Below are 57,671 nucleotides of genomic sequence, written 5' to 3' on the forward strand. Positions count from 1 at the left end.
TATTTTGCCCTGTCCGTAAATAAGGGTTGAAATGTTTTGGACATAGCCTTACATTCGGACATCTATTTCGTACAGATTGAGTGTCCGATATGTCCCGAACCTTTGCCTATGCCCGCGTCAGTACGTCCGACCAGACCACCGCGAACCAGTTGCGAGAGATCGAGGCGGCCGGCTTCTCGGTCGACAAGCGCCGCGTAGTGTCGGAAAGCATTTCGGGGAGCGTAAGCGCCGATCAGCGGCCGGGGTTCACGCAGTTGCTCGTCAAGATGGAAGAAGGCGACGTGTTGATCGTGACGAAGCTCGACCGACTCGGCCGCAATGCGATGGACGTGCGGGCCACGGTCGAGGGATTGGCCGAACGCGGTATCCGGGTTCATTGTCTCGCCCTGGGCGGAGTAGATCTGACGAGCGCGGCCGGCCGGATGACGATGCAGGTGTTGAACGCGGTGGCCGAATTCGAGCGGGATCTGTTGATTGAGCGCACGCACGCTGGTATCGCTCGCGCGAAGGCGGAAGGCAAGGCGATGGGGCGGCCGTCCGCGCTGTCGGACGAGCAGCGGGCGGACGTGCTGCGCGAGTTGGACGCGGGGGCAAGCGTGGCCGCGCTTGCTCGGCGATTTGGCACGAGCCGGCAGACGATCATGCGGGTACGCGACGCAGTCTAAGCGGCGCGCGCCGTTCAACCCACGCCCTGCTAGAGCCCGGCTCAGCGGACCAAACAGACAGTGTCAGGTCATCCGGGGCCTGAGACGTGAGCGGTCGCAAAGCAGCAAAACGGCCGCCCGCAACCACAGGTCAATAAAATGGAGAAGGACGGAGGGCTTCCCCATCTCTTTCGCGAAGAGCGTGCTAATCATTTGTGGGACTTGCCAAAAAAAAGCCTTCTTCTCGAAGAAAATCCACTTCTGAAGCGGACATAGATGACCGCTCGGGATTGTAGAATTCGTCATAGAAGCTTTGGAAGTGATCTGGACGCGGGCTCTGTGTTATCCAATGCTCGAACTCATCGAGGCTGAGCACGAGAAGGTGTGAGAGATGTGACAGCGGTTCTGGCATTTGCGTAACGATCACGTAGTCCCAAGGTCCGGTTAGCTGATAACTCGGCGCCTCCCCCTTAAGGTAATCGATCCGGCGTTGGACCTTCGTTTCCCAAGCGCGTGTCTGGCGCAGGTGTTCCTCAATGGATTCTGGGGTCCTAAAGTACACCCCAAGCGGCAAGGCGTGGTTTTTCCCCTCAATTAGCAGAGTATGCCCTGACCGCTCGTTGTGTAACATTAAGTCAATGTCACCAAGCTCTTGCTTGCCTTTTTTGAGAAAGACGTCGCGATCGATCTCCTCGTAGCCACCACGTTCCGCCGCAATCGCAATCAAATCAATAAATCGAGCGGCGGACATCTTTTTGTATTTCTCCTTTGAGTCATCGCTTTCGAGTAATGTGTAATGCGTGTTGTTGATTACACTGTCAAAGACGAGATCCGGGCTGAGTACGGCAAATCCGTTGCCCATCAGGAACGGGCGCCGCGACAAATAGTGAAATCGCAACTCTGATTCGCTCGCAGCGGCGTTATCAAAGGGGTGACTGTGCATGTATCCAATGAATTCTGGATTGACCGACTCCTCCAGTTCGTCATCGGTGAAGAACATGGTTCGCGCCATTGCCGCAAAGGTTCTGCGGTCAACGGGATTAATTCTGCCATCTGGATAGAAACCCATTGCGCTCTCCGCGTCCTCGCCGCGCGCCTTAAGGGCTGCGTCTATGCCCAGCAATCCTGCACAATAATTTTCAATCGAGATTCCCGTCTCCGATTTAAAAAGATCAATCACCTCAAGGTACTGGTTACACAATTGTCTTACTAGATCTTGTGTTGATAGGTGGCTATCTTTCTTTCTTTGAGTCGTTTTTTCTAACCGCAAGCCGTAGTAAAACTGCATTGCTCTTTGAGGATCTTTTAATCCTGCATGCAGATCAAGAATACAGTCTTGGTCTCGCTCGCCTTGCAAGCGCGGTTCAGCAATGTGGAGAAGCGCCTCCATCTCGAATTTTGCGTTGATGTGCCGAGCAAAGCGCTCCAGTTGCTCGACACGACTGTTCTCGAATCCTTTCATGGAGTTGATGGCGGACGGATCGGTCTTCCAAGCTCCATGTTTAGCCACCAATGCGATCGCGTACTTAAGTGCTTCGTCTCGCATCTGAAGGCCCGCGACGTCAGCATGGGCAAGATTCTGCCGAATATCCGGAACAACCATGGATATTCTTGTTAGGCGCAGCAGATAGCAAAGCCTCAGTAGTTCCCAAATTCCGCAAAGCTTCGCCACCTCGACGGCACGAGCAATATCCTTTTCTAGTTCGCTTCTGAGCTTCGCGAGTGCTCGACTACGATGAGATTCTGGATCAAATTCAATTTTATTCACGATTCGATGCTCCATTGCAAATGTCACTTTATGGGTGACTAATTTCTGGCTGAAAAATTGAGTCCTCATCGTGCACATGTCGGAACGAGCGCTCGTAGTATCTTCAGTGGCTATTCATTCTTTGGCTTAAGTTGGGCGAGGGATATTTTTAAATTCTGGGAAAGTAAAATCAAAAATCTGGCCAGGTGCCGCCTCTACGTGTATGTGAAAATTCAGCTTTCCGGCAGACCAAAAGATAAAATCCAAAATTTTTTGCTCTGAAATTTTCGTTGCGGCTGGAGCGTAAAATCGCCTGAAATGTTCCCGTGGCCCCGCGAGCAAATCTTCCTCAATGATTTTTTCGTAGAGCGTTCGCAGAACGTTATAGAATGCCATATACTGCGAAAGCCGAGATTCAAAATCTAAATGGTTACGTGGTTTTTGAAAGCAAAATGTTTTTGCTACCCAGTCGTCGTACAAGGGCATGGTCGAGTCGACCGTATTCGCCAACTTCGTAGCAAACGAAAACTGTAGAGATGGATGCCCGCGTTTATTTGGAATTGGTTGTAGAGTTCGGACAATCTCTCGTATATCTGCGCATCCCTGATTTTTAGCTTCTCTGAAAATCTCGAAGAATTTTTTTTTAAACTCGACGGTAAGCCCAGCATTGTCAATTCTATAAGCGGAGCGGAACAAAAACTGGAACACCTTGTCCTTAGCGGGGTCAACTTTGCGGTAGCGTGCAAATATGTACCGACTGACTTCAACTGCTTCGGTACCAACCATTTCAACAATATTTGTCGAGTTTTTCTCTATTTCGTCAAATTTTGCGAGTAGCATGTTCTTATCTGTCGCGCAGTCAAGGTCTATGTATATCGGCACCGATGCCAAATAATTGAGCGGACGCAAGGCCGCCCTCATTCCAGTTGAGGGATAGCTTACGTTACGACGACCGACTGGCGTACGCATGGAGCGGACTGCACCTGCCCTACGTTATTCGCGCCCTGACCGAGACCCTAAGCCCCTGGACGACGTGTGCAACGACGAAGTCATGACGGGAAGCCACTACCCGCACGTGGCGGAGGGCCTCACGGAAGTCGAGGGGCTGACGCTCGAACGCGCCGCGCGTCAGTTTTACGACAAGGCGCGCAGCCGTCAGGGAGAAGATGGCCCGGGGTTTCCGGCGCCATAGTCGCGGGAAAACGACCGGCGTCGCGCGTTACTTCGACAAAAACAGATCCTTGATCGCGGACGCCAGCCCAAACCCCGCTATACCGAAGCCGATGATGCTGGCGAACCAGTTCTCCCGGATCAGCTCGATCAGCACGGCAGGGTGGACGCCCTTCGCCTGCCACCACTTCGCGTTGGTTTTCAGCGACCCGTCCAGCGTGCGTTCAAGCACGTTGGACATGACGTCAACCTTGCGCAGGGTCGACTGGTGCAACGCGACGAACTGGTTGTTTTCGAACGCGAGCGCTTCCTCCTTGCCGTTCATCGCGTCCTTGGGTGTGATCCGGTTGAGAGCCATGAGGCTGAACAGCCGGCCGTGCTCGCCGTGCGGTGTGTAACTTGGCCCGTAGATTGCGATCAGCTCCTTGGCCATGTCGAACTTGCGCGCATCGTCGATCACGAAGGGATCGCCCTTGAGCACCTTGTAACGATGCTCGATCGCCTGGAACCCGTAATTGATGTCGCGCATGTTCCAGTGGATGAAGTTATACCCGCCCTGCGAGCGCAGGAAGGCAAAATACTCGTCCAACATCATGCGTTCGAGCCGGTCGTAGTTTTCGGGGATTTGGTTCGCGCTGACCCCGCTCTGCTCGGCGCATTTGTGAATCGAGAACGAGTGCGTCTGTCCCGACACGAAGTTGCGCACCGCAATCGAGGTGATCCGGGGCGTGCGGCCGTCCTTGATGTCGTAGAACGATTCGCACGAGTAGTGAATGATCAGGTAGGCGTCGCGCTTATCGTCGATTTTCTCGAAGCGCTTTCTCGCCTCCCGGTTCCGCTGAAACTTGATTCGCTGCGCGCCCATGTGCCGCCCGGATGATCTGGTGAGCGATATCGTACCCCAGCGGGTGTCGGCTGCATGCGCGCGTTAGTGGGAATTTTCCGAGATTGCGCAGGCCGCACGGTCTTGCCCGCGCCGTTTCGATGCGTTTTTGACGCGCGTCAACGCGTTTGTGTAGCGGCCAATCATCAGCTCTCTCAATAACGGCAGATAAGACCTTTCTTTTCCAGCGCGTTGGCAAAGCCGGGAGCCGATTCGGTCAAGTGCGAGCCGTCGTCTCGCTCGATCCCGTCGTGGTGGCGCATTAGCACCACATAGTCGTATTCCTTGACGAACTCAACAATCGCCCGGCCAATTCCGCAGTCAGTGAAGCCTGGTTCATCTTCCAAATGACAGTGCGTAAGCAGCAGGAGGATTTTTTTTGACTGCTCGTCGTCGATCTCCCGAAACCGAAAGCATCCGACCTTTTTTTCATCATGATATGCGGTGCAAACGGTTTGGGAATCATCCCAAACGAGCAGTATTTGACGGTCTTTTTTATCAATAAACAGCTTCTCATCATCAGACATGCTAAACCTCATTTATATTTACCGGCGTGGCGGGAAAATGTTCGGAGCCAACGGAAGCCCGTGCCCCGCACGAGTCGCGAAGCGTTTTTCTTTCGCATCTGCTTCTCGCGTCGGTGGCGATCATCTCGCTAGCGGTCCGGTCACGCGCTGGTTCTAATTGCCACAGACAGCAACGATGTGCGGATATCGCGCATGTCATCGTACCGCTTTTCCATACATTCATGACTCGCCTCGTGCGTCCTCTGTAGACGTCAGCGGGCGTCTTCCGACTGTCGCGGTGCCAAATGAGCAACAGGCCGCGCTGGGTCCCGCGCCGTCTATCGAGACCTGCGAGATGCAGGTTGTCGATGCTACTTGCATGAGCGGCGAGGAGCCAACAAGCGCCGCTCGCTGTCGCTAGGACAGCGTCGTTTAGGCGACCGTTTCGCTCTGATCCCGGCCCTTGAACTCTAACGGCGCGACCGGCAGCAACGGGTCGATCACGGCCCTTGATGAGGTGACCTCCAGGCAATCTCAGACCTGATCTGCCTCCGACTGAGATGCTAGGTCTGGACTTGTACATCTCGGTCTCCGAATCACCAATTTTGTCGCGATTATGCCGCGTTTGCTCGCGCCGATCACTGACGTCATGCGACGGTTGCAAAGTAACTTTGCATTGAACACAAGGCCAGCTTTTGCCGTTACCTCGGGGAGAGGGCTGCGGCACGGGAGTTTCTTTGCGCGCAGCGTTCCAGACCGCAGGGTGCTTCTCGAAACGGCTGGCGTCATGCGACGTATTTGACGGCTATCTCCAACTTTGTCTCCAAGTAAATGAGTGTTTTGGAGATACTCTTGGAGATAGTTGGATCCTTGACCAGTAAGGCTTCCGGGGTGAATAGAGCATATATCTCCAAATCTCCAGAAGTTTTCTGTTCGGGCGGCCGACGATCGGCGACTTACGCCACAATTTTTAGCTCGATGGCCTCATCCGTATTGGCTCACCGGATTGGGGGTATATTTGGGGGTTCATGTTCCAACGGTCGACTTCATTTCCGTTTTGAATCAATGGATTGGGTATGGATTGTTGATCCTGCAGCCGCACCATATTGAACGAAGGGCCGGGAGATTGATTCTCCCGGCCCTTCGTCTTTTCTGCTTCCCCGCGCGACACACGTGATTCCGGGCGCATGCTTGCTTCGCGACCCGACGCCCGCATCCCCCGATTGCCGCCGCACATCGCTAACCGACGCCGTTGCGCTGCAGCCAGTCTCGAAGGCAGTGCTTGCATACCGATGTCCCGCTTTCGAGCAGGGCGCGGCTGCGGTCGCCCGATTCCATTCGATAGATGCCTGCAGAGAGATCGATATCCGGTCCCAGCGCACGAAGAAGGAAGGCTTCGTCGAACCGGAATCTGTTTTCTGCTTTCGGTGGAATCACGACTACATTGATTAGTCCGCCATGCGGCCCCGCGTCACGCTGATCGATCAAGCCTGCCAGGGCGGGCGATGTGCGCGAACCGAACGTAATCCCGTGGATGTCGCACTTGACGAGCGGGCCCTCCACCGTCGCATTGTCGGCGACGACCGCCGTGTCGAACGCGCGTGACACGTGCGTTGGCGAGTCCGGTTGTTCGCCTGAACGTACGAGCAATTCATCCAGTCAATCCGGGCAAACATGCTCGCCCGCCCGGTCGAGTAACGCGAACTTTCGCAACTCGGTGACATGCGCGACGCCGTCGACATGGTTGGCGGTGACCGCATGCTCGTCCAGATCGGCGCGCGTCATCCATACGACATGGCTGCGTTTGGGCCGATCCAGCGATACCCGCACCAATTCATCGGGCTCGAATCGTCCGCGCTCGCGAATTCGGTCGCCGATGCGGTTCGCAGCCACCCTGAATGACCGCACGCCGTGTTTGGCGCACAACGTTTGAGACCTCATCTGTCGTTACCGCGTCATCGACTACTTCACGCGTGGACCGACGCCATGTCGGTTGAGGAACGCCCACGCATGTCTGCCCTTCGCCGGAGCGTCGGCTCCTCCGGCGTTCAGCACGTCCATCACGTACGTCATGCAGCTGTTGTTGGACACGTCCTAGGCACCGTCTGGGTTGTGGCGAGTGGTGCGCACCATGCGCAGCGACGTGGCGGCAGCGTGTCATCGTCAGGAACGGCCGATCGAGTTCTCGCGCCCAGCAGGTGCCAACGCGTCACGCCCTCCCCAACGCGAAGAACGTGACGCATCGCCCGCCACAAGAGACGCCCTACTGCGCAACCGGCACCGTCACGTCACTACCGAACCAGTGCATCGAGATCTTCTTCAACGTGCCTTCCTTGCGCAGCGAATCCAGCGCGTCGTTGATCGCCTTCTCGAACTTCGGATTGCCCTTGCGGAACGGGATCGCCATCTCCTGCTTGCCGCCGTTCAACACCGCGCCCGAGCGCAGCGGCAGGTTCGACGTCTTGATCATGTACGGCAGCATCAGACGGTCGTCGAGCGTGGCCTCGATCCGGCCCGCGGCGAGATCACGCAGCTTTTCCGGCGCGCCCGGATACGTCTGCACCTCGATGCCCGGCACGCTGCGCGCCATCTGGTCGTAGTTCGTGCCGAGCGTCACGCCGAGCTTCTTGCCCTTGAAATCCTCGAGCGACTTGAAGTTGCGCGTGTCGTCCTTGCGCTGGATCAGCTGCGCGGCCGAGTACGTGTACGGCTCGCTGAAGTCGAGCGCCTCCTTGCGCTGCGGCGTGATTGTGACCTGGTTGACGATCACGTCGAACTTGCCCGCCTGCAGCCCCGCGATGATCCCGCTCCATTCGGTCGGCACGAACTGCGTCTTCACGCCGAGCTTGCCGGCCACCGCGTTCGCCACGTCGACGTCGAAGCCCTCGAGCTGGCCCGACGTGCCGCGCGAGTTGAACGGCGGATACGTGCCTTCGAGCCCGACACGCAGCACGCCGGCCTTCTTCACCGAGTCGAGCAGATCTTCAGCGTGCGCGGCGACGGCCGTGAAGCCAAGGGCCGACGCAAGCAGCAGGCCCGACAGCAGGAACTTCGAACGTTTCATCGTGGATCTCCAGTGTTCAATGTGGTCAGAGGGCGCCGGGCATCGTCGTGCCCGAACCGGGCCGGACTACGGGCACGTAGACATTACGCGCAACCGGCCCCGACCGGAAGTCGAATTGGCCCCGATTGCAATCGATTTCAGCGAACGGAATGCGGGCGAACCGGTCGTCGACGCCATTCAGGACACGCTTAAAAGTACCCATTCGAGTCAGGGAATTTTTCCGAATCGCGCCGTAATTTGTCTGTAAAATCGCGCGAGCGAAATCGCTCAACGCGCCATCCGAGGGTGCGTCAAAAGAAGAAAAGGCCGTTGCCATGAACATGCAGAACACTGTTGCCGCATTGCGCGGCGGGTTGCTTCAGCAGGACCGGCTGTTGAAGCTCGATACGCCACTGGGTGCCAACGTGCTGACCGTGCAACGAGCGGTCGGCCGTGCGCGCATCGGCCGGGCCTATGAATTCACGCTCGACGTGCTGTCGACCGACAGCGACGTGGAGCTGAAAAAGCTGATCGCGCAACCGGTCACGCTATGGATTCAGCAAGCCGACCGCAGCTACCGGCCCGTCAACGGCTACGTGCACACGGCGCGGCGCCTGGGCGCCGACGGCGGGCTCACCACCTACCAGCTGACGTTCGCCGATTTCACCCATTTCCTGAAGTTCCGTCGCGATCAGCGCATCTGGAACGACACGACCGTCGACCAGATCATCAGCGATGTGCTGAACCAGCATCCGCAGGCGCGCGGGCATTTCCGCTTCGCGCTGTCGCAGCCGCTGCCAAGCCGCTCGTACACGCGCCAGCACGACACCGACTGGCATTTCGTGCATCGGCTGATGGAGAGCGAAGGCCTTTACACCACATGGCAGCAGGCCGACGACGGCAAGTCGCACACGCTCGTCATCACCGACAACCTGCAGGCGTTTGCGCCGCTGTCGCCGCAAACCGTGCGTTTCTATCGCGGCGGGACGGCGAGCGATGCCGACGCGTTCACGCAGTGGTCGGGCACGCGCACGCTGCAGAGCGTCACGCGCACGACACGCACGTTCGACTACAAGAACCCTTCCCAGCCGTCGAATCCGAAGGGCACGACGCTGCCGACGATGGCCGATCAGGGCGAATTGCCCGACCAGCTCGAAGTCTACGAGTACACCGGTGCGTACACGTACCTCGACCAGACCCGCGGCGACCATCTGACGAAGATCCGGATGGAGGAATGGGAGTCGCAGGCGAAGCGCTTCCACGGCGCGGGCGGCGTGCGTGCGATCGATGCGGGCCGGCGCTTCACGCTGTCGGATCATCCCGAACACGATCGCGATCCGGCCGAGCAGCGCGAGTTCGCGACGATCGGCGTCGACTGGTGGATCGAGAACAACCTGCCGGTCGCGAGCAGCAGCGCGGACTTTCCGTACAGTCTGCGCGAAGCGTTGACGCAAGCTCAGGAAGGCTACGGGGCCGATCCGGCATTTCGCGTGCCGCACGACGACGGCTCGGTGGGCTTCTATCTCGTCGAAGTCGAAGCGCAGCGGGTGAGCGTGCCGTATCGCAGCCCGTTCGAGCACGAGAAGCCGAAGATGCATCTGGAGACGGCGATCGTCGTCGGCCCGCAGGGCGAGGAAGTCTATACGGACGAGTTGAACCGGATCCGCGTGCAGTTCGTGTGGGATCGCCTCAATCCGGGCAACGAGAACGCGTCGTGCTGGGTGCGCGTCGTGCAGTCGGACACGGGTGGCGGCTACGGCGGCGTGCACGTGCCGCGCATCGGCGAGGAAGTGCTGATCGACTACGTCGGCGGCGACTGCGACCGGCCGCTGGCGGTCGGGCGCGTGTACAACGGCGCGAACCAGCCGCAGTGGCATAGCGACGGCATTCTCTCCGGATACCGCTCGAAGGAATATTCGGGCAGCGGCTACAACCAGCTCGTGATGGACGACGCGACCGGGCAGAACCGCGTGCAGCTGATGAGCAGCAGCGCGAACAGCCTGCTGCATCTCGGCTACATCATCGACCAGAACGGCAACACGCGCGGGTCGTATCTGGGCAGCGGCTTCGATCTGCGCTCGGACGCATACGGCGCGGTGCGGGCGAGCCGCGGCCTGTACGTGACGACCCATCCGAAGGCAGCGAACAGCCAGCCGCTCGACGTGACGGAAGCGCAGCAGCAGCTCGTGTCCGGGGAGAGCCTGATCGAGGCGCTGTCGGGCGTGAGCGAGCAGCATCAGGCCGAAAGCCTGAAAGACGCGCAGGAGGCGATGCGTGCGTTCACCGACGCGACGCAGGACCGTGCATCGGGCAACGCATCGGGCGGCCGCACGGCGGGCGGCGGCACGGGGAGCGCGAACGCGTTCAAGGAGCCGGTGATGCTGTTCGGCAGCCCGTCGGGGATCGCGATGTCGACGCAGGAGTCGCTGCACATGGTCGCGAACGATCACGTGAACGTCGCGAGCGGCCAGAGCGTGCATGTCGCGGCGGGCAAATCGCTGATCGGCAGCATCGGCCAGAAGCTGAGCCTGTTCGTGCAGAACGCGGGGATGAAGCTGTTCGCGGGCAAGGGCAAGGTGGAGATCCAGGCGCAGTCGGACAACGTCGAGGTGACCGCGCAGAAGGCGGTGAAGGTTGTATCCGCAACCGACCGGATCGAGATCGCGGCCGATCAGGGGATTCTGCTGACGAGCGGCGGGGCGTACATCCGAGTCAAGGATGGCAACGTCGAAATCCACGCACCGGGCAAGATCGATGTGAAGGGCGCGTCGCATACGTTCGCCGGACCGGCGAGCCTGGGCTATCCGTTGCCGAGCGCGCGGCCCGATCAGCCGGGCCAGCTGGAGCTGTTCCACAAGTACATGAACGGCGAGGCCGTGAAGGGCGGGCTCTTCACGGTGAAGGACGTGAATGGCACGGTGCTGAAGAAGGGCGCGCTCGACAACAGCGGCTATACCGTCGTCAGCGGCTTGCCGCCGGGCGCGGTGCGCGTCGAGTTCGGCAAGGATCCGCGCGCGTCGGACCAGCCGGCGAATTACTTCAAGCAGGCGAAGTGGCCGGCCGAGCCGGTGGCGCCTTCGCCGGAAGCCGCGCAGGCGGCGGCGAGCGGACAGCTTGCGAGCCAGTTGCAAGGCATGGCGCCGGCGGCATCCACGGCGGCGATGGGGTTCGCGAGCGGCAGCGGCGCCGGCGCCGCACTTGGCGGGCTCGCGGGCGCCGCGTTGCCGGCCGCGGCGGCTGCGGTCGGCGGAGCGGGCGTCGCGTCGGCCGTGCAGACGGCCTCCAGCCTTAGTGGCGCGGCAAAGCAGGTGGCTGCAATGGTGCAGACCGCGCGCCAGGGCGGCCTGGCTGCGCTCGCCGCGCCTGCCGCAAATGCTGCGTCGGGCGCGCTCCAGAGCGCGTTGCCCGGTGTCGCCGGAGTCGCGGGCAAGGCCGCAACGACGACTGCGACGGCGTCGGCAGCGGGCGGCATGAAGCTGCCGACGAGCGGCTTCGGCGGACCGTTGAAATCCTGAGAGGGCGGCGCGTCAGCCGTCTTGAGAAAACGAATTGAACGAACCACGACATGGCACAACAACTTCCACCCGGCGCCGAGAAGGAAGAAGCCGTCACCTGGCTCAGTGACGTTTCGGCGAAGGACGTCGCGGCGGTCGGCAACCGCTTCGATGCATGGCTGCGCCGCATCAGCGGCAATCACATCACGTTCGAAGACGTGAAGACGTTTGCCGGCGCGGTGCCGATCGTCGGCAACATCATGGCGATGGTCGATGCGCTCGGCGACATCGCCGAGATCGTCGAGAAGCGCGGCGGGCAGGTGCTCGACTACATGAGCCTCGCGATCAACCTGCTCGGCATCATCCCGATTCCGCCGACGCTCGCGCCGTTCCGGATGTCGGCGCGCCCGTTGCTCGCGCTCGTGCGTCACGAGTTGCTGGCCACGCGCAGCAATCTCGGCGCGGCGATCATCTCCGTGCTGGTCACGCACGTCAACGCGACGTGCGCGACCGAGATCGAGGATTTCCTCAACAAGCTGAAGGCGGGCCTCGTCGAACTGCTGGACGGCTGCGCATCGAAATCCGAGGAGCTCATGCTCGCGCTGGCGACGGGCATGGACCGCGCGCTGCACGGGCAACTGCTCGACGCCAACGCAAACCTGAAGCGCCAGCAGCAGCTCGCCACCAAGATGGCCGACGACCGGCCGTGGTACAGCCCGAGCCGGGTCGGCGATGGCATCCAGTTCGCATACGAAGGCACCAAGGCGCTCGGCAAGCAGGTCGTCAACAAGACGGCCGGGACGATGGCGAAGCTCGCGCCGGACGCGTGGCTCGAGCCGTTTCGCGGCGCGGTGACGTTCCTGCGGACCGAGGCGCCGAAGATCGCGACGTCGATCCGTTCGCTTGCCGGCAGCGAAGAAGGCAAGATGATGTGGCTGGTGTTGCAGCTGATCGAGGCCGTCGGGCGCGTCAAGGCACGCGCGAAGCTCCATGAGCAGACGGCCGACGTCAAGGCTGCCGGGACGAGCCAGGCAAAGAAGACGCGCGGGCAGGAAGGTCTCGAGAAGACCAGCGGCCAAGCGCCGGCCGAAGGTCCGGGCAAGAGCGCGTGCAAGGCGTGCGGCATCGGCGCATCGCCGGCTTCGATCGATTTCGCGTTCGGCGACGAAACCTTCTCGCACGTGGATTTCGATCTGCCGGGCGCGCTGCCGCTCGTGTGGGAGCGTACATACCGTTCGCGGCTTTCCGCGTATGACGACGGCGAGCTCGGTGCGCGATGGATCACGCCCTATACGACGCGGATCGACATCGCGGACGGTCAGTGGATCTATCGCGATGCGGAAGGACGCAGCATCGAATATCCGGCGCTGGCGGCCGGCGCAGTGCACGACGATCTGTCGGAAAACCTGACGCTGTCGCGACTCGACGACACTTGGGTGACGATCGCCTACGGCCATGACGCGCTGCATGCGTACGAGCGTCGTGGCGACGCGTTCCGGCTGGCGATGCAGAAAGATCGCGCCGGCAACACGATCACGCTCGACTACGACGCGCTCGACCGCCTCGCACGGCTGATCGATGCGAGCGGCAACGTGCTTGCATTCGAGCACGACCGACATGGCCGGATCGTACGGATCGAGCATGTGCTGAAGGACGGCGCACGCCGGACGCTGGCGAGCTACGAGTACGACACCGCGGGCGACCTCGTGCGCGCGGTCGACCGTCATGGCAATGCGCGGACGTATCGGTATCACCGTCACCTCGTGACGCGCTACACCGACCGCACCGGCCGCGGGATGACGCTCGAATGGGATGGCGCGGAGGCCGACGACAACGCGAACGCGAAATGCATCCGCGAATATGCCGATGACGGCAGCCTCGATCTGCGTCTCGCGTGGAACCCGAATATCCGCCTCACCTACGTGACCGACGCGCTCGGTCAGATGACGCGCTACTACTTCAACATTCATGGCTACGTGTACCGGATCGTCTATCCGGACGGCAACCAGGAGTGGTTCCGGCGTGACGCGCATCACAATCTGGTGCTGCATATCCGTCAGGACGGCAGCATCGAGCGGCGCGAGTATGACGCGCGAGGCAATCTCGTCGAGCACGAACGCGCGGACGGCAGCGTCGTCGAGATGGCCTACGACGACAAGGACCAGATGATCCGGCTCGTCGATCCGAACGGGCACGTGTGGCAACGCAAGTACGACGATGCGGGCAATCTCGTCGAAGAGATCGATCCGCTCGAGCGCTCGACGAAGTACGCGTACAACGACAAGGGATTGCCGACGCAGATCACCGATGCGAAGGGCGGCTCGAAGGCACTCGAGTACAACGATGCCGGGCAGGTCACGAGCTACACGGATTGCTCGGGCAAGAAGACGGAGTGGCGGTACGACGATATCGGCCGCGTGATCGAGACGAAGGACGCATCCGGCGGCGTGATCGCTTATGCATACGGCGCGAGCGGCCAATTGAGCGAGATTCGCTCACCGGCCGGTGTCGAGCACGTGCAGTACGACGCCGAAGGCCGATTGCTCGCGCATACCGATCAGCTCAATCGGTCGACGCGCTATGGCTACGACGCGGTGGGCCGCATCGCGAGCCGCGCGGATGCGCTCGGGCAGACGATCGCTTACCGCTACGACCGCCTGGGACGTTTGACGGCGCTCACCGATGCGAACTTTGCGACGTACCAGTTCCACTACGATCCGGCGGGGAGGTTGATCGAGGAAGTCGCGTTCGACGGCAAGTCGACGCGCTATCAATACGATCCGGACAGCGGCAGCCTCGTATCGATGGACGAAGCGGGCTGCGTGACGTCCGTCGACGTCGATGTGAACGGCCGTCTGCTGAAGCGCGTCGCGGGGGGCAGCGAAGAGCGGTTTGCGTATGACCGCAGCGGCCGGTTGATCGACGCGGTGAATCGATACAGCCGCGTGCAGTTCTTCTTCGATCCGGTCGGCAATCTGGTGCGCGAGCATCATGCATACGACCTGTTCGGCGAACAGCGCAGCTACGTGTGGCATCACGACTACGACGAACTCGGCAACCGGCGTCGGAGCGTGCGGCCGGACGGGCATGTCGTGGACTGGCTGATGTACGGCTCGGGGCATGTGCACGGGATGTTGCTCGATGGCGAGGAGCGCGTGCAGTTCGAGCGCGACGATCTGCATCGCGAGACGGTGCGCGTGCTGTCGAGCAAGGTGGGGCAGCGCACGCACTACGATCCGGCGGGGCGCGTGCTGCAGCAGACGATTCAACGGTCGACGGCGCCCGCGCCACTGGTCGAGCGGCGGTATCGCTATGACGCGGTGGGACAACTGTCGCGAATCGAGGACAGCCGCAAGGGCGGGACCGACTATCGGTACGATCCGGTCGGACGGTTGGTCGAGGCGATCAGTCCGGTGGCGAAGGAGCGCTTCGCGTTCGATCCGGCGAGCAACATCATCGATCCGGTGCGGACTGCCGAGACGCCGGCATCGCGTCCGAGCCCGGTGCGGCCGGAAAGCACGTTGCCGGTCGAGGTGCCGAAGGTGCTGGGCAACCTGCTGAAGGCGTATGCGGGGATGCACTTCGAGTACGACGCGCGCGGGAATTTGGTGCGCAAGCGGACGCCGGTGGGCGAGCAGCAATACGAGTGGGATGAGTTCAATCGCTTGCTGTCCGCGCGTGTTGCGGAGACGTCTCGGCAGAGCGAGGCGCGGTATTTCTATGACGCGTTCGGCCGGCGTATTGCGAAGGAGGTGAACGGCGAGCGGACGGTGTTCGGTTGGGATGGTGACACGCTGGCGTACGAGAGCGACGGCGAGCGCGGTACGCACTATCTGTACGAGCCGCGGACGTTCGTGCCGCTGGCGCAGTATGTTGCGGAGCCGGTGGAGGGTATTGCGACGCCGCAGTGGAAGAGCACCGATCGCTATGTGCCGGAGGAGGATCCGCTACAGAAAATGCCGGAGCGGCGGGGCGACGCGGCAGTGTTTTACTACCACTGCGATCAGATCGGGACGCCGCAGTTGCTGACCGATGACGACGGTGACGTTGTGTGGGAAGCGTCGTACAAGGCGTGGGGTGAAGCGCGGGAGGTGATCGCGCGCGCCTCGAAGGCGACGGGGATCGTGGCGAAGAATGCGCTGCGGTTTCAGGGGCAGTGGGGGGATGATGAGACGGGGCTGCATTACAACCGGTATCGGTATTACGATCCGGGTAGTGGTCGGTTCGTTAGCAAGGATCCGATCGGGCTTGCGGGCGGGATCAACGTCTATCAATATGCGCCGAATCCGGTCGAGTGGATCGATCCATTAGGGCTCGCGTCGAAGCTTGCGTGTCCGATATGCTGTGATGGCTCACATGGACGCTCGAACAAGCAGGAAAGGCTGAAAGCACTAGCGGACGACCCACTGCAGCCCAGATGGGTGAGGGGCTGGGTTCGGAACGAAATGAGGCACATCGACACTGGAAATCGTACGTCGGTTAGATTGCCTGGCAACTCACGTAATTCTAGAACTCCCGGCATGGAGCTCGCTCACGGGCGCGGGACGGAAGCAAAAGATGGCTATTGCTATAGGCATTCCGAATTGCAAGATGCTGTCCTCCATAAGACCCAACATCAGGTTGGCGGATATTGATGAAACCTCATCCGAAGAAGATTGAGAACGTTCTGCGACTCGATACCCAGGCGCGATGTGATTATTTCGTCCGGAAGGTTGCTGACTCAGAAGTTGTCTGGGGCTTATTCGATACTGGATGGGCGACCGGCACCTCGGATGGTCATACGGTGATTCCGTTTTGGCCGGAAGAGGACTTTTCGGCAATGTGTGCCAGTAACGAATGGAAGAACTTCCATCCTAAAGCGATTGCCCTAGACGAGTTCATGTCGCGATGGTTACCCGGGATGGAGACGGACCGAAGACTATGTGCTGTGTTCCCCGGGCCTGAAGGCAAAGGGCAGCTACTTTCGCCACTGGAACTTCTCGAATTAATCAAGCAGGAGCTTAAGCAATACGAATGAATCAAACTGCCTAATCATGCGATGCTGGGTCGGACCTGCACTATAATCGGCACCGGTACTACGATCGGACCTATCCGCGATTTCGTGGGCGAGGCATATCATGAGGTGTAAAAGTCATGAATATGCCAATGAAGAAGAAAAGGCAAACTGTAGCGCGTCAGGCAGCGGCCCGCGGGCCGCTGCCTGAACTGCCCAAGGAACTGCTGGACCAACTGGTCAAGGGGCCGATGACGCCGACCGAGGTCCAGGATTTGATGCTGGCGTTCAACAAAGCAGTCATCGAACGCGCAATGGGCGCCGAGATGAATCTGCATCTGGGCTACCCGTCGGGCCAGTCCAAGCCGCCCGGGCAAGCCAACGAGCGCAACGGCGCCAGCGGCAAGACGGTCATCACCGATCGGGGCCCGGTTCGGGTCGAAGTCCCCCGCGATCGTGACGGCAGCTTCGAGCCAATCCTGATTCCCAAGCACGAGCGCCGCTTCACCGGCTTCGACGAACGCATCATCGCGATGTACGCCCGCGGCATGAGCGTGCGCGAGATTCAGGCCTTTCTGGCTGAGAGCTACGGCACCGAGGTGTCTTCCGACTTCATCAGTTCGGTCACCGACGAGGTGATGGCCGAGGCGCTGAGCTGGCAAAGCCGCCGGCTCGAAACGATGTATCCAGTGGTGTTCTTCGATGCGCTGCGCGTCAAGATCCGCGACGACGGCGTGGTCAGCAACAAGGCCGTCTATCTGGCCTTGGGCATTCAGGCCGATGGCCAGCGCGACGTGCTGGGCCTCTGGATCGAGCAGACCGAGGGTGCCAAGTTCTGGCTCAAGGTGTTCAACGAACTGAAGACGCGCGGCTGCCAGGACATCCTGATCGCCGTGGTCGATGGCCTAAAGGGGCTCACCGAAGCCATCGGCGCGGCCTATCCGCGGACCACCGTTCAGACCTGCATCGTGCATCTGATCCGCAACAGCCTCGAATACGCCAGCTACAAGGACCGTAAGGTGCTCGCCGCCGCGCTGCGCCCGATCTACGCGGCTGCCAGCGAAGAGGCGGCGCGGCAGGCGCTGCAAGACTTCGCCGACGGGCCTTGGGGCGCGAAGTACCCGACGATCGTGCAGTCGTGGCAACGCGCGTGGGAGCACGTCGCGCCGTTCTACGTGTTTCCGCCGGAGATTCGACGGGTCGTGTACACCACGAACGCGATAGAAAGTTTGAACATGCAGCTGCGCAAGATCATCAAGACCCGCGGTCACTTCCCGAATGACGAGGCGGCCATCAAGCTGCTCTGGCTGGCGTTGCGCAACGTACTGGCCAAGACCGTGCGGTCCGCGTTCGACTGGAAATCAGCAATGAATCAGTTTGCTATCCTGTTCGGAGAGCGATTTATGCAGGCGCGTGGATAACGTGCTGTTCAACCGCCTCGCCCACAAAAATGCGGACAGGTTCAGCCAACCGCCCGACACTCTCCGCCGAACCCACGCGCCGCACACGAAATTGGCATAATCCCCCCTCACCGCCGCAAGCGGCTACCCCGCAGCCCCTACGCGCCCCTTCCCGATCGCCCAACGCATCGATTCGACTCCCGTCACCACCGCAACATCCATGTCAACGATCACCGCGACCACCGTGTCGCTGAAGCACATTCTTGAACACCCTGGCGATTTCCACGGGTGGCTCTGCTTGCCGCAGATGCCGTGGACGCTCGATACGGAGGGCGAGTTCGCCGAAGGCACCGCTCACGCCGAAGGCGCGACGCCACCCGCCACCGCTCCACTAGAAGGTTGGCGCGTGACCTTGAACAGCGCGACGATCGAGGACATCGTCATCAACGCGCATGATCAGGTCGACGAACCAAGCATCGCGCAATTGCTCGACGCGTTCGTGTTCTACGTCGACAACGACGAGTTCATTCTTCTCTGAACGCGCCCGCCACGCCACGCCCCACGCCACAGCAAAAAAGGACCGCCAAGCGGTCCTTCCCTCCAACGCGACAACGTCCGCTCACCGCAAGCTCAAGGCAACGAAATCGTCAAATTCGCCGACTCTGGCCCGACCTTGATCACCTGCGAATAAGGCGCGAGCGCCTGCAGCGTCTTGTCCTTCAGATAGGTGTTGAGCCCGAGATACCCGAGCAGCGCCACAAGCGCGAACACCGCACCGATCGCCCACACCGGCACCTCGCGCTTCAGCCGGTGTGCAATCTGATCCGGCAGCGGCCAATGCGGCGCGAACGCAGCGCGCTTGCCCTTCATATGCGCGATCTCGTCGCCGAGCCGCGCGGTGAGATAAGCGAGCTTCTCCGGCCCCTCGAGCAGATACTTGCCCTGGAACCCGAGCAGCAGGCACATGTGGAACACCTCGAGCGACTGCAGCCGCGCCGCACCTTGCGCCCGGCATTCCTCCAGATACTGGAAGAACTTCTCGCCCGCGAGCTGCTCGCCGAACAGCACCAGCTGCAGCGGCCGGCGTTCCCAGTCGGCCCGGATCTTGAACTGCGACGACAGCACCATCTCGTCGACGGCCGCGCAATACGCGAACTTCGCCGCATACACGTCCTCCGCCGCGATATTCAGCTTCTTCGCGCCGCGTTCGAAGTCCGACAGGAATTCCTGAATCTTCGTGCTGAACTCGCTCGCGCTGTCCGGCGCGCGGCCGTTCTTGAGCAGGAACAGCATGAAGAACCCGTCGTACAGCAGGTCGAGCAGCGAGCGGGCCTGGAACGCGGCGTCGGTCGACGCCGGGGTATGCAACGGGGCCGGCGCGTTGTCGCCGAACAGGGAAGGCGCGTAGCTCATGATGTGACCGCGATCAGTTCGAATTTCAGGTCATTGATGCCAGTCGGCGCATAGATCATCGCCGACTGGGCCTGCAGCATGCGCTCGTACAGCGCGCCGCGCGAGTCGAGCTGGAAGTAACACGCACCGGGCCGCACCGGAATCGCGGGCGGCACCTGCGGCATGTACGACAGCCGCACGCCGGGCATCGCCGACAGCACGAGCTTGTCGACGTCGTCCGGCGCACCGACCTTGAAGCGGGCCGGCACCGCGTCGATGAGTTCGACGTTCGGCATGTCGGCGGACACGGCCAGATAGAACTCGGTCTTGTCGTCGATCTTGCCCGAATCGAGGCGGCCGAGGTGGAACGACGGACGCACTTCGTCGAGCGTGATCGCGAAGTAGCGCGTCGAGATCACGGTGTCGAGCAGCTCGCGCAGCATCAGGTCGAGACGAGCGAAGCTCGGGCCCGGATCGTCGTGGCGATACACGGGCAGGTCGGCGAGCGTGTAGCCCTTCGAGAACGTCATCAGCTGGCCCGCGAGGCGCAGCAGCTCCTGGAACAGCCGCTCCGGATGCAGTGCCGCATGCTGATGCAGATGCGCGAGCGTCGCGAACGCAGCGTTCGCGGTGTGCAGCAGCCAGAACGACGCGATGTCGCCCGAACGGAACTCGATGATGTTCTTCGACGGCTCGCGGTGAAAGCCGTACAGCGCATTGACCTTCGCCTGCAGCGCGTCGACCAGCTGGCGCAGCCGCTGGTGCAGGATCGGCGACGCTTCGATCGCGAGACACGGCGGCACGAAGCTGTCGTCGAGCTCGAAGCCGGACGTCGCCGTGCGCCGCACGCGCACGAGCGGCACCGACAGCAACTGGTCGCGCGGCTCGCTGTGCGCGATCAGCTTCACCTGCGTCTTCAGGAACGTGATGTCGGCTTCGGCCGCGTCGGTGAAGTTGTCGGCGACGCTCGTCTGCTCGCTGACGAAACGCGTCGTGAAGCCGGACGCCGGATCGTCGCTGTAGTTGGTGCCGTTCTCGCGCAGCGGATGCAGCGCGAGGTAGAACACGAATTCGTTGATGCCGTCGGGCAGCGTGTCGAGCGCGATCGGCGGCGGCAGGTCGTCGGCCTGCGGCGCGGCATACAGCGCGCCGTCCGGGAACACGAGCGCGAGCTCGGCCACGCGCAGCACGTTGCTGCCGAGCGCATCGCGATCGATGCGCACCGAGCGCAAGCCCCAGTTGTACGGCTGGATCGCCTGGATCGATTCGAACAGGCGCGCCTCGTGATAGGCGTCCTGCCGTTGAAAGTGTTGAGGCCGGAGGAACAGCCCTTCCCCCCACAGCACCTTGGCCGAATAACTCATGTCAAATCCGGTTAATGTAGCGTTGCGATCTAATCGATTTGGTCGTGCCCGAATTAATCGCCAATTTGTTAACTCTTGTTAATTGACATTCGTGCGTCATGCTTATCCGCAGGTGACCGACGAAAGCAAATTCAGCGGTTGCGAAGGCGCACCCTGTTGCGGTGCGATCACGGTGCCATCGGTGACCGTCATCGCGCAATTATGCAGGCCGATGATTATGCCGGATTTCTCCGACTTTGCCGGGTCGAACGTCAGTTTCCAGCGCTGGATGGCCGGATCGCGGAACAGTGCGACGATGCCGAATGCCTGCGCTTCGCGCGACACCTTTTCGGTCGCCGTATAGCGCTGGCCCGGAATCAGCGTGATCTCGCGCACGTTCAGCAGATCGGCGCCGAGCGCGGCCTTTTCCTTGGTCGGATCGGTGAACGCGTCGAACGGCGCCTGCTGGAACGAAGTCGGGTCCTTCAGCGAGTAGAGTCTCACCACCAATGCGAGCGGCTTGCGATCGTTCGCGGCGTTCAGGTTCGACGCCGCCGCGAGCGTAAGCCCGATGTTGCGCGGCGGCTTCTGCGAATCCGGGAGCTCGGGCTTGCCAATGCCGGCGGCCTGCATCACGGCGCTCGCGGCCGAGCCGAGCAACGGGGCGGCCGCACATCCGGCCAGCAGCGCGCTCGCGAGCAGCGGCAGCGCATAGCGAATCATGGTCGATTTCATCGTGTTTCCGGCGTGCCGCCTTTAACTCCCCTGTCAAAACTGCCGGTATTGCTGCGCATCGCGCGCATGCCCGGCTTATCGGCCTTCAACTATTAAACATGCGGGCGCCGCAGCGTGTTTCGGAAATTTTTTCCGTCCTCGGTGCGCCACGCCACGGAGCAAGTAAAAGTTGCGCATTCCCTTCGCTGGAAAGGCTGTCCGCGGCCCATTGCGGAAGGCGTTTCGAGGGGTGGCGCACACTTTTAAAAGGAATTACTCTGCACGCAACGATTGAATTATGAAAAATTGATCGGTACTATACCCGCGCGCTTCTTGCAAAGCAAAAGAACCAGATTCTCAACGAATTTAATACTCACGCGCCGGTGGATATAACGATGAAAGACCGTCTCTTCGCAAAACTTTCTGGGGTAGTGCTGGCCTGCGGCGTCATCGCCGGTTGTGCGACCCAGCCGTCCGCACCGCCGAGCGCCGAGGTATTCAACAAGTCGCTGGCCGATGCGGACGCCGTCGCGAAGTCGGGCGATCAGGACAAGGCGCTCGGCCTGTACCAGCAGCTGGCGAAGTCGGACCCGACGCGCGAAGAGCCGTGGTCGCGCATCGCGCAGATCCAGTTCGCGCAGAACCACTACGGCCAGGCGATCGTCGCCGCGCAGGAAGCATTGCAGCGCGATGCGACCGACCGTCAGGCGAAGAGCGTGCTCGCCGTCGCGGGCCTGCGGATCGCGACGCAGTCGCTCGGCGAGCTGCGCCAGGATGCATCGCTCGCGGGCGACGCGAAGTCCGACGCGCAGGCGCTCGCGAAGCAGCTGCGCGACACGCTCGGCGAATCCGCGCTGTTCCCGCCGGAGCAACGCGTCGCGAAGCCGCGCACGTCGCGCCGCATCATTCATCGTCCGAAGGCCGGCGCAGCGCCGGCCGCCGAGGCTGCAGCGCCGGCGCAGTCGGCTCCGCCGCAGGCTGCCGCTGCGCAGAAGGGCGGCGCCGATCCGTTCAGCGCGCTGCGCAACTGAGCGCAACAGCACGCAACTGACGCGATAATCACAACTAACCTGGGAGCCGTCGAGATGGCCAAGAAAGAGAGCATTCAGAAAAGTCTGCAGAAGATACGGCCGCCGCGTGTCCAGCTGACCTACGAGGTCGAGAAGGGCGACGCGATCGAGGTGAAGGAACTGCCGTTCGTCGTCGGGGTCGTCGGCGATCTGGCGGGCCAGTCGGAAGTCGAGCAGCCGAAGCTGCGCGACCGCAAGTTCGTCAACATCGACCGCGACAACTTCGACGACGTGATGAAGGCGATCGAGCCGCGCGCCGCGTTTCAGGTGGAGAACCGCCTGAGCGCGGACGGCGGCAAGTTCGCGGTCGACCTGAAGTTCCGCTCGCTGTCGGATTTCAGCCCGGACGAAGTCGTCGAGCAGGTCGAGCCGCTGCGCCGCCTGCTCGAGGCGCGCTCCAAGCTCGCCGATCTGCGCAACAAGCTTGCCGGCAACGACAAGCTCGAGGATCTGCTGTCCGAGGTGCTGACGAACACGCAGCAGCTGCAGGAGCTCGCGAAGGGCACCGGCGGCGACAAAGACGGCGAATGACGACGGAGTGTTGAGATGAACCAGCAAACGGCTGCGGCCCAAGCGAGCGGCGCGGAATATGCCGCCGGGACTTCGCTGCTCGACGACATCGTCGAGAAGAGCAAGGTCGCGAAATCCGATTCCGAGCATGCGCGTGCGAAGGACCTGATCGGCGAGCTCGTGCATCAGGTGCTCGACGGCACGGTGATCGTGTCCGACAACCTGTCGGCGACGATCGACGCGCGGGTCGCCGAGCTCGACCGCCTGATCTCCACGCAGCTGTCCGCGGTGATGCATGCGCCGGAGTTCCAGCGCCTCGAAAGCACGTGGCGCGGCCTCGACTATCTGGTCAAGGAAAGCAACACCGGCCAGACGATCAAGATCAAGGCGCTGCACGCGCCGAAGCGCGACCTCGTGCGCGACTTCAAGGGCGCGAGCGAGTTCGACCAGAGCGCGCTGTTCAAGAAGGTCTACGAAGAAGAGTTCGGCACGTTCGGCGGCTCGCCGTTCGGTGCGCTGATCGGCGATTACGAGATCTCGCGCCAGCCGGAAGACATGTACTTCATCGAGCAGATGTCGCACGTCGCGGCTGCCGCGCACGCGCCGTTCATCGCATCGGCGTCGCCGGAGCTGCTCGGCCTCGAGTCGTTCGCCGATCTCGGCAAGCCGCGCGACCTCGGCAAGGTGTTCGACACGGTCGAATACGCGAAGTGGAAGTCGTTCCGCGATGCCGAAGATTCGCGCTACGTCGGCCTCACGCTGCCGCGCTTCCTCGGTCGCCTGCCGTTCAATCCGAAGGACGGCCAGACCGCGGAGAACTTCAACTTCGTCGAGGACGTCGACGGCACCGAGCACGACAAATACCTGTGGTGCAACGCGGCGTGGGCCTTCGCGGCGCGCCTGACGGCCGCGTTCGACGACTTCGGCTGGTGCGCGGCGATCCGCGGCGTCGAAGGCGGCGGCCTCGTCGAGGACTTGCCGACCCACACGTTCAAGACCGACGACGGTGAAGTCGCGTTGAAGTGCCCGACCGAAATCGCGATCACCGATCGCCGCGAGAAGGAGCTGAGCGACCTCGGCTTCATCCCGCTCGTGCATTGCAAAAACTCGGATTACGCTGCGTTCTTCGCCGCGCAATCGGTGCAGAAGCCGAAAAAATACAGCACCGACAGCGCGAATGCGAACGCCGTCCTGTCTGCCCAGCTTCAGTACATCTTCTCGGTATCGCGCGTCGCGCACTACCTGAAGGCGATGATGCGGGACAAGATCGGCAGCTTCGCATCGGCGCAGAACGTGGAGACTTTCCTCAACCGGTGGATTTCGCAATACGTTCTGCTCGACGACAACGCATCGCAGGAGCAGAAAGCGCAATTTCCGCTGCGCGAGGCATCCATACAAGTATCGGAGATTCCGGGCAAGCCGGGCTCGTATCGTTCGGTCGCGTTCCTGCGCCCGCACTTTCAGCTCGACGAACTCTCGATTTCTCTGCGACTTGTCGCTGATCTGCCCAAACCGGCAAATTCATAAGCGAGCAATTCGCCCGGGCGGGCCGCCTGGGTAGGACGTTAAAACCACCTCTTTGGGGAGTCGAAGGGCCATGTTACATATGCACATGCAGTTTGGTAGTCCGGCGGTGAAGGGCGAGTCCGCCGACAAGGACCATCAGGGCTGGATCGAACTGAAATCGTGGGATCACTCGATCGTTCAGCCGCGTTCGGCAACGGCATCGACCGCAGGCGGTCACACGATGACGCGTTGCGAGCACGGCGACATGATCTTCACGAAGGAGATCGATTCGTCGAGCCCGCTGCTGTATCAGCACGCTTCGGGCGGCACCACGTTCGACGAAGTCACGGTCCATTTCTCGCGCGCGGACGGCGAAGGCAAGCGCGTGCAGTATCTGGAAGTGAAGCTCAAGTACGTGATCATCTCGAGCATCGCGCCGAGCGTGCGTGAAGAAGGTCTGCCGATCGAGACGTTCTCGCTCAAGTACGCAGCCGTGCAGTGGAAGCAAACCCAGCAGAAGATCGGCGGCAACCAGGGCGGCAACACGCAGGGCGCCTGGAGTCTGACGAAGAACGACAAGACCTACGCGGTCTAAGGTCGGTTGCGGCAACGGGGCGCTGGGCGTCCCGTTGCCGTTTTCGCTGTGAACGCCGACCGATGAAACGCTTCGAACCCAGTTTTCTCGACAAGCTGTTCGACGACGAACCGCACCTGCCGGCCTCGGCAGCGATGCGGCAATTGTCGCTGGACGAGCTCAAGAACACGGTCGCCCGCGACGTCGAGGCGATCCTCAACACCCGTATCGCGCACACCGAACTCGAGCTGGCGGCGCTGCCGGAATGCCAGAAATCGGTGCTCACCTACGGGCTGAACGACTTCGCGGGCCTGAGCCTCGCGAGTCACTATGACCGCGCGTTCATCTGCAAGTCGATCCAGCAGGCCATCGCACGCCACGAGCCGCGGTTGCAGCAGGTGCAGGTGACGTTCGAGCTGAACGAGCAGTCGACCAACGCGCTGTACTTCGCGATCCAGGCGCTGCTCGTCGTGCATCCGGCCGAGGAGCCGGTGAATTTCGACGCGATGCTGCAGCCGTCGACGCTGCAGTATTCGGTCACGCGCGCACGCGCGGCCAGAATGCAGTAAATCAAGCTGCCGAGCGGGCCGGACCGCCCGGTGGCGGACCAGGGTCCGGCAGGAAAGATTGAGCTTCGGGGGCGTCGATGGAAGAATTGCTGCCGTATTACGAGCGCGAATTATCGTTTTTGCGGCGCTATTCGCAAGATTTCGCGGAACGCTATCCGAAGATCGCGGCGCGGCTCGCGTTGTCGGGCGAGCATTGCGAGGATCCCCACGTCGAGCGGATGATCGAGTCGTTCGCGCTGCTCGGCGCGCGCATCAACAAGAAGCTCGACGACGACTACCCCGAGTTCACCGAAGCGCTGCTGGAAGTGCTGTATCCGCACTACCTGCGGCCGTTCCCGTCGTGCTCGATCGCGCAGTTCACGCCGGCCTCGCCCGGCCAGCAGACCGAACCGGTCGTGATCCAGCGCGGCACCGAGCTGAAGAGCCGCCCGATTCGCGGCGTGCAATGCCGGTTCCGCACCGCCTACGACGTGACGCTCGCGCCGATCCGCATCTCCGAGGCACGCTTCACGCCGGTCGCGCTCGCGCCGAGCGCGACGGTGCTGCCGTCCAACGCGACGGGCGTGATCTCGATCACGTTCGAATCGCTCGCCGCGCAGCTCGACCTCGGCGCGCTGAAGCTGCCGTCGCTGCGCGCGCACTTGCACGGCGAGCAGTCGTTCGTCGCCGCGCTGACCGACTGCCTGTTCGTCAACGTGCTGGCCGCGTACGTCGAGCCGGAGCGCAATGGCCGCTGGACCGCGTTGCGCAACCTGCCGATCGCGCAGGCCGGCTTCGACGAAGACGACGCGCTGATCGATTACCCGGCGAAGTCGCATCCCGCCTATCGGCTGCTGACCGAATACTTCGCGTTTCCCGACAAGTTCGACTTCGTCGATTTCGACGTCGCGGCGATCGCGCGCGCGGCGGGCCGCTGCCAGCGCGCGACGCTGCATCTCGTGCTGCAGGACGTGCGCAGCGATTCGCATGTCGCGCGCCTGCTCGAGCTGCTGACGGCCAGCCATTTCCGGCTGTTCTGCACGCCGATCGTCAACCTGTTCCGCCAGCACGGCGAGCCGATCCGCATCACGCACCGCGCGGTGTCGTATCCGGTGATCGCCGAGGCGCGGCGCGCGTTCGCGTACGAGGTGTACTCGATCGATTCGGTGAAGCTCGTCAGGCAGCAGGCGCATGAGGAATCGGTGATCGAGTTCCGGCCGTTCTACTCGCTGCATCACGGCGAATCGGCGCGGATCGGCCACTACTGGTTCGCGCGCCGCAACGACTGGGTCGCGCAAAAGAGCCCGGGCTACGAAACGGAGATCTCGATCGTCGACATCGACTTCGAGCCGACGTCGCCGCAAACCGACACGCTGAGCCTCGACCTCACCTGCACCAACCGCGACCTGCCGGCGATGCTCGCGTTCGGCCTCGAAGGCGGCGACCTGTTCCAGGAAGGTGGCGCGCAGACGAGCGGCATCTCGATGCTGCGGCGCCCGACGCAGAGCGTGCGCTTCGAGCGCGGCCGCGCCGCGCACTGGCGGCTCGTGTCGCATCTCGCGCTGAACCACGTGTCGCTGGTCGCGCACGGGCTCGCGCCGCTCAAGGAAATGCTGACCTTGTACGACCTGCGGCGCACCGCGGTGTCGATGCGCCAGATCGACGGCCTCGCCGGCGTCGAGCAGCGCGGCGCCGTGCAGTGGCTGCCCGGCAAGCCGTTCGCCACCTTCGTGCGCGGCATCGAGATTCGCCTGACCATCGACGAGGAGCATTTCGTCGGCGCGAGCCTCGCGTCGTTCGTGCGCGTGCTCGACAGCTTCTTCGGGCTGTACGTGCACCTCAACAGTTTCGTTCAACTAGTCGTGGTGTCGAAGCGCACCGGCGAGGAGATCATCCGATGCAAGCCTCGAACCGGCGAATCGATCCTGGCGTAGTCGACGCGCTGCTCGACGAGCCGCACCGCTTCGAGTTCTTCCAGGCCGTGCGCGTGCTCGAGGGGCTGTTCGCGCGGCAGGCGTCCGATGCGCCGGGCGCGTGGCGGCAGGGCGACGTCGTCGCGCAGCGCATCGAGTTCCGCAACACGCTGTCGATCGGCTTCCCGCCGAGCGAAATCGAAGGCGCGCGCTCGTTCGACGACGACGGCACGCCGCTCGATTCGGGCGACGCGCGCGGCGCGGCGCTCGCCGCCGGCGAGCTCGGCCGCGTCCAGCTGACGCCCGCGTTCTTCGGGCTGCTCGGCGGGCAGGGCGCGCTGCCGCTGCACTACACCGAGCAGATCGTCGCGCGCGAGCATCTCAAGCGCGACCATGCGGCGCGCGCGTTCTTCGACGTGTTCTCGAACCGCGCGACCGCGCTGTTCTACGCCGCGTGGAAGAAGTACCGGCTGCCGTTCCATTACGAACTCGACCGCGACGAGCGCTATCTGCCGCTGTTGCTCGCGATCGCCGGCGTGCCGAGCGACGAGGTGCGCGACAGTCTCGCGGCCGGCGCGGGCGGCGTGCTCGACGAAGCCGTCGCCGGCTACGCGCTGGCCGCGCGGCATCGGCCGATGTCGGCCGCGTACCTGCAGCGCACGCTGTCCGACTACTTCCGCGTGCCGGTGAAGATCGACCAGTTCGTCGGCAAGTGGTACGACGTGCCGCCCGATCAGCTGAGCGTGCTCGGCGAAGTCAACGCCGTGCTCGGCGCGACGGCGCTGGTCGGCGAACGGGTGTGGCAGCGCGACATGCGCGCGCGGATCGTCGTCGGCCCGCTGTCCAAGCGCGATTACGAAGCGTTCCTGCCGGGCGGCCCGCACGCGATCGCGCTCGAACGGATGCTGACGCTGCTCGCCGGCGTCACGCTCGAATACGAGGTCAAGCTCGTGCTCAAGCGCACGGAAGTGGGCGCGAGCGTGCTCGGCGCGGGCTCGCGGCTCGGCTGGGACGCGTTCCTCTGCACGCGCGACGCGGCGGAGGATCGCTCCGACGCCCGCTACGAGCTGCACGTGATTCACTGACTGACAACAAACAAGCAATCGAACCTGAGATCGACGCCATGAGCACGCCCCTGAAGACCCTGATCACGAAACTGAACCCGCTGTGCCGGCACGCGGCCGAACGCGCGGCGAGCGCGTGCCTGGCGCGCGGCCATTACGAGGTCGATCTGGAGCACCTGTTCATCGCGCTGCTCGACGAGGCGACGGGCGATCTGCCGCTCGCGTTGCGCGCGAGCCGCGTCGATCCGCATGCGCTGCGTGCCGATCTCGAGCGCGAACTCACGCGGCTGAAGACGGGCAACACGCGCACGCCGGTGTTCTCCGTGCATCTGATCGCGCTGTTCGAGCAGGCGTGGCTGATCGCGTCGCTCGATTCGCAGCTCGGCCGGATCCGCTCGGGCCATCTGCTGCTCGCGCTGCTGACCGCGCCCGATCTCGCGCAGTTCGCGCAGCGGATGTCCGCGCAGTTCGCGGAAATGAACGTGACCGACCTGAAGCACAAGTTCGACGAGATCATGGCCGGCTCGAGCGAAGCCGAGCCGCGCCAGCCCGATGGCGACGACGGCGGCGATGCGGTGTCCGGCGTGGCGCCGGGCGCGTCGGCGGCCGGCCCGTCGAAGACGCCCGCGCTCGACACGTACACGACGAACCTCACGCAGCGCGCACGCGACGGCAAGATCGACCCGGTGATCGGCCGCGAAGCCGAGATCCGCCAGGCGATCGACATCCTGATGCGCCGCCGCCAGAACAACCCGATCATGACCGGCGAGGCCGGCGTCGGCAAAACGGCGGTCGTCGAGGGGCTCGCGCTGCGGATCGCCGCGGACGACGTGCCGCCGCCGCTGCGCGGCGTCGCGCTGCACGTGCTCGACATGGGGCTGCTGCAGGCCGGCGCGAGCGTGAAGGGCGAGTTCGAGAACCGCCTGAAGAGCGTGATCGACGAGGTGAAGAAGAGCGCGCACCCGATCATCCTGTTCATCGACGAGGCGCACACGATCATCGGCGCGGGCGGCCAGGCCGGCCAGAACGATGCGGCCAACCTGCTGAAGCCGGCGCTCGCACGCGGCGAGCTGCGCACGATCGCGGCGACGACGTGGAGCGAATACAAGAAGTACTTCGAGAAGGATGCGGCGCTCGCGCGGCGCTTCCAGGTCGTGAAGGTCGAGGAGCCGAGCGAGCCGCTCGCGGCCGCGATGCTGCGCGGGATGTCGGGGCTGATGGAGAAGCACTTCAACGTGCGGATTCTCGACGATGCGATCACCGAGGCCGTGCGCCTGTCGCATCGCTACATCAGCGGCCGCCAGCTGCCGGACAAGGCGATCAGCGTGCTCGACACCGCATGTGCGAAGGTCGCGCTCGCGCACAGCGCGACGCCGGCGGCGATCGACGACACGAAGAAGCGCATCGAGCGCATCGACGCGGAGATCGCGTCGCTCGAGCGCGAAGCGGCCGGCGGCGCGTCGCACGACGAGCGGCTCGGCGAGCTGCGCGGTGCGCGCGACACGGCGCTCGCGCAATTGAGCGACGACGAAGCGCGCTATGAAGCGGAGCGCGCGATCGTCGCCGAGATCACCGAGCTGCGCGAGACGCTCGACCGCGCGCGCCACGCATCGGAAGACGGCGAGCCGGTCGACGTGCCGGCCACGCGCGAGAAGCTCGCCGAGCGCGTCGCGGCGCTGCATGCACTGCAGGGCGGCGAGCCGATGGTGCCGCTGCAGGTCGACGGGCACGTCGTGGCCGAGATCGTCGCCGCATGGACGGGCATTCCGCTCGGCCGGATGGTGAAGGACGAGATCGACACCGTGCTGAACCTGCAGCCGCTGCTCGGCGCGCGCGTGATCGGCCAGGATCACGCGCTCGACGCGATCGCGCAGCGCGTGCGCACCGCGAGCGCGAACCTCGAGGATCCGAACAAGCCGCGCGGCGTGTTCATGTTCGTCGGGCCGTCGGGCGTGGGCAAGACCGAGACGGCGCTCGCGCTGGCCGACATCCTGTACGGCGGCGAGCGCAAGATGGTCACGATCAACATGAGCGAGTATCAGGAGGCGCACAGCGTGTCGGGCCTGAAGGGCTCGCCGCCGGGCTACGTCGGCTACGGCGAGGGCGGCGTGCTGACCGAGGCCGTGCGCCGCAATCCGTACTCCGTCGTGCTGCTCGACGAAGTCGAGAAGGCGCACCCGGACGTGCTCGAGATGTTCTTCCAGGTGTTCGACAAGGGCACGATGGACGACGCCGAAGGGCGCGAGATCGACTTCCGCAACACGCTGATCATCCTGACGTCGAACGTCGGGTCGGCCGCGGTGATGCAGGCGTGCCTGAACAAGACGGCCGACGAGCTGCCCGACCCGGACGCGCTCGCCGAGGCGCTGCGTCCGCAGCTGTACAAGACCTTCAAGCCGGCGTTCCTCGGCCGGATGAAGGTCGTGCCGTACTACCCGATTTCCGACGACGTGCTGGCCGAGATCATCGAGCTGAAGCTCGAGCGCATTCGCCGCCGCATCGAAGCGAACCACAAGGCCGCGTTCGAATGGGACGAGTCGCTCGTCGATGCGGTGCTCGCGCGCTGCACCGAAGTCGATTCGGGCGCCCGCAACGTCGACCATATCCTGAACGGCACGCTGCTGCCCGAGATCGCCGGCCACGTGCTCGGCCGGATCGCCGACGGTGCGGCCATCGCGCGCATCGCCGTGCGCGCCGACGACGCGGGCGAATTCGCGTACACCGTCGAATGAGCGCGGCCGCGCTCTCTGCAATGACGAACTGAACCCACCATGCCGATCAATCTCCCCGAGCTGCTGACGCCGATCAGCGATGCGTCGCCCAGCGGCGACGACCTGCTGTTCTCGAACGAATTCGACGCGATCCAGGATGCGCGGCGCCATGACGATCCGACGCTCGACCAGGGCGAATGGGTGACCGAAATCAAGGAGGCCGACTGGGGCTTCGTCGTCGACCATGCCGGCGAGCTGCTGCGCACGCGCACCAAGGACCTGCGGCTCGCCGTGTGGCTGACCGAGGCGCTCGCGCTCGAGGACGGCATCACCGGCCTCACCGAAGGTTATGCGCTGCTGGAAGGCCTGTGCCGCGACTACTGGGACACCGTGCATCCGCTGCCCGAAGGCGACGACGTCGAATACCGGCTCGGCAACGTCGCGTGGCTGTCGGGGCGCACGGCCGAGCTGCTGCGCGGCGTCGCGGTGACCGACGGCGCGTCGAACGCGTTCACCACGCTCGACTGGGAGGTCGCGCAGCATGTGGCGCAGGCCGTGAAGCGCGATCCCGAACACGCCGAGGAAATCGCGCGCGGCAAGCCGTCGGTCGAGCAGATCGATGCATCGCGGCGCGTGACGCCGATCGCGTTCTACACGGCGCTGCTCGCGAACCTGAAGGCGTTCGAGTTCGCGCTCGACGCGTTCGAGGAGCGGCTGGTCGAACGCGCGGGCGATTCGGCGCCGAGCTTTCGGCAGACGCGCGATGCGTTCGAGACCGTGTATCGGCTCGTCGAGCGTTTCGCGCGCGAGCAGGGATATACGGGCAGCGCACCGCACGCGCCGTCGGCGCAGCAAGCGCAGCCGGAGCGCGTCGAACCGAGCTTCGGCGACGCGTTCCACACCGAGGAGACCCATGTGCAGACGCAGACCGCTTCGCGTGCGCCGGTGGCGCAAATGATCGCCGGCATCCAGAACCGCGCGCAGGCCGTCGACCAGCTGCGCGCGGTCGCGCGTTACTTCCGCCAGACCGAGCCGCACAGCCCGGTCGCGTATCTCGCGGACAAGGCCGCGGAATGGGCCGACATGCCGCTGCACAAGTGGCTGGAGAGCGTCGTGAAGGACGACGGATCGCTGTCGCATATCCGCGAGCTGCTCGGCGTGAGGCCCGACGAGCAGTCGTGAGCGATGATCGTTTGGCCTGAGAGCCTCAGGTTCCGCAGCGACATGCGGTACTGGCAGGAGCAGAACCGAATCCACGCGAGCCGGAGTGGCCTGCGTTCCTCGAGACACTGAAAACCTCGGCCACACGTACAGACGACGCAGTAGCGCGATGCGGTTTTACGGACTCGCCGATACGCTATCGGCGAGCTCGCACGTTGCGTCATAAACCGCTGACGCGACTCCGCGCTCGCCGCGCCTTGTGTTTCACCGCCTGCTTTTTGCGATCCTCGCCCCACGGCAACAGCGAAACGCTCACCGCACACAGCATCAACCCGCCAACCAGACCGAACAGCGCGAATCCGGTTTCACGCACCCATGCTCCGCCAACAACCGCATCGTTACGCCGAGCAACGCCGGGAAACATCGGCGAAACGCGCAGCCCGTCGGTCGCGGCCGCGCTGCAATATGTATGGGTGAATGCGCCGAACTGTTCGCGGCTGAGCTTGGACGCTTCCGAACGCGAATACACCGGCGATCCGGCCGGCCGCCACGTCGTGTCGTACTGCCGCGTATGTTCCGCGCCATACCGGAACACGGCGCGCGCCTCCCAGGTCACGGCGGATTTCCCATATCGGAGCGACAACTCGCATCGCTCAACGACGGCGGGCACGCGAGGCCACGCACGGGCGCGAACGAGGATGGCGGAATCGATCGCGTCCGCCGCACCCATCAGCACGAGCGTCGCGCCAACGAGCAGCAGAACGGCCGACCGCAGGCAGCGCAGTGTGTCTTTCACGGGAACGGCCGGATCGAACGATCGACCGACCAGCGGACCGGCGCATTGACCAGGACGCGGCCCATGGATCGCGCCCGCGCGATCCACGTTCCGCGTTCACCGGCGTCCTGCCGTCGGCTCGCCATGCCCACACCCGCGCGTCTACTGCCCCACCCGGAACTCGATCCGTCGATTCCTCGCCCGCCCGTCCGCCGTATCGTTCGGCGCAATCGGCTGATCCGGCCCGACGCCCGTCGTCGTCATCTGCTGAGGCTGGATGCCCTTCGTGATCAGATAGCCCTTCACCGCATCCGCGCGCGCCTGGCTCAGCGCGATGTTCGAGGTCCGGTTCCCGGAGTTGTCGGTGTGTCCGATGATGTCGACCGTGCGGTTCTGCATCTTCGCCAGCGCCGCCGCCATCTGATCGAGAATCTGCTTGCCTTGCGGCGTCAGCGTCGCGCTGCCGGTCTCGAATTCGATCGTGCGGTTCGCGAGCGTCTGGTCGAGCACGCCCTGTTCGGACGCCGACACGCGCAGGCCGTTCTTGATCGTGTAGGTCGGGTTCAGCGAATTCGCCATGTCGCTCGCGAGCTGCTGGCGCTGCGCTTCGTTGTGCACCTCGCCCTTCACCTCGATCTGCGTGCCGTTGATCTTCAACTGGCCCTTGCTGATCTGCTTGAGCTGCGCGCCGAGCAGCTTCTGCACGTTGGTGCTCCAGTTCGGCGGCGTCGCGACGTCGCCCACCTCGATCTGGTCGACCACGTTCGCCGCGCCGTACGTGTCGCGCAGCTTCTGCAGTACCGCGGCCTTGGTCGCCTCGTCGGGCACCTTGCCGCCGGCCACCACCTGGCCGGGCGTCGCGTTCGCCGGCGGCGGCGTGATCGTGCCGGCCGTGCCGTGCACGACCGTGCCCGACGCCGTGCCGGGCGCGGCCCCCGGTGCGGCGCTCGCATTCGGCGTAGACGGCAGCGCCGTCGTCGCGACCGTGCCGTTGCCGACCGGCGTGACGGTCGCGCCGCCCGTGTTCTGCGCGTAGGCGCTGCCGGCGACGAGCCCGGCCGCAGCCAGCGCGGCGAAGAACGGCAGCAGGCGCGCGCGCCGTGCGTGAATCGTGCGTTGCATCGCGTCAGCCTCCGATGAACGCTTCGCGGAACGCGTCGATGGCGACGCGCAGCGACAGTTGCGGTTGGTCGAGGTAGCTGACGAGCTTGCTGATCCGGTGGTCGTTTTGCGCATGGGCGTCGATCCACTCGGGATCGTCGATGTCGATGTTGTGGGCGGCGTAGGTCTGCGGATCGACGACGCTCAGCAGCGTCTTCGACGACGCACCGTTGAAGCCGACGATCAGTCGTTCGCGCTCGGCGATCGTGCCGATGAAGATCGCGAGCTCGAAATCGGCCTGCGCGACGAACGGTGCAATCAGTTCGAGCCAGAACGCGGCGACGAGGCTTCGGTAGAACGGATCGACCGGCAGCGGTAGCGTCAGGCCGCGCTCGATGTGCGACGAGCCGCTTTGCATCACCGGCCGCAGCAGCGAGCCGAGCGCGAGCATCGCGCCGCGCAGCCGCACCGGATGGCCGCTCTCGAGCAGCATCTGCTGCAGCCCGTACAGCGACTGGTGTTCGACGAAGTCGTTGAAGGTGCCGTCGTGCGACGTGCCGGGGCCGCCGACGTCGATCGGCACCTGCGTGTCGCCGAGCGCCTGCAGCGCGCCGGGCGGCTCCTCCTTCGCGAGCAGCGCCGGCATCTGCGCGGCGACGCGCGACCACAGCCGCGCGAACGCGAGCGGGCTGCGCGCGAGGAACGCGAGCGGCCGCTCGACCTCCAGCGCGGTCGCGCCGAGGAACGGGAAGCGGCGCATCGACACGTCATGGCTCGCGACCATGTGCCCCGCGATCGCGAGCTTGCTGCGCGAGCCGAGGAACGCGAAATGCATCGGCTTCGCATCCTCGTAGACGATCTTCCAGCGCGGATCCTCCGCGAGCAGCTCCAGCGCCTGCGCGATCCAGCGATCGAGCGTCTGCAGCAGCTGCGGGTTGTGCGGGCTCTTCACGAAGTCGCCGCGCGACGGAATCTTGCCGAAGTAGGCGATCTGCGCCTGAACGGTTTGCGTCATTGCGCCCCCTGTGCATTCGTTGCGGTGGCGGCCGCGACGGCCGGTGCCGCGGCCGGCGCGCCGGCGCCCGCCTGCGTCGCGTTCTGTGCGGCGCCGGCGCTCGCGTCGGCGATCGACGACGGCAGCTGCAGACCGCGCAGGCTCTGCTGCTGAGGTTGGTCGCCGCCGCCGCCGGTCGGCTGCGACGTGCTGATGATGCGCATCGTCACCGACACGTTCACGCTGCCCTGAACCCACGTCAGATCGAACGTGCCGTCCGGGCGGCGCTTGCGCTGCGCCGAGTTGATCAGCTTCTCGAGACCGTAGCGGCCAGGCTCGTTGACGAGCTGCACGGTGCGGCCGTCGAAGGTCGTCGCGGACAGCGTCGCGCCGGGCGAACCCTGCGGGTTCGGCCACACGAAGTTGGTCCACTGCGGCGGCGTGTTGCGGTAACGCAGTTGCTGGCCGTCGATCGCGATCGTGTATTCGGTCGTGCCGGTGCTCGGCTGCGGCAGGATCTGGAACACGGTCTGCGGTTCGGACGCGGCGGCCGCGCCGCCTGCCGCACCGCCCGCGAGCGGCGCGACCCAGCGCGCGAAGCCGTTCGTGAAGTCCGGCGTGAGGCCGATGCCCATGTCGCCCCACGTGCGCGCGGCGAGGGTGTCGCCGCGGCGCACCGCGAGCGGCCCGAGCGTCGTGCCGACGAACTTCGCGATCGCGCCGTCCGGACCGAACACCTGCGCGATTTCACCGGCGCCGGCCTCGACCTTCGCGTTCGGCGCGAACGGGTACTTGGTCGCGAGCGAGCTCTGGAACGGCTGGTACACCTGCGCGTTCCAGACCTTGTTCACTTCCGCGCTGGCCGGCTGGATCACGACCGAGAACGCCTGCATCAGCGGCCGCACCAGCAGCGGACGCAGCGACTTGCGTTGCGAATCGGTGAGGCCCGTCAGCATCTGCTCGTCGACGAACTTCAGCGAATCGGCCAGCTCCGAGCCGTTGCCGTCGAGCGTCTGCTGCATCAGCTGACGCGCGCCGGGGCCGGGGTCGCCCTGGTTCTTGATCACGTTGAAGCGCGTGCGCACCTTCGACAGCGTGTCCATGTAGCCCTTGAGCATCGACGTGCCGTCGTGCGTCGCGACGATCCGCGCGAGCCCGACGAACTCCTGGCCGATCGGACCCATCGGCACCTCGGCCGGATTGCCGTTGATGTCGATGTTCGCGGCGGCCATCTGGCCGGCCTGCGAGCGCGTGAACCACTGCTTCACCCAGTTCACGACGCCCGTCTGCGCCTTCTTGATCGTCACGTTCGCGAGCGACGGGTTGTCCCACGAGGTCTGGTCGTACGCGGTCTCGAGGATCTTGCGGATCGGCGAATCCTGCGGGTCGCCCAGGCGGTTCATCCCGTCGACGGCCTGGCCGAAGCTCGTGAAGCCCTGCACCGCGATGCCCTGCATGAACTTCTGCCAGTGCTGCGCGTATTCGGTCTTGTACATGCCGACCAGCGTCTTCTGGATCTGCTCGGGGCTACCCTCGAGCGTCAGGTCGTCCTGCGTCGACGTGTTCAGCACCCAGTCCTTCGCCTGCAGTTCCTTGGTCGCCGCGTCGCGGATCGCCGGCTGCACGTAGTCGAACCACGCTTCGCGCGTGAACGTGCCCGGAATCGCGTAGCTGCCGGCGATCAACCCCTGGTTGCCGTCGCCGACGATGCGCGCGATGGTCATCGGCGCGAAGCGGGTCGACGCGCGCGCCTTGATTTCCTCGTAGACGCGCTGACGCGCCGGCATGCCGCGCACGACGCGGCGCAGGTTCTCGCGCGTCTGGTCGACCAGCGCGAGGTTCGCGTCGATCATCGGCCAGTCGTCGTCGTTCACGCGCGACAGATAGAACGAGATCATCCGCTCGGCGCTCTTGATCATCTCGTCGCGCGGCATGTTGCCCCGGTTCGTCTCCAGCCAGCCGCGCCAGAAGCGCGCAAGCTGGTCGGTCAGGTGCGCCTGCTCGACGTGACGCTTGTCGGCGAGCATCAGGTAGGTCTTCAGCGCGTTGTACGCGTCCTGCACGTTGGTCGGCGACGCGTCGCTGTAGAGGCCGCCCTGCGGCGCCGCCGGCTGTTGCGGCGCGGCGGCCGGCGTGGCCGACGCGCCTTGCGCGGCGCCGGCGAGTGGCGTGGCGCCCGGCGGATTGGTCGAGACCGGCATCGCGCCGCCCTGCACCGCGCCCGATTCGGGCGGACGCGTCATCGGCACGAGCTGCTCGGGGTGCGCGTTCACGTCCTTCATGAACGACGCGAGATTCTGCGACACCGGCGCGAGCAGGATCTGCCGCACGCCGTTGTAGTACTCGGTCAGCAGATGCTGCTCGAGGCGGTCGCCCTGGTACAGGCCGAGCGACACCGACATCGGCTTGTCGCGGCGGAACTGCTCGAGCTGCTCGATGCGGTCTTCGAGAATGTCCATCGCCTGCAGCCGCGACTGCAGGTCGTTGCGGCCCTGCTGCAGGCGCGTGACGTTGTCGAGGTCGGCCTGCACGTTGGCGACGAGCTGCTGGTTGCCGATCGTCGACCAGGTCCAGCCGCCGAGCGCGAGCGCGAGCGCCGCGACGAAGCCGAAGAAGGTCGCGTAACGCAGCCGCGTCTTGGTGGGGCTCGCGAACTGGCGCACGGTCTGACGGTCCGCGAAGATCACCTTCGAGAACAGGTCGCGCAGGAAGAAGCCGTTCTTCGAAAATGCGCTGTGCGGCTTCGGCAGCGCGCTCGCGTCGAGGCCGAAGCGCTGAGCGATGCGCTGCGCGGCGGCGCTGTTGGTCTCGCCTTCCTGCAGTGCGCTGGTGAAGTAGAAGCCGCGGAAGATCGGCTTGTACTGGAACGGGTTGTTCTCGAACAGCGTCGCGAGGAACGCGCGCAGCGCCGGCTTGATCGTCGAGAATTCGAGCGGGAAGCTGAGCTGGCCCGGCGACAGCTGGTTGCCGCGCGACAGCGACAGCTGCGCGACGCTGATCTCCTTCAGCCCCTCGTACAGCTCCTCGAAGCGCTCGTCGAACAGCGTGACGACGTCGCGCTTCTCGTCCGGTTCGTAGGGCAGGGTGGCGCCCCACACGCGGTCGTATTCGTGCTTGTCGCTGCTGCTGAAGAATTCGGTGAAGCCGGTGATCAGGTCGGCCTTCGTGAACATCACGTAGACCGGTGCGAACACTTCGAGCTTTTCGGTCAGCTCCTGGACGCGCTGACGCAGGTTCTTCGCGAGGTTGATCGCGAACTCGGGGCGGTTGCCGGTGAGCTCGGCGATGCTCGCGGTGACGATGATGCCGTTGATCGGCGCCTTCGGCCGGTAGCGTTTCAGCAGGCCGAGAAAGCCGAGCCACTCGCTGCGGTCTTCCTCGTGCACCGAGTAGCGGCCGGCCGTGTCGAGCAGGATCCCTTCGGTCGTGAAGAACCAGTCGCAGTTGCGCGTGCCGCCGATGCCGTGGATCACCGCGCTGTTCTTGTCGGCGAACGGGAACTGCAGGCCGGAGTTCAGCACCGCGCTGCTCTTGCCCGCGGCCGGGTTGCCGATCACGATGTACCACGGCAGTTCGTACAGCGCGGAGCCGCCCGACACCTGGCCGATCTTCGACGTCTTGATCGTCTTCACCGCATCGGACAGGCGCGTGCGCAGCACGTCGAGGTCGGCGGTCTTCGTGTCGGGCGCGAGCGCGGCCGCGGCGGGCGCCGTGATCTTGCCGGTTTCGGCCTGTTCTTCGAGCACCTGGCCGAGCTGCTGGTTCGCGCGCTTCACGCGCCAGCGGCGCCACAACGCGACGGCGAGCCACAGCACGAGGATCGCCGCGAACGCGAGCGCGGCCCACAGCAGCGGCAGCTGCAGCATGTCGGCGACGATGAAGAGAATCGCCGCTAGCGCGACGATCCCGACGATCGAGAGCGTACGCGGATGAGTCAGCACGTTGAGGATGCGTTGCATAGGACGTTCAGGTTCCGGTGCGATTCGGTGAGGCGACGCGGGCGCGCCGAGCGGACAGCGTGGCGCCGCGATGTGTCGCCGCGCTGTCAGGCGGGATGAAAAGGGCTGGCATCAATGCGCCCGCGGCATCGGAGAAGGCGCGCGCATTAATGAAAGGATGCCGTGAGAATTAAAACGGAAGCGGGCGCCCGAAAAAATCGCGCAACGGAATGCCCGATCGATTGCGCCGCCCAAATCATTTCCTGCCGGGTGTTTGAAAAGCCCCATGCCGCCCTCATTATTTCTTGTCCGGCAGCCATGACTAGCTGCCGCGTCCCAGTTTAAAACCGGGTTTATGGTATTCCACGTGTCCGAGATCCATCATTTTCCATCGGCCGCCCCACGTCAGGCCGACCTGCTCGGCAACCTGCCCGTACAACTGGTAGCCGCGCATCGCCCACGGATCTTTCTCGGAAATGACCAGCTTGCCGTCGCGCAGGAATGCGTTGTCCGCTGCGAGCCCGAACTGGTGATAGCTCTGGAAAGCGGCCGCATTGGTCACGTTGGTGCCCATTTGCGCGAGTCGGTTCTGACGTTCCGGACTCCGATAACCCTCCAGCAGCGCCATCTCGTAACCATACTGTTCGTGCATGATCTTGTAGACCAGCAGCAAACGCGTACGGAAATCGGGATCCAGCAGGTTCCAGTCGCGGCTCGCATCCTTGAGCGCGGGCCGCACCTGCTCGACCTCCCGCGTCGCAAACACTTCAGGCGGCAACGGCGGCGGCGGCACGAGCTGCTCGCCCTGCAACAGCGCGGCGATCTTCTCGTCGGGCACGCGCGCGGTGTCGTCGTACTGAAACAATTGCCGACCGCGTAACGCAATGGCCACCAATGGCGGCGTCGCAAGAATACCTGCCGATACCATAATCATCAAGCGCCGTCGAATCAGTAAATTTTGCACATCGCTTAATGCGCCGCGCGTAACGCTTGCCGATTTAACAATTTGACTGCGCGTGCGGGCGGCGCGATCGGTTGCGCGGCGCGTCAGGCGGCCATGAAATTGCGCGACCGAATCGAAAACGGCCGCGCGGATACCCGGTAAAAGCAACAGTGCCGCGACCGCGACGGCGAGGGCGAAATAGGCGACGAGGGCGACGGCAATCAACGATATCCCCGGAAATTGGAATTGATTGTGTTTTGCAATGCTTGCTCTTAGAATCAGGCTGCCTTGAGAGGCCGGGCTATATTATCGCGGTGAATTAAACCAGGATTCAATGAGACGCTGAATGAGTGCGCCGGAAAATACCAATTCGAAAACCCCGCCTAGCCTCCTGTCCGACACCAAACCGGCAGGCGAGGGCGGGCCGCAGCAGTCGCGCATTCTCGCGAATCTGGAAGGACGCGTCACGCCGCCGGCCGAAGCGCCGCGCCGTTCGCTTAAGGCGCCGATCGCGGCGATCGTCGCACTGGTGGTGGCGGTGGGCGGCTGGGGCGCGTGGCGCTGGCAGCAGCAGTCGGCCGAGCCCGCCGTCGTGGCGGCCGCGCCTGCTCAGGCGCCCGCGAAGGCCGAGCCCGCCAGCGGCGCTGCCGCGCAGGTCGCGCAGAATGCCGCCTCGGCCGCGCAACCGGCGACGATCGTCAATGACGACGCCGCATCCCAAACCGTTGCATCCGCATCGTCCGCGGCGTCGGGCGCGGACAACAGCCGCCTGTCGCGCGCGCTCGCGAACGGCGCCGCCGACGCATCGGGCACGGCCGCGACCGGCGTCGCCGCCGCGACGGCCGCCGCCGCTGCGACGAAGAGCGCGAAGGCCAACGGCGCGAAGAGCGACAAGCTCGCCGCACGCGGCAAGGCCGACGCGAAGGCAGACACGAAGACCGAAACCAGGGCGGAAGCGCGCAAGCGCCACAAGGAGCAGCAGGCGGAGCTCGCACAGGCGAAGAAGCGGCGCGACGCGACGGCGCGCACCGCGAACGCGAAGGCCTCGGCGAAGGACGATCCGGATGCGGATCTGCTGGCCGCGCTCGTCGCACGCACCAAGCCGGCCGACAAGAAGGCCGCCGCGCAGAAGGCGCAGGCCGCACCGACCAAGACGGCCGCGACGACCGGCGGTTCGCTCGCCGCGCGCGTGAAGGAATGCGAACAGCGCGGCTTCTTCGAGGATCAGCTGTGCCGCTGGCGCGTGTGCGACGGTCACTGGGGCAAGGATCCGGCGTGCCCGAGCGCGGCGCAGTCGTCGGAGACGCGGCAGTAAACGGCTTCACGCCGATCGGTTCGTCGCCAATGCGCCGCCCTCCGGGCGGCGCATTGCTTTTGGGCCGCCGCCGCGCCCGCAGCGGGTGACGGCGAGCGCGTCACGCGCGCGTCACATGCGTCGGGCATACGTTTCCTTTCATTTTCCGGCGCGACCGACGCGGCACGACCTTCGACACGATGGACCTGATCGTACAGACTTACGGCGCCGATACGTCCGGCATGGTGTGCGGATTCCGTTTCACGCCGGGCGGAGCGGGCGCGACGCTCGATGCCGAGGCAGCGGCCGCATGGCTGCGCACGTGCCGCGCGCGCGATGCGTCCGCCGCGGACGACTTCGTCTGGCTGCACTTCAATCTGGCGCACGGCGCGAGCGAGCGCTGGATGCGCACGCACCTCGGCCTGCCCGACAGCTTCTTCGCGTTCCTGCACGAAGGCTCGCGCTCGACGCGCATCGAGCAGGAAGACGGCGCACTGCGCGCGATCGTCAACGACGTGATGTTCAACCTCGAGCTGACGCCGTCGGAGATCGCGACGCTGTTCGTCCACGTCGAGCGGCGCATCATGGTCACCGCGCGGATGAAGCCGCTGCGCTCGGTCGACACGCTGCGCGCGTGCGTGCGCGACGGCGAGCGCTTCCGGTCGCCGGCCGAGCTGCTCGTGCATCTGCTGCGCGACCAGGCCGACCTGCTGATTCAGATCATGCGGCGCACGAGCGTCGACGTCGACCGCATCGAGGATCGCTTCCTGTCGCAGCGGCTCACGTCGAATCGCGTCGAGCTGGGCGCGCTGCGCCGCACGCTGACGCGCCTGCAGCGCATGCTCGCGCCCGAGCCCGGCTCGATCTTCCGGCTGCTCGCGAAACCGCCCGCATGGCTGCATGCCGAAGACGTGCAGGAGCTGCGCGAGTCGACCGAAGAGTTCTCGCTGGTGCTCGGCGATCTGTCGGGGCTCAACGAGCGCATCAAGCTGCTGCAGGAGGAGATCGGCTCGCGGCTCGACGAGCAGAACAACCGGACGCTGTTCACGCTGACGCTCGTCACGGTGATCGCGCTGCCGATCAACATCGTCGCTGGCTTCTTCGGGATGAACGTCGGCGGCGTGCCGTTCGCGGAGAACAAGCACGGCTTCTGGCTGATGGTGCTGCTGGTGGCCGGCTTCACCGCACTCGCCGCATGGTGGGCGTTTCGCCGGCGCGGCGAGCGCTAGCGGCGCGCAAAAAAAACGGGCCCCGCATGCGGGGCCCGGCGCCGGACCAGACGGTTCGAACGCCGGCCGGCGCCGCGCATGCGGCGGCCCCGGCCGGGCGAGCGCCGCCGTCGCCGTTACTGCACCAGCGTCCTGCGCGGCTTGAACATGCCCTGGTAGCGCAGCGACGGACGCTCCTTCGTCGTCGGTGCGATGCCGCCGAAGCTCGGCGTCTGACGCAGCTTCATCGCGGCCGGCGAAGCGACCGAGCCGATCGACGTCGAGCGCGAAGCCGGCGCGAGGTTGTTCGCGACGAGCAGCGCGGCCTCGCTCTTCAGGTTCGCGAGCAGCACCGGATCGGTCGAGCTGTTGACCTGCGTGAGCAGGCCGCTCCACGCGGCGTCGCTGTAGTTCACGACGTAGTAGTCGAGCCCGCTCGGATCGGCGACCACGCCCGTGCAGCCGTCGACGCGCGTCTGCGCCTGGGTGTCCTTCAGTGCGAGCGTCGTGCGCTGTGCGAGACCCTGGCCGTATGCGAGCGTGATCGGCACCGTCCATTGCAGGCCCGGATACGCGTTCGTGTTCGGGAACGGCTGCTGTTTCAGCGTGACGATCGTCTGGTTCTTCGTCATGTCGCACTGCGTGTCGAGCGTGACCAGCGGCACGCCGGTCTGGCGCACGTAGCTGTCGCCGATCGGGCCGACCGGCTGGCCGCTCGCCTTCGACAGCTCGTCCCACAGGCGCTTCGGCGTACCGTTGCCGAACGAGTAGTCGACCAGGTACTGCTGCAGGCCCTTGCGCAAGGTCTGCTCGCCGAGATAGTTCTCGAGCGTCTTCAGCACATGGCCGCCCTTGTCGTACGTGAACGCGCTGGCGCTCAGCACGAAGTCGTTCGACGCCCAGTCGTTGAAGTTCGGCGCGACCGGGAACGCGTTCGGGCCGATGTCGCGGTTGATCACGCGGTACTTGTTCTTCACCTGGTCGAGCCAGCTGAACTCGTCGGGGAAGAACTGGATCGTCGTCTTGTTTTCGAAGAACGTCGCGAACGACTCGTTGAGCCACACGTTGTCCCACCAGTCGGTCGTGACGAGGTCGCCGAACCACTGGTGCGCGACTTCGTGCGTCAGCACCTCGTTACCGTAATGCGACATCGGCTGGCCCGGCTGCGGCAGGATGTCGTCTGCGAACTCGAGAATCGAGCCCCAGTTCTCCATCCCGCCGAAGTTCAGGTCCTTCTGCTCCTTGAACGCGTCGTTCGCGGCGACCGTGTCGAACTTCGTCAGCGGCAGCGGGATGCCCGTGTAGCGGTAGTAGAAGTCGAGCGCCTGCTTGGTGCGGTCCATCGCCGGCTTCGCCCAGTCGCTCATGCCCGGCGGCGTGAACACGCGCAGGTGCAGGCTGCCCTTGGCGCCCGGCAGCGGGCTCGTGAAGTTGTCCTCGTAGGTGTCGAACATGCCGCCGCCGAAGAACAGCAGGTACGACGGCATCGGCGGCGTCTTCTCGAACTGCACGAGCTTGTAGCCGCCGCCGACGTTGGTCGACGGCTTCTCCGCCGCGTTCGACACGACGCGCCAGTTCTGCGGCACTTCGGCCGTCACTTCATAGGTCGGGCGGAACGCCGGTTCGTCCCAGCCCGGGAACCACTGGCGCGCGAGGTTGGTTTCGCCCTGCGTGAGGATCGCGCCGCTCGTCGTGCCGTCGGTGCTCTTCAGGTCGACGCGGAACACGCCTTCGGCGGCCGAGCAGCCCGGATACGGATCGTCGCCGCAGCTGCCGCCGGTGTGGTTCACCGGATCGTCGTACGACTTGAAGTTGATGATCCCCGACCACTCCATGTGCAGCGAATAGTTGCCCGGTGCGATCGTGCCGGCAGCGGGGCGCAGCTGGTAGAAGTCGCCCTTGTCCTGCGGCGTCGCGATCAGCTGGATGTTGCCCGGCTGCAGCGTGATGCGGCCGTTCGTGAACTTGATCCGGTGGCCGGCGATCACGATGTTGTTGACCGGCTTCAGCACCTTGATTTCGACGTCCGCACGCCCGTCGAACGCGTTCAGCGCTTCGTTCGGGCGGAACCACAGCCGGTAGTTGACGGGCACCACGGTGTCCGGCAGTTCGACCGGCGACACGCTCTTGTCGACGTTGGACGCGCTCGGCGCCGTGGCGACCGCCGGCGACGAGCTCGATTGCGGCGCACCGGCCGAGCTGAGCGCGGAAGCGGAGCCCGAGCCGCCGTCGTCGCCGCCGCAGCCCGCGAGCGCGAGTGCGGCAACCAGCGGCAGATAACGCATCTTCTGAATGTTGATCGGCATGACTGAAACCTCGATTGTTGAAAGGATCGTTCAGTGCTGCGAAAACGCCGGCAAAGGAAATCCCTCGCCGTTAATCGGTGGCGATGACGGATGCCAATGACGGTTTATTCGAAAAAGACGGCGGCCGACTACGTGAAGGTAATCATGGTTTACTGCCCCCTCTGTGTTTCCGGATATCGGTTGACTTGCCGGTTCAAAATGGCCGTGCGCGGGTTGTACTGAATTGATTTCGCGCGCACGACACGGGGCCGCGCGCCCTGCGCGGGCGCGCATTCCCTTGATTCCCTTTGAAACGACGACCCACGGGGCGGACCGCGCCGGGCCGCAGTACGGCAGGACGGCATGTCGCCGTTCCGTAAAATCGCCGTCATGCGGCTTCGAGGTTTGTCGGCCTGCTCGAAGGATGCGTAAATATACTTGATGGTTTTGGGTAAAGGAAACGAAAAAATTAGAAAGCGTATATCTAGAATTTTTTGCATGGCATTGAATGTCGGTCGGTATTAATTCGCTTTCGGAGGCTTCAGTCGTTTCCGTAGTTTTAATCTATTAACGATCTCGCCGCGAAGCGGAAACTACGAATCGGGGCGCGGTCGGTACAATGCAGCGACGATCCATTCCGCCGATTGCCGCCAAGGAGGCCTGCCGATGACCCGCGCCCTGTTCCGTATCGCACCGCTGCGCGCCGCGCTGCTGCTGTTCGCCGCGCTGTTCGTGCTCGGCGGTTGCGCCGGCCTCACGCGCGAGCCCGTGTCCGTGACGGTCGCCGGGCTCGATCCGCTGCCCGGACAGGGCCTCGAGATGCGCTTCGCCCTCAAGCTGCGCGTGCAGAACCCGAACGACACGCCGATCGAATACGACGGCATCTCGGTCGCGCTCGAGGTGAACGGCTCGCCGTTCGCGAGCGGCGTCAGCGATCGCTCGGGCGTCGTGCCGCGCTTCGGCGAGGCCGTGATCGACGTGCCGGTGTCCGTGTCGGCATTCGCGGCCGCGCGCCAGGCGTGGAATCTGCCCGGCGCGGCCGCGAGCGGCGAGTTGCCGTATGCGCTGCGCGGGCGGCTCGCGGGCGGCGCGCTCGGCGCCGTGCACTTTCGCGACGCCGGCACGTTGCGCATGCCGGCGCTGCCGGCGTGGGGCGGCTAGCCGCCGTTTTGCCGGGACGGGCAAAGCGCGGTATGGTGTCGTCCGCGCGGTGCGTCTGCACCGCCTGTCTGAAGCCAACCGTAGCCGAGCTCGCGTGACCGATTTCCCCGTTTTCCACTGGACCGACGCCGACGGCGTCGAACATGCCGTGCGCTGGCGCTCCGAAGCGGGCGTGCAGCCGCCGCGGCGCGCCGTGCCGGCCGACGACCGCATCACCGCGGACGCCGCCTACCGCCTCGCGTGCGAGGGCACCGCGCTGGTCTGGCAGGGCGACTTCCAGAACGCGCGCCAGCTCGTGCAGGCGCTGGCGCGGCGCGTCGAACGCAAGCCGAAAAAGGCGAAGGCCGCGGCCGGCGTCGACGCGTTCAACCTGCACCGCCTCGCGCAGTCGCAGCGCGCCCGCACGCTCGGCATGGTGCTGATTCCGCTCGACGCCGACTACACGATCCCGCTGCGCCGCGCGCCCGACGTGCGCGCCGCGTGCGAGGAAGCCTACGGGCCGGGCGGCACGCCGTCGGTCGTGTCGCTGCGCGAACTGCTCGGCCTCGTCGGCGCGCACGAATGGCGCAAGAAGGGCGTGCCGATTCCCGCGCTCGGCGGCGCGCCGATCCATCCGCATTACGGCGTGTTCTCGCCGGTGCGCGGCGAATACGTCGAACTCGTCGCGCGCACGCCGCTGCCGGCCACCTCGCTCGCGTTCGACGTCGGCACCGGCACCGGCGTGCTCGCGGCCGTGCTGGCGGCGCGCGGCGTCGAGCACGTCGTCGCGACCGACCAGGATCCGCGCGCGCTCGCATGCGCGCGCGAGAACGTCGCGCGGCTCGGCCATGCCGATCGCGTCGACGTCGTCGCGGCCGATCTGTTTCCGGCCGGCCGTGCGCCGCTCGTCGTCTGTAATCCGCCGTGGGTGCCGGCTCGCCCGAGCGCGCCGATCGAGTACGCCGTCTACGATCCCGACAGCCGCATGCTGCGCGGCTTCCTGTCGGGCCTCGCCGCGCATCTCGCACCGGGCGGCGAAGGCTGGCTGATCCTGTCCGATTTTGCCGAGCATCTCGGCCTGCGCTCGCGCGACACGCTGCTGCAATGGATCGACGAAGCCGGGCTGGTCGTGCTCGGCCGCGAAGACATCCGCCCCGCGCATCCGAAGGCCGCCGACGCGGACGACCCGCTCCACGCGGCGCGCCGCGCGGAGGTCACGTCGCTCTGGCGGCTCGGCGCGCGAGCCTGAGCGCGCATTTTCGGTAAACTGTCGCCATTCCTCACGAATCCCCGCCGCCGGGCCGTGGTCGACCGACCGTGGCCCGGCGCCGCTTCACGATGTCGAACAAGACCTACGAAATCCGTCCGGAGCAGTCCGTCGAGCTGCTCAAGGAACTGCACATCCTGACCCGCGACGGCAAGCTGAACCAGGACAGCCGTCGCAAGCTGAAGCAGGTGTATCACCTGTTCCAGTTCATCGAGCCGCTGCTCGCGAGCGTGCAGGCCGACAAGGGCAGCGTGACGCTCGTCGATCACGGCGCCGGCAAGTCGTATCTCGGCTTCATCCTGTACGACCTGTTCTTCAAGCAGCAGCCGGGACACGGCACGCCGGCGTTCGCGTCGCACGTGTACGGGATCGAGACGCGCGAGGAGCTCGTCACGCGCTCGGCCGAGCTGGCCGCGCGGCTCGGGTTCGGCGGGATGTCGTTCCTGAACCTGTCGGTCGCCGATTCGATCACGTCGCCGCAGCTGCCCGAGACGGTCGATGTCGTCACCGCGCTGCATGCGTGCGATACGGCCACCGACGATGCGATCCGCTTCGCGCTCGCCAAGCGCGCGCAGCACATCGTGCTGGTGCCGTGCTGTCAGGCGGAAGTCGCCGGCGTGCTGCGCAAGAACAAGGGCAAGTCGCTCGCGAATGCGCTGACGGAAGTGTGGCGGCATCCGCTGCATACGCGCGAATTCGGCAGCCAGATCACCAACGTGCTGCGCTGCCTGCAACTCGAGGCGCACGGCTATCAGGTGAGCGTGACCGAGCTGGTCGGCTGGGAGCACTCGATGAAGAACGAGCTGATCATCGCGCAATACAAGAACCTGCCGCGCCGCAAGCCCAGCGAGCGGCTGAACGAAATCCTCGCGATGTTCGGGCTCGCCGAGCTGAACGAGCGCTTCTTCGTGCCGGCGGCCGCGGCGCCGGACGCGCAGCCTGCGGCCGATCACGCGGGCTGACGCGCAGGGCGTACGTCAGGCACGCCGCGCGTGTGACATGCGCCGGCGGCCGGCGCGCGACGGGTCAGACGTCGTCGCCCGGCCGCTCCATCCATTCGCGCCAGCCATCGTGGCCGAGGCGGCGCAGCGTCTGCTGGTTCTTCTCGTAGATCGCGGACGCGTCCGGAAACGCGTCGACCGCGCGCGCGATGCTGTCCTCGCGCAGCAGGTGCAGCATCGGGTAAGGCGCGCGATTCGTGTAGTTCTCGATGTCGTCGGCTTCGCTGCCTTCGAACCTGTACGCCGGGTGAAAGCTCGCGATCTGCAGTACGCCGCCGAGCCGCAATTGCTGCACGAGCCGGTCGGCGAAGAACAGCGCATCGTTGTAGTCGACGAAGTCCGCGAACACGTGCGGAAAGATCAGCAGCGTGGTGTCGATACGCTGCGGATCGGCCGCTTCGAGCGCGCGCAGCTCGGTTTCGAGATCGGCGAGCGCGTCTTCCAGCGTCGTCGCCTCGCTGATCGCGTAGCGCACCTGCTCCTTCACGTACACGCTCTTCGCGAACGGGCACAGATTGAGCCCGATCACCGCGCGCGCGAGCCAGTGCCGCGTGGCGGCGAGGATGTCGTCGTGCGAATCGTGTGAATCGTGCGGGCCGGGGCGGGTGTCGGTCATGGCGAAGGCGGTCGGGTAGCGCGGCAGCGAGGGGCGCATTGTAGCCGGCGGGCGCGCGCTGCAATCTGACCTGCGTCGTCCGTCATGCGCACGCGGCCTCGATCAGCTGCGTCACCAGCGCGGGCGCGGTGCCGATCGGCGTTTCGCCGTGCCGGTAGGTCTGGCTGGCTGCGTAGATCCCTTCGATCACGAGCGCGAGCGCATCGGCGAGCGCCTGCGGCGCGCGCGCGCCGGCGCCTTCGCACAGCTCGACGAGCCGCTTCATCAGCAGCGCCTTGTTCTGCGCGACGCGCTCGCGCGCCGGGTGCGACGCGTCGGGAAACTCGGCCGCGACGTTGACGAACGGGCAGCCGCGATAGTCCTGCTGCGTCGCGCGCTCGGCGAGATCGACGAAATACTGGATCAGCTGCGCCTTCGGCTGCCCCGGATGCTTCGCGACGCTCGTATCGAAACGCTCGAAGAAGCACGCATCCATCCGCTCCAGATAGGCGAGGATCAGCTCGTCCTTCGACGAGAACTGGCGATACAGGCTCATCTTGTTGACGCCCGCGCGTTCCACGACCGCCTCGACGCCGACCGCCCGCACGCCTTCCCTGTAAAACAGCTCCTCTGCTGCGCGCAGCAGATGCTCCTGCGCGGCGGCCGCGGTGACCGGCCGCCGCGTGCGGCGTGCCGGCGTCTTGTTGGCCGCCTCGATGCCCGACATGATGACCCTCGACTGCATGGTGAATTGCTTGACATGTTACCGACTGGTCACTACGATCGCAACACACTTGTGACCGGTCGGTAACAACGCTGATCGGAGCGACGGACAAATGCCAGGTGTCGGCCAGGGTCAGCCGACGCAGCGTGCGGCGGAGGTGGCCCGGCGGTGACGTGGCGGCGCATGCGCGAGCGCGGGCCGCCAACTGGAGAACGACGAGATGAACTGGGCGGTGACACGAATCGGCGGGCGCTTTCACTACGGATGGCTCGCGGCGGCGGTGGTTTTCCTGATCCTGCTGGCGGCGGCCGGCACGCGGGCGACGCCCAGCGTGCTGATGGTGCCGCTCGAGCGCGAACTCGGCTGGAGCCGCGCGGCGATTTCGCTGGCGATTTCGGTCAACATCGCGCTGTATGGGCTGACCGGCCCGTTCGCGGCGGCGGCGATGCAGCGCTTCGGGCTGCGGCCGACGATCCTCACCGCGCTGGTCACGTTGAGCGCGGGCGTCGCGCTGTCGTCGATGATGACGCAAAGCTGGCAGATGGTCGTGGTGTGGGGGCTGATGGTCGGCTGCTCGACCGGCGTGGTCGCGTTGACGCTGTCGGCGACCTTCGTTACGCGCTGGTTCCATGCGCGGCGCGGCCTCGTGATGGGCATCCTGACCGCGAGCACGGCCACCGGCCAGCTGGTATTCCTGCCGATGCTCGCCGCGATCGCGCAGCGCCACGGCTGGCGCCCGGTGGTGCTGGTCGTCGCGGTGGCAGCTGCGCTCGTGATTCCGCTGGTCGCGTTCCTGCTGCCCGAGCGGCCGGCCGACGTGAAGCTGCGCCCGTACGGCGAGCCGGCCGACGCGCCGGCCGCGCCCGACGCGACCAAGGAGAATCCGCTCGCGGTCGCGTTCCGCACGCTGCTGACGGCGAGCCGTTCGCGCGACTTCTGGCTGCTGTTCTTCAGCTTCTTCATCTGCGGCGCGAGCACCAACGGCTACGTCGGCACGCACCTGATCGCGATGTGCAGCGACTACGGGATGACCGAAGTGCAGGGCGCGTCGCTGCTCGCCGCGATGGGCGTGTTCGACCTGTTCGGCACGACGCTGTCGGGATGGCTGTCCGACCGTTACGACAATCGCGTGCTGCTGTTCTGGTACTACGGGCTGCGCGGGTTGTCGCTGATCTATCTGCCGCATGCGTTCGGCATCGACTTCTTCGGGCTGCCGCTGTTCGCGATGTTCTACGGGCTCGACTGGATCGCGACCGTGCCGCCGACCGTGCGGCTCGCCACCGACGTGTTCGGCAAGGCGGCGGCGCCCGTCGTGTTCGGCTGGATCGTCGCCGGCCACCAGCTCGGCGCGGCCTTCGCGGCGCTCGGCGCCGGGCTGCTGCGGGCGAGCCTCGGCACCTACACGGTTGCTTCGATGATCTCGGGCGGGCTGTGCATCGTCGGTGCGCTCATCGTGCTGCGGATCAACCGCGGCCCGTCGCGGGCTGCGGCGCAGCCGGCTGTTTGAGGGTGGTTGGCCGGCGGGGGCGCACGGCGCACGGCGCCTGCGCGCGGGGCGCGCAAGAGGCATGTACGAGGCGCGCACGGGGCACACGGCGCACGCAGGAAGCATGCACGGGTATCCAGGGGGGGCGCACGAGGTGTGCATCAGGCACGCATGAGGCACGCACCGCGCACGCAGGGCCATGCCGGGACACGCACGGTTGCGCGGCTGCCCCCGTATAGATCGACCGGCCGAGGTCGCGCGCGATGCTCGGCAAGCCGGTTGCGGCCCGCGCTGGCCGGCTTCGCGAGCCTATGCAGGATCGTCGATTTGCATTGCGCGGGATGTGCGGGCGCGTGATCGCCCAAGCGGTTATGCTTGCGGTTCGCCGGGCGTTCGCGCCCCTTCATCGATGTCAGCGAGGAACCGCATGTCCGTCAAACCTGCCCCCACCACTGTTTCGATTCACGATCTGATCTCGGGCCGCTGGAGCCCGCGCGCGTATTCGGACGAGCCGATCAGCGCCGCCGATCTGCACGCGGTGCTCGAAGCCGCGCGCTGGGCGCCGTCCGCGTACAACGCGCAGCCGTGGCGCTTCATCGTGTTCGATCGCACGCAGGACGAAGCCGCATTCAAACGCGCGTTCGCGACGCTGGTGCCGTTCAACCAGGGGTGGAACGCGCCGGCGCCGGTGCTGATCGCCGTCACCGCGCACACGTTCACGCCGAAGGGCGAACCGGCGCCGACCGCGCTGTACGACGCTGGCGCGGCCGCGATGTCGCTGGTGCTGCAGGCGCACGCGCTCGGGCTCGCCGCACACCAGATGAGCGGCTTCGACGCGAAGGCGTTCCGCGACGCGTTCGAGATCCCGGCCGACGTCGCGATTCCGGCAATCATCTCGCTCGGCCACTACGGCAACGTCGACAAGCTCGATCCGGTGCTGCGCGACCGCGAAAAGGCGCCGCGCACGCGCCATGCGATCGGCGAGATCGCGTATGCCGGCGCGTGGAAGAAGGGCTTCGACGCGGCGGCCTGAGCCGCCGAGCGCGGCTCGGTGCGCGGGCGAGCCGCGCGGCGGCCGCGCGCCGGTGTGGCGAGCGCGTGACGGCGCTGACGGTGCGAACAGCCCGGCCAACGCGCCGCTGCCGCCCGCACCACCAATCCGGTGCGCCGACCACGGTCACGACCGACACACCGATTCGTCTGATCGAACCGCGGCGCGATACCGATGCCCGTCCCGGTTGTGATCCGGCGGGCTTCATGTTAAAAAGCCCGTCCTTTCCGTTTTCGCGCCGGCCACGTTGCGGCACCTTCCGATGACTTACTGCGCGATCGACTTCGGCACATCCAACTCCGCCGTGGCGCTGCCCGACGGCGACGGCATGCGTCTCGCGCCCGTCGAGGGCGAGCACCTGACGCTGCCCACCGCGATCTTCTTCAACAACGACGAGGAAACCGTCGAATTCGGCCGGGCGGCGCTCGCGTCCTATATCGACGGTTTCGACGGCCGCCTGATGCGCTCGATGAAGAGCATCCTCGGCTCGCCGCTCGCCGAAACCACGACCGACCTCGGCGACGGCAGCGCAATCGCGTACACCGAGATCATCGCGCGCTTCCTCACGCACCTGAAGCGCAAGGCGGAGGCCAAGGCGCGCGCGCCGCTCGGCCGCGCGGTGCTCGGCCGGCCGGTGTTCTTCGTCGACGACGATCCGCGCGCGGACCGCCTTGCCCAGAATCAACTCGAAGCAGCCGCACGTGCGGTCGGCTTCTCCGACGTGCATTTCCAGTACGAGCCGATCGCGGCCGCGTTCGACTACGAGTCGCGCCAGCAGGCGGAGCGGCTCGTGCTGGTCGCCGACATCGGCGGCGGCACGTCCGACTTTTCGCTGGTGCGGGTCGGGCCGCAGCGGATGGCGCGTCTCGAACGCAAGGACGACGTGCTGGCGCACCACGGCGTGCACGTCGCGGGCACCGATTACGACCGGCGCGTCGAACTGGCGGCGATCCTGCCCGCGTTCGGCTACCGTGCGCTCGATCCCGAAGGCCGCGAACTGCCGAACCGGATCTACTTCGACCTCGCGACCTGGCACCTCATCAACACCGTCTACACGCCGAAGCGCGTGGGCGAATTGAAGCTGATGAAGCACCTCTACCTGGACGTGCGGCAGCACGAGCGGCTGCTGCGTGTGGTGGAGCAACGGCTCGGGCACGCGCTGATGGCGCGCGCGGAGGAGGCGAAGATCGGCGTGGCGGCGGGCGGGGAGACGATGATCGACCTGAACGACGTCGAAGAGGATCTGCAGATCGCCTTCGACGCCGACCGTCTGGTGGCCGCGAGCGTGGACGACACCGCGCGCATCGTCGAGGCGGCGCGCGAAACGGTGCGGCTCGCGGGCATCGCGCCGCGCGACGTCGGCGCGCTGTATTTCACCGGCGGCTCGACCGGGCTGGCGTTTCTGTCCAGTGCGCTGGCCGGTGCGTTCCCGGACGCGCAGCCGGTGTTCGGCGATCGCCTCGCCAGCGTCGCGACGGGGCTCGGCATTCACGCGCAGCGCCTGTTCGGCTGAACGGGACGAGCCGGCCGCGCGAAGCGGCCGGCGGCCCGGCCATGCTGCCGCGCCGTGCCGTGCCGGAAAAACAAAAAGCCCCGCCGAAGCGGGGCTTTTCTACACGAAATATCGCGCCGAACTTAGACCGGACGGATGTTCGCAGCTTGCAGACCCTTCGGGCCCGTCTTCACTTCGAATTCAACCTTCTGGTTTTCTTGCAGCGTCTTGAAGCCTTCGACGCGGATTTCCGAGAAGTGCGCGAACAGATCGTCGCCGCCGCCTTCCGGGGTGATGAAGCCGAAGCCCTTTGCGTCATTGAACCACTTGACGGTACCGGTTGCCATGTTACTTGTTCCTAAAAAGATAAAACGGGGCCGAAGCCCATGGGGTGCGGAAAATCAAGGAAGGGGTAATAGGACCACCGGAGTACCGTTGATGGGCGAACTACGAAAGAACCAATTCACTCGCCGCTTGAAATCCTGCAACGTTGTTTATACGGCTAATCGGTCGCGCGGTCAACCGTATTTCCATTCACTCAGGGTTATTGCGGAGTTCAGGTTTACAAAACTTGCAAGGGGCGCGAATTTTTTGTAGGGGCCGAACGATTTTGGCGCCAACTCGCAGGTGCAACCGTTAAACTACGCGCCGCGCGGACGGGTTGCCCCGATCGGGTGTCCCGTCCCCCCAAGAATGCGTGCGCGGTGCTGTCCGAGCCGATCCCGGACCGCAGGCCGACCATGCTTTTTGAGACACAGGAGAGGATGTGAAGAGTTCTATTCAACGGAACATCGGCCCGTTTGCATTGATGCTGACGGGGCTGGGTTCGATTATCGGCTCGGGCTGGCTGTTCGGCGCCTGGAAAGCCGCGAAGATCGCCGGTCCGGCGGCGATTTGCGCGTGGATCATCGGTGCGGTCGTGATTCTCGCGATTGCGCTGACGTATGCGGAACTGGGCGCGATGTTCCCCGAGTCGGGCGGCATGGTGCGCTATGCGCGCTACTCGCACGGTTCGCTGGTGGGCTTCATCAGCGCCTGGGCGAACTGGATCGCGATCGTGTCGGTGATTCCGATCGAAGCCGAAGCGTCGATTCAGTACATGAGCACGTGGCCCTATCCTTGGGCGCATGCGCTGTTCGTGAACGGCGAATTGTCGACACCGGGGCTGCTGCTGTCGGCCGTGCTGGTCGTCATCTACTTCCTGCTGAACTACTGGGGTGTGAAGGCGTTCGCGCGGGCGAACACCGCGATCACGATCTTCAAGTTCCTGATTCCGGGCCTCACGATCCTCGGGCTGATGCTGTCGAGCTTCCACTCGGAAAACCTCGGCACGGCGTCGAATGCGAGCTTCGCGCCGTACGGCTGGTCGGCAGTGCTGACCGCGGTCGCGACGAGCGGCATCGTGTTCGCGTTCAACGGCTTCCAGAGCCCGGTGAACCTCGCCGGCGAAGCGCGCAATCCGTCGCGCAGCGTGCCGTTCGCGGTGATCACGTCGATCCTGCTCGCGCTGGTGATCTACGTGCTGCTGCAGATGGCCTACATCGGCTCGGTCAACCCGGCCGACGTCGCGAAGGGCTGGGCGCACTTCAACTTCTCGTCGCCGTTCGCGGAGCTCGCGATCGCGCTGAACCTGAACTGGCTTGCGATCCTGCTGTACGTCGACGCGTTCATCAGCCCGAGCGGCACCGGCACGACCTACATGGCGACGACCACCCGCATGATCTACGCGATGGAGCGCAACAACACGATGCCGAAGATGTTCGGCAACGTGCATCCGATCTACGGCGTGCCGCGCCAGGCGATGTGGTTCAACCTGCTCGTGTCGTTCGTGTTCCTGTTCTTCTTCCGCGGCTGGAGCTCGCTCGCGGCGGTGATCTCGGTCGCGACGGTGATCTCGTACCTGACCGGCCCGATCAGCCTGATGGCGCTGCGCCGCGCGGCTACCGACATCGAGCGTCCGCTGTCGATTCCGCTGATGAAGCTGATCGCCCCGTTCGCGTTCGTCTGCGCGTCGCTGATCCTGTACTGGGCGAAGTGGCCGCTGACCGGCGAAATCATCCTGCTGATGGTCGTCGCGCTGCCGGTGTACTTCTTCTTCCAGGCGAAGGCCGGCTGGGGCGGCTGGGGCGCGGACCTGAAGGCCGCGTGGTGGCTGGTCGCCTACCTGCCGACGATGGCCGTGCTGTCGCTGATCGGCAGCAAGGAGTTCGGCGGTCACGGCGTGCTGCCGTACGGCTGGGACATGCTGGTCGTCGCGGTGATCTCGCTCGGGTTCTACTTCTGGGGCGTGAATACCGGCTACCGGACGCAGTACCTCGACGAGCGCGAATCGCACGACGAGATCCTCGAAGGGATCGGCGCCTGACGCGATCGACTGCCGCCGGATTCGGCGGCGGCAGCAAACATACGAAAGCCCGCCGGAGCATCGCTCCGGCGGGCTTTTTGTTGGTGCGCCGAGCGCCGCGCCGGGTTCAGGCGGCGGCGCTCGCGAACACGTAGTTCGTCATCGCCAGCACGCGCTGATACGTGCCGAGCGACTGGATGCCGAGCCGATAGTCGTCGTCGGCCGCGCCGAGCGCGGCGAACACCGGCAGCAGATGCTCGTCGGTCGGATGCATGAGCGCCGCGTGCGGCGCCTGCCGGCGATAGTCGAGCAGCGCGTCGACATTGCGCGCGGCGAGGCGCGCCTCGAACCAGTCGGTGAATTCGGCGACGCGCGGGTCCGCATCCTCCGGCGCCGCGCCGAAATCCGCCGCGCGCAGGTTGTGCGTGATCTGGCCCGAGCCGATCACCATCACGCCTTCGTCGCGCAGCGGCCGCAGCGCGCGGCCGAGCGCGAAATGATGGGCCGCGTCGGCGCGCGGCTGGATCGACAACTGCGCGACCGGCACATCGGCATCCGGGAACATCAGCAGCATCGGCACCCATGCGCCGTGGTCGAGGCCGTGCTCGGTCGTCGCGGTTGCGATGCCGGCCGCGTTCAGCAACTCGGCTGCGCGCTCGGCGACCTCCGGTGCGCCGGGCGCCGGATAGCGGATCTCGTACAGCGCCCGCGGAAAACCGTAGAAGTCGTGGATCGTTTCAGGCTGCGCGGCGACGCTCGCGACCGGCTGCTGCGTGCCCCAGTGCGCGGAGAGCATCAGCACAGCGCGCGGGCGCGGCAATTCGGCGCCGAGGTGCGTAAACGCCGCCGACGGCAGCGACGGATCGATCGGCAGCGTCGGCGCACCGTGGGACAGGTAAAGCGACGGCAAGCGGTTCATGGTGAGGCAGCCTTCAGGAACGGATTGCCTATGACTATAGGCGTGTACCACGCGTCAATAAACGGGTGGGGCGGAATTTGATTGAATCTCTGGAGTTGATAATCGGCGCGAAGCCTGGCGCGGCGGTGTCGGCGCGATCGCAAGCCGCCCACATCGACTGATTAGCGGGCAGATCGCTTGGCGTTACGCGGAGAACGACGCCGATGTACGGCGCGTCGTGCGGCTCATTGCGCGGCCCGGATGCCGGCCCACGGCGGGGTCATCGGCGCGCTGAGCGCGAACAGGTCGAGCACACGCGTGACGGTCTGATCGACGAGTTCCTCGATCGTCTTCGGCATTGCGTAGAACGCGGGCAGCGGCGGGAACACGATGCCGCCCATTTCGGTCACGGCGGTCATGTTGCGGAGATGGGCGAGGTTGAACGGCGTTTCGCGCACCATCAGCACGAGACGGCGACGTTCCTTCAGCGTGACGTCGGCCGCGCGCGTGATCAGGTTGTCCGACAGACCATGTGCGACGCTTGCGAGCGTCTTCATCGAGCACGGTGCGATCACCATGCCGTCGGTGGCGAACGAGCCGGACGCGATCGTCGCGCCGACGTCGCGCACCGAATGCACGACGTCCGCGCGGCTTTCGACGTCGGCCTTCGACAGCTTCAGTTCATGCTGAACGTTGAGCCAGCCGGCGTTCGACACCAGCAGGTGGGTCTCGACGCCGCCGGCTGCGCG

General features: G+C 64.9%; 47 protein-coding genes (1 of these 47 only partly in view). 25 read left to right on the forward strand and 22 right to left on the reverse strand.

The genetic code is table 11. The features are described 5' to 3' along the window. The first annotated feature begins 89 nt into the window (after positions 1-89). Entirely contained in the window at positions 90-665 is a 576-nt protein-coding gene (locus MYA_RS01875) for a recombinase family protein (protein ID WP_014722327.1), read from the forward strand. A 184-nt stretch (positions 666-849) separates the two neighbouring features. Here the strand turns inward: MYA_RS01875 and MYA_RS30805 are convergent, their stop codons facing one another. Both MYA_RS30805 and MYA_RS30810 read right to left on the reverse strand, forming a co-directional pair. Continuing rightward, positions 850-2,412: a hypothetical protein gene (locus MYA_RS30805; protein ID WP_148278535.1), complete on the reverse strand. Its 1,563-nt coding sequence runs from the start codon at positions 2,410-2,412 to the stop codon at positions 850-852. A 126-nt stretch (positions 2,413-2,538) separates the two neighbouring features. Continuing rightward, positions 2,539-3,360, reverse strand: a complete 822-nt coding sequence (locus MYA_RS30810; RefSeq protein ID WP_148278536.1) for a hypothetical protein — start codon at positions 3,358-3,360, stop codon at positions 2,539-2,541. A gap of 82 nt (positions 3,361-3,442) precedes the next feature. Between MYA_RS30810 and MYA_RS31675 the strand changes: the two genes are divergently transcribed. After that, on the forward strand, positions 3,443-3,583 hold the full coding sequence (locus MYA_RS31675) for a hypothetical protein (protein ID WP_014722329.1): 141 nt from the start codon (positions 3,443-3,445) through the stop codon (positions 3,581-3,583). A 27-nt stretch (positions 3,584-3,610) separates the two neighbouring features. On the opposite strand, the gene MYA_RS01890 is transcribed toward MYA_RS31675, so the two are convergent. The 6 genes from MYA_RS01890 to MYA_RS30825 form a co-directional block, all read right to left on the reverse strand. Then, positions 3,611-4,426 carry a hypothetical protein gene (locus MYA_RS01890; protein WP_014722330.1) on the reverse strand — a complete coding sequence of 272 codons (816 nt, stop codon included), beginning with the start codon at positions 4,424-4,426 and terminating at the stop codon, positions 3,611-3,613. Positions 4,427-4,599: 173 nt separating this feature from the next. Further along, positions 4,600-4,971 (reverse strand): hypothetical protein, encoded by a 372-nt coding sequence (locus tag MYA_RS01895; protein WP_148278537.1) that lies wholly within the window; start codon positions 4,969-4,971, stop codon positions 4,600-4,602. 1,218 nt (positions 4,972-6,189) lie between these two features. Then, a complete protein-coding gene (locus tag MYA_RS30815; protein ID WP_148278538.1) occupies positions 6,190-6,558 on the reverse strand; it encodes a hypothetical protein in 369 nt (122 codons plus the stop codon). Between the two features lie 51 nt (positions 6,559-6,609). Next, positions 6,610-6,891: a hypothetical protein gene (locus tag MYA_RS30820; protein WP_148278539.1), complete on the reverse strand. Its 282-nt coding sequence runs from the start codon at positions 6,889-6,891 to the stop codon at positions 6,610-6,612. Between the two features lie 322 nt (positions 6,892-7,213). Beyond that, positions 7,214-8,014: a transporter substrate-binding domain-containing protein gene (locus tag MYA_RS01905; protein ID WP_014722334.1), complete on the reverse strand. Its 801-nt coding sequence runs from the start codon at positions 8,012-8,014 to the stop codon at positions 7,214-7,216. Between the two features lie 25 nt (positions 8,015-8,039). Beyond that, positions 8,040-8,336 carry a hypothetical protein gene (locus MYA_RS30825; protein WP_134206819.1) on the reverse strand — a complete coding sequence of 99 codons (297 nt, stop codon included), beginning with the start codon at positions 8,334-8,336 and terminating at the stop codon, positions 8,040-8,042. Here MYA_RS30825 and MYA_RS01910 point away from each other — a divergent pair. The 5 genes from MYA_RS01910 (at position 8,329) to MYA_RS01925 (ending at position 18,418) form a co-directional block, all read left to right on the forward strand. Further along, complete coding sequence (locus MYA_RS01910; RefSeq protein ID WP_014722335.1) at positions 8,329-11,508, forward strand: type VI secretion system Vgr family protein; 3,180 nt, start codon at positions 8,329-8,331, stop codon at positions 11,506-11,508. The genes MYA_RS30825 and MYA_RS01910 overlap by 8 nt on opposite strands. A 50-nt stretch (positions 11,509-11,558) precedes the next feature. Continuing rightward, a complete protein-coding gene (locus MYA_RS01915) occupies positions 11,559-16,121 on the forward strand; it encodes an RHS repeat-associated core domain-containing protein (protein ID WP_014722336.1) in 4,563 nt (1,520 codons plus the stop codon). Further along, a complete protein-coding gene (locus tag MYA_RS29155; RefSeq protein ID WP_072465506.1) occupies positions 16,121-16,504 on the forward strand; it encodes a DUF2750 domain-containing protein in 384 nt (127 codons plus the stop codon). Before MYA_RS01915 ends, MYA_RS29155 begins: the two co-directional genes overlap by 1 nt. A 122-nt stretch (positions 16,505-16,626) precedes the next feature. Continuing rightward, positions 16,627-17,901: an IS256-like element ISBcen18 family transposase gene (locus MYA_RS01920; RefSeq protein ID WP_443101901.1), complete on the forward strand. Its 1,275-nt coding sequence runs from the start codon at positions 16,627-16,629 to the stop codon at positions 17,899-17,901. 199 nt (positions 17,902-18,100) lie between these two features. Beyond that, positions 18,101-18,418 carry a DUF7716 domain-containing protein gene (locus tag MYA_RS01925; RefSeq protein WP_014722338.1) on the forward strand — a complete coding sequence of 106 codons (318 nt, stop codon included), beginning with the start codon at positions 18,101-18,103 and terminating at the stop codon, positions 18,416-18,418. A 92-nt stretch (positions 18,419-18,510) separates the two neighbouring features. Here the strand turns inward: MYA_RS01925 and icmH are convergent, their stop codons facing one another. The 3 genes from icmH to tssJ form a co-directional block, all read right to left on the reverse strand. Continuing rightward, positions 18,511-19,293, reverse strand: coding sequence for a type IVB secretion system protein IcmH/DotU (gene icmH / locus MYA_RS01930; protein ID WP_011883100.1), 783 nt, complete (start codon positions 19,291-19,293; stop codon positions 18,511-18,513). Beyond that, entirely contained in the window at positions 19,290-20,636 is a 1,347-nt protein-coding gene (gene tssK / locus MYA_RS01935) for a type VI secretion system baseplate subunit TssK (protein ID WP_011883101.1), read from the reverse strand. The genes icmH and tssK overlap by 4 nt, the downstream gene beginning before the upstream one ends. 102 nt (positions 20,637-20,738) lie before the next feature. After that, positions 20,739-21,338 carry a type VI secretion system lipoprotein TssJ gene (gene tssJ / locus MYA_RS01940; RefSeq protein ID WP_172820452.1) on the reverse strand — a complete coding sequence of 200 codons (600 nt, stop codon included), beginning with the start codon at positions 21,336-21,338 and terminating at the stop codon, positions 20,739-20,741. 386 nt (positions 21,339-21,724) lie between these two features. Here tssJ and MYA_RS01945 point away from each other — a divergent pair, with 386 nt between their 5' ends. The 9 genes from MYA_RS01945 (at position 21,725) to tssA (ending at position 32,407) form a co-directional block, all read left to right on the forward strand. Then, positions 21,725-22,360, forward strand: coding sequence for a tetratricopeptide repeat protein (locus MYA_RS01945; protein ID WP_011883103.1), 636 nt, complete (start codon positions 21,725-21,727; stop codon positions 22,358-22,360). A gap of 54 nt (positions 22,361-22,414) precedes the next feature. Beyond that, complete coding sequence (gene tssB, locus MYA_RS01950; RefSeq protein WP_011883104.1) at positions 22,415-22,930, forward strand: type VI secretion system contractile sheath small subunit; 516 nt, start codon at positions 22,415-22,417, stop codon at positions 22,928-22,930. 15 nt (positions 22,931-22,945) lie between these two features. Next, entirely contained in the window at positions 22,946-24,436 is a 1,491-nt protein-coding gene (gene tssC, locus MYA_RS01955; protein WP_011883105.1) for a type VI secretion system contractile sheath large subunit, read from the forward strand. A gap of 70 nt (positions 24,437-24,506) precedes the next feature. Then, positions 24,507-25,010 (forward strand): Hcp family type VI secretion system effector, encoded by a 504-nt coding sequence (locus MYA_RS01960; RefSeq protein ID WP_011883106.1) that lies wholly within the window; start codon positions 24,507-24,509, stop codon positions 25,008-25,010. Positions 25,011-25,072: 62 nt separating this feature from the next. After that, the gene (gene tssE, locus MYA_RS01965) at positions 25,073-25,558 is read left to right on the forward strand and encodes a type VI secretion system baseplate subunit TssE (RefSeq protein ID WP_011883107.1); all 486 of its coding nucleotides are present in this window, start codon (positions 25,073-25,075) and stop codon (positions 25,556-25,558) included. Between the two features lie 77 nt (positions 25,559-25,635). Then, a complete protein-coding gene (tssF, locus tag MYA_RS01970; protein ID WP_014722341.1) occupies positions 25,636-27,471 on the forward strand; it encodes a type VI secretion system baseplate subunit TssF in 1,836 nt (611 codons plus the stop codon). Continuing rightward, complete coding sequence (gene tssG / locus MYA_RS01975; protein ID WP_014722342.1) at positions 27,435-28,535, forward strand: type VI secretion system baseplate subunit TssG; 1,101 nt, start codon at positions 27,435-27,437, stop codon at positions 28,533-28,535. The genes tssF and tssG overlap by 37 nt, the downstream gene beginning before the upstream one ends. Positions 28,536-28,573: 38 nt before the next feature. Continuing rightward, the gene (gene tssH / locus MYA_RS01980) at positions 28,574-31,246 is read left to right on the forward strand and encodes a type VI secretion system ATPase TssH (protein ID WP_014722343.1); all 2,673 of its coding nucleotides are present in this window, start codon (positions 28,574-28,576) and stop codon (positions 31,244-31,246) included. Between the two features lie 39 nt (positions 31,247-31,285). Beyond that, complete coding sequence (gene tssA / locus MYA_RS01985; RefSeq protein ID WP_014722344.1) at positions 31,286-32,407, forward strand: type VI secretion system protein TssA; 1,122 nt, start codon at positions 31,286-31,288, stop codon at positions 32,405-32,407. Positions 32,408-32,606: 199 nt separating this feature from the next. On the opposite strand, the gene MYA_RS01990 is transcribed toward tssA, so the two are convergent. The 5 genes from MYA_RS01990 to MYA_RS02010 all read right to left on the reverse strand — a co-directional run bounded on the left by MYA_RS01990 (position 32,607) and on the right by MYA_RS02010 (position 40,362). After that, positions 32,607-33,182 carry a hypothetical protein gene (locus MYA_RS01990; RefSeq protein ID WP_014722345.1) on the reverse strand — a complete coding sequence of 192 codons (576 nt, stop codon included), beginning with the start codon at positions 33,180-33,182 and terminating at the stop codon, positions 32,607-32,609. Positions 33,183-33,323: 141 nt separating this feature from the next. After that, positions 33,324-34,283 (reverse strand): OmpA family protein, encoded by a 960-nt coding sequence (locus MYA_RS01995; protein ID WP_014722347.1) that lies wholly within the window; start codon positions 34,281-34,283, stop codon positions 33,324-33,326. 4 nt (positions 34,284-34,287) lie between these two features. Continuing rightward, complete coding sequence (gene tagF, locus MYA_RS02000; protein WP_011883114.1) at positions 34,288-35,277, reverse strand: type VI secretion system-associated protein TagF; 990 nt, start codon at positions 35,275-35,277, stop codon at positions 34,288-34,290. Beyond that, on the reverse strand, positions 35,274-39,215 hold the full coding sequence (gene tssM / locus MYA_RS02005; protein ID WP_011883115.1) for a type VI secretion system membrane subunit TssM: 3,942 nt from the start codon (positions 39,213-39,215) through the stop codon (positions 35,274-35,276). The genes tagF and tssM overlap by 4 nt, the downstream gene beginning before the upstream one ends. Positions 39,216-39,516: 301 nt before the next feature. Then, a complete protein-coding gene (locus MYA_RS02010) occupies positions 39,517-40,362 on the reverse strand; it encodes a M15 family metallopeptidase (protein WP_014722348.1) in 846 nt (281 codons plus the stop codon). A gap of 121 nt (positions 40,363-40,483) precedes the next feature. Here MYA_RS02010 and MYA_RS02015 point away from each other — a divergent pair, with 121 nt between their 5' ends. Beyond that, positions 40,484-41,452 carry a hypothetical protein gene (locus tag MYA_RS02015; protein WP_014722349.1) on the forward strand — a complete coding sequence of 323 codons (969 nt, stop codon included), beginning with the start codon at positions 40,484-40,486 and terminating at the stop codon, positions 41,450-41,452. A gap of 179 nt (positions 41,453-41,631) precedes the next feature. Continuing rightward, positions 41,632-42,660, forward strand: a complete 1,029-nt coding sequence (locus tag MYA_RS02020; RefSeq protein WP_011883118.1) for a transporter — start codon at positions 41,632-41,634, stop codon at positions 42,658-42,660. A 116-nt stretch (positions 42,661-42,776) separates the two neighbouring features. Here MYA_RS02020 and MYA_RS02025 read toward each other — a convergent pair whose 3' ends face one another. After that, entirely contained in the window at positions 42,777-44,945 is a 2,169-nt protein-coding gene (locus MYA_RS02025) for a M1 family metallopeptidase (protein WP_011883119.1), read from the reverse strand. A gap of 645 nt (positions 44,946-45,590) precedes the next feature. Here MYA_RS02025 and MYA_RS02030 point away from each other — a divergent pair. From MYA_RS02030 to MYA_RS02040, 3 genes are all read left to right on the forward strand, one after another. After that, positions 45,591-46,085, forward strand: coding sequence for an LEA type 2 family protein (locus tag MYA_RS02030; RefSeq protein ID WP_014722351.1), 495 nt, complete (start codon positions 45,591-45,593; stop codon positions 46,083-46,085). A 94-nt stretch (positions 46,086-46,179) separates the two neighbouring features. Continuing rightward, positions 46,180-47,313, forward strand: a complete 1,134-nt coding sequence (locus MYA_RS02035) for a methyltransferase (protein ID WP_014722352.1) — start codon at positions 46,180-46,182, stop codon at positions 47,311-47,313. 89 nt (positions 47,314-47,402) lie between these two features. Then, positions 47,403-48,293, forward strand: a complete 891-nt coding sequence (locus MYA_RS02040; RefSeq protein ID WP_011883123.1) for a class I SAM-dependent methyltransferase — start codon at positions 47,403-47,405, stop codon at positions 48,291-48,293. Between the two features lie 64 nt (positions 48,294-48,357). Here MYA_RS02040 and MYA_RS02045 read toward each other — a convergent pair whose 3' ends face one another. After that, complete coding sequence (locus tag MYA_RS02045) at positions 48,358-48,948, reverse strand: DUF1415 domain-containing protein (RefSeq protein ID WP_014722353.1); 591 nt, start codon at positions 48,946-48,948, stop codon at positions 48,358-48,360. Between the two features lie 82 nt (positions 48,949-49,030). Beyond that, positions 49,031-49,654 carry a TetR/AcrR family transcriptional regulator gene (locus tag MYA_RS02050; RefSeq protein ID WP_014722354.1) on the reverse strand — a complete coding sequence of 208 codons (624 nt, stop codon included), beginning with the start codon at positions 49,652-49,654 and terminating at the stop codon, positions 49,031-49,033. A 217-nt stretch (positions 49,655-49,871) separates the two neighbouring features. Between MYA_RS02050 and MYA_RS02055 the strand changes: the two genes are divergently transcribed. The 3 genes from MYA_RS02055 (at position 49,872) to MYA_RS02065 (ending at position 53,701) form a co-directional block, all read left to right on the forward strand. After that, the gene (locus tag MYA_RS02055; protein WP_011883126.1) at positions 49,872-51,158 is read left to right on the forward strand and encodes an MFS transporter; all 1,287 of its coding nucleotides are present in this window, start codon (positions 49,872-49,874) and stop codon (positions 51,156-51,158) included. A gap of 406 nt (positions 51,159-51,564) precedes the next feature. Next, on the forward strand, positions 51,565-52,170 hold the full coding sequence (locus MYA_RS02060; RefSeq protein WP_014722357.1) for a nitroreductase family protein: 606 nt from the start codon (positions 51,565-51,567) through the stop codon (positions 52,168-52,170). A 280-nt stretch (positions 52,171-52,450) separates the two neighbouring features. Beyond that, positions 52,451-53,701 (forward strand): Hsp70 family protein, encoded by a 1,251-nt coding sequence (locus MYA_RS02065; protein ID WP_011883128.1) that lies wholly within the window; start codon positions 52,451-52,453, stop codon positions 53,699-53,701. A gap of 122 nt (positions 53,702-53,823) precedes the next feature. Here MYA_RS02065 and MYA_RS02070 read toward each other — a convergent pair whose 3' ends face one another. Next, positions 53,824-54,027: a cold-shock protein gene (locus MYA_RS02070; protein ID WP_006477070.1), complete on the reverse strand. Its 204-nt coding sequence runs from the start codon at positions 54,025-54,027 to the stop codon at positions 53,824-53,826. A 419-nt stretch (positions 54,028-54,446) separates the two neighbouring features. Between MYA_RS02070 and MYA_RS02075 the strand changes: the two genes are divergently transcribed. Next, positions 54,447-56,045 (forward strand): APC family permease, encoded by a 1,599-nt coding sequence (locus MYA_RS02075; RefSeq protein WP_011883129.1) that lies wholly within the window; start codon positions 54,447-54,449, stop codon positions 56,043-56,045. A gap of 106 nt (positions 56,046-56,151) precedes the next feature. Here the strand turns inward: MYA_RS02075 and MYA_RS02080 are convergent, their stop codons facing one another. Both MYA_RS02080 and MYA_RS02085 read right to left on the reverse strand, forming a co-directional pair. Further along, a complete protein-coding gene (locus MYA_RS02080) occupies positions 56,152-56,943 on the reverse strand; it encodes a DODA-type extradiol aromatic ring-opening family dioxygenase (RefSeq protein WP_011883130.1) in 792 nt (263 codons plus the stop codon). 224 nt (positions 56,944-57,167) lie between these two features. Beyond that, positions 57,168-57,671, reverse strand: the 3' portion of a protein-coding gene (locus MYA_RS02085; protein WP_014722359.1) for a UbiX family flavin prenyltransferase. It continues 93 nt past the right edge of the window; the window shows 504 of its 597 coding nt (coding positions 94-597); the start codon falls outside the window, past its right edge — the gene reads right to left on this strand; its stop codon occupies positions 57,168-57,170.

It is taken from the genome of Burkholderia sp. KJ006 (assembly GCF_000262695.1).
GTDB lineage: Bacteria > Pseudomonadota > Gammaproteobacteria > Burkholderiales > Burkholderiaceae > Burkholderia > Burkholderia vietnamiensis.

What these genes read in the sequence shown, in the direction of transcription:
- MYA_RS01915 (WP_014722336.1), top strand. Translation starts at nt 11,559, where the DNA reads ATGGCACAACAACTTCCACCCGGCGCCGAGAAGGAAGAAGCCGTCACC.
- tssM (WP_011883115.1), bottom strand. Translation starts at nt 39,215, where the DNA reads ATGCAACGCATCCTCAACGTGCTGACTCATCCGCGTACGCTCTCGATC.
- MYA_RS02020 (WP_011883118.1), top strand. Translation starts at nt 41,632, where the DNA reads ATGGACCTGATCGTACAGACTTACGGCGCCGATACGTCCGGCATGGTG.
- MYA_RS01920 (WP_443101901.1), top strand. Translation starts at nt 16,627, where the DNA reads ATGCCAATGAAGAAGAAAAGGCAAACTGTAGCGCGTCAGGCAGCGGCC.
- MYA_RS02060 (WP_014722357.1), top strand. Translation starts at nt 51,565, where the DNA reads ATGTCCGTCAAACCTGCCCCCACCACTGTTTCGATTCACGATCTGATC.
- MYA_RS29155 (WP_072465506.1), top strand. Translation starts at nt 16,121, where the DNA reads ATGAAACCTCATCCGAAGAAGATTGAGAACGTTCTGCGACTCGATACC.
- MYA_RS02055 (WP_011883126.1), top strand. Translation starts at nt 49,872, where the DNA reads ATGAACTGGGCGGTGACACGAATCGGCGGGCGCTTTCACTACGGATGG.
- MYA_RS02050 (WP_014722354.1), bottom strand. Translation starts at nt 49,654, where the DNA reads ATGTCGGGCATCGAGGCGGCCAACAAGACGCCGGCACGCCGCACGCGG.
- MYA_RS01875 (WP_014722327.1), top strand. Translation starts at nt 90, where the DNA reads ATGTCCCGAACCTTTGCCTATGCCCGCGTCAGTACGTCCGACCAGACC.
- MYA_RS02015 (WP_014722349.1), top strand. Translation starts at nt 40,484, where the DNA reads ATGAGTGCGCCGGAAAATACCAATTCGAAAACCCCGCCTAGCCTCCTG.
- tagF (WP_011883114.1), bottom strand. Translation starts at nt 35,277, where the DNA reads ATGACGCAAACCGTTCAGGCGCAGATCGCCTACTTCGGCAAGATTCCG.
- MYA_RS02045 (WP_014722353.1), bottom strand. Translation starts at nt 48,948, where the DNA reads ATGACCGACACCCGCCCCGGCCCGCACGATTCACACGATTCGCACGAC.
- MYA_RS01910 (WP_014722335.1), top strand. Translation starts at nt 8,329, where the DNA reads ATGAACATGCAGAACACTGTTGCCGCATTGCGCGGCGGGTTGCTTCAG.
- MYA_RS30820 (WP_148278539.1), bottom strand. Translation starts at nt 6,891, where the DNA reads ATGAGGTCTCAAACGTTGTGCGCCAAACACGGCGTGCGGTCATTCAGG.
- MYA_RS01925 (WP_014722338.1), top strand. Translation starts at nt 18,101, where the DNA reads ATGTCAACGATCACCGCGACCACCGTGTCGCTGAAGCACATTCTTGAA.
- tssH (WP_014722343.1), top strand. Translation starts at nt 28,574, where the DNA reads ATGAGCACGCCCCTGAAGACCCTGATCACGAAACTGAACCCGCTGTGC.
- tssJ (WP_172820452.1), bottom strand. Translation starts at nt 21,338, where the DNA reads ATGATTCGCTATGCGCTGCCGCTGCTCGCGAGCGCGCTGCTGGCCGGA.
- MYA_RS30810 (WP_148278536.1), bottom strand. Translation starts at nt 3,360, where the DNA reads ATGCGTACGCCAGTCGGTCGTCGTAACGTAAGCTATCCCTCAACTGGA.
- tssB (WP_011883104.1), top strand. Translation starts at nt 22,415, where the DNA reads ATGGCCAAGAAAGAGAGCATTCAGAAAAGTCTGCAGAAGATACGGCCG.
- tssG (WP_014722342.1), top strand. Translation starts at nt 27,435, where the DNA reads ATGCAAGCCTCGAACCGGCGAATCGATCCTGGCGTAGTCGACGCGCTG.
- tssK (WP_011883101.1), bottom strand. Translation starts at nt 20,636, where the DNA reads ATGAGTTATTCGGCCAAGGTGCTGTGGGGGGAAGGGCTGTTCCTCCGG.
- MYA_RS02080 (WP_011883130.1), bottom strand. Translation starts at nt 56,943, where the DNA reads ATGAACCGCTTGCCGTCGCTTTACCTGTCCCACGGTGCGCCGACGCTG.
- MYA_RS01945 (WP_011883103.1), top strand. Translation starts at nt 21,725, where the DNA reads ATGAAAGACCGTCTCTTCGCAAAACTTTCTGGGGTAGTGCTGGCCTGC.
- tssF (WP_014722341.1), top strand. Translation starts at nt 25,636, where the DNA reads ATGGAAGAATTGCTGCCGTATTACGAGCGCGAATTATCGTTTTTGCGG.
- MYA_RS02030 (WP_014722351.1), top strand. Translation starts at nt 45,591, where the DNA reads ATGACCCGCGCCCTGTTCCGTATCGCACCGCTGCGCGCCGCGCTGCTG.
- MYA_RS02070 (WP_006477070.1), bottom strand. Translation starts at nt 54,027, where the DNA reads ATGGCAACCGGTACCGTCAAGTGGTTCAATGACGCAAAGGGCTTCGGC.
- MYA_RS02065 (WP_011883128.1), top strand. Translation starts at nt 52,451, where the DNA reads ATGACTTACTGCGCGATCGACTTCGGCACATCCAACTCCGCCGTGGCG.
- MYA_RS01960 (WP_011883106.1), top strand. Translation starts at nt 24,507, where the DNA reads ATGTTACATATGCACATGCAGTTTGGTAGTCCGGCGGTGAAGGGCGAG.
- MYA_RS31675 (WP_014722329.1), top strand. Translation starts at nt 3,443, where the DNA reads ATGACGGGAAGCCACTACCCGCACGTGGCGGAGGGCCTCACGGAAGTC.
- tssA (WP_014722344.1), top strand. Translation starts at nt 31,286, where the DNA reads ATGCCGATCAATCTCCCCGAGCTGCTGACGCCGATCAGCGATGCGTCG.
- tssE (WP_011883107.1), top strand. Translation starts at nt 25,073, where the DNA reads ATGAAACGCTTCGAACCCAGTTTTCTCGACAAGCTGTTCGACGACGAA.
- MYA_RS02025 (WP_011883119.1), bottom strand. Translation starts at nt 44,945, where the DNA reads ATGCCGATCAACATTCAGAAGATGCGTTATCTGCCGCTGGTTGCCGCA.
- tssC (WP_011883105.1), top strand. Translation starts at nt 22,946, where the DNA reads ATGAACCAGCAAACGGCTGCGGCCCAAGCGAGCGGCGCGGAATATGCC.
- MYA_RS02040 (WP_011883123.1), top strand. Translation starts at nt 47,403, where the DNA reads ATGTCGAACAAGACCTACGAAATCCGTCCGGAGCAGTCCGTCGAGCTG.
- icmH (WP_011883100.1), bottom strand. Translation starts at nt 19,293, where the DNA reads ATGAGCTACGCGCCTTCCCTGTTCGGCGACAACGCGCCGGCCCCGTTG.
- MYA_RS01895 (WP_148278537.1), bottom strand. Translation starts at nt 4,971, where the DNA reads ATGTCTGATGATGAGAAGCTGTTTATTGATAAAAAAGACCGTCAAATA.
- MYA_RS01905 (WP_014722334.1), bottom strand. Translation starts at nt 8,014, where the DNA reads ATGAAACGTTCGAAGTTCCTGCTGTCGGGCCTGCTGCTTGCGTCGGCC.
- MYA_RS30825 (WP_134206819.1), bottom strand. Translation starts at nt 8,336, where the DNA reads ATGTTCATGGCAACGGCCTTTTCTTCTTTTGACGCACCCTCGGATGGC.
- MYA_RS01890 (WP_014722330.1), bottom strand. Translation starts at nt 4,426, where the DNA reads ATGGGCGCGCAGCGAATCAAGTTTCAGCGGAACCGGGAGGCGAGAAAG.
- MYA_RS01995 (WP_014722347.1), bottom strand. Translation starts at nt 34,283, where the DNA reads ATGCAACGCACGATTCACGCACGGCGCGCGCGCCTGCTGCCGTTCTTC.